This is a genomic window from Kitasatospora sp. SUK 42 (genome assembly GCF_015776785.2).
Classification (GTDB): Bacteria; Actinomycetota; Actinomycetes; order Streptomycetales; family Streptomycetaceae; genus Kitasatospora.
Genome location: NZ_LFMD02000002.1, coordinates 1,804,196 through 1,849,949, shown reverse-complemented (window position 1 = coordinate 1,849,949; position 45,754 = coordinate 1,804,196). Strand labels below are relative to the sequence as shown.

The window sequence follows — 45,754 nt, the reverse complement described above, 5'->3', positions numbered from 1 at the left end:
GGGGGTGTCCCCCCGCCGTTCGGCGGGGGTGGGAATCGGCTACCCGGTTCACGCAATTCTCAGGAATGGTGGTGAACCATGGAGTTGGCTGCCCATTTATGGGCCCTCCTCCCGGCTGGGCGGTAGGTCCGGCCGGGTGGTCGGTCAGTCCGTCGGGCCCGTGCGGGCGCCCGGCGCCGGGCCGTGTGCGGATGCGCCCCACCATCTGATCGTTTGGAATTGAGTTGTGTCGTCCACTGTGAAGTCGGAGCCGTCCGCCACGTCCCACGGGCCCCGGCCCGTCACCATGCTCGACCGCTGGCGGCCGAGGGCCGCCACGGCGTCCGTCTGGTACCTGAGGCTGCTCGCGCTGCTGAACGTGGCGACGGTGCTCCTGGTGCCCTTCCGCGACCAGGTCAGCGAGCACAACGAGGGTGAGTACTTCACCCCGTACCTGATGACCTCCGGTCTGGCGGCCGCGGTGCTCTCGATCTTCCTCGCCGTCGCGATGCGGCGGCGCAAGCGGGCCGCGTGGATCTTCAACGCGGCGCTCAGCAGCGTGTTCGCCCTGCTCTACCTGGCGGCCATGGTGCTGCCCGGCGAGCGGTTCAACAAGCATCCGCTCAACTACGTCTCGACGATCCTGACCTGCCTGTTCGTGCTGGCGCTGCTGATCGGGCGCAAGGAGTTCATCTCCAAGGGCGACCGCTCCAACCCGAAGACCGCGGCCGCCACCTTCGTTGGCGGGCTGGTGTTCGGCGGTGCCGTCGGCGCGCTGCTGGTCTGGCCGACCAACGAGCTGGCCGGCGCCGACTGGTGGGACCTCTTCCGCTACTCGGTCGGCCGGATGATCACCATCACCCCGTCCGAGCACCTGCGTTCGGTGATCGCCGCCCCGACCTGGGTGAACGCGGCGATCAACGCGATGGGCGCGGTGCTGTTCCTGCTGGTGCTGTACGTGGCCTTCCGCAGCCCGCGCGGCAAGGAGCTGCTGAACCCGCAGGACGAGGCGAAGCTGCGCGAGCTGCTGGCCAGGCAGGGCGAGCGGGACTCGCTGGGCTACTTCGCGCTGCGCCGGGACAAGGCGGTGATCTTCTCCCCCAGCGGCAAGGCGGCGGTGACCTACCGGGTGATCGGCGGGGTGTCGCTCGCCTCGGGCGACCCGATCGGCGACCCGGAGGCCTGGCCGGGCGCGATCGACGCCTGGCTGGCCGAGGCCCGCGAGCACGCCTGGGCGCCGGCCGTGATGGGCGCCTCCGAGGAGGCCGGGGTGATCTACGCCCGGCACGGGCTGGACGCGCTGGAGCTGGGCGACGAGGCGATCGTCGAGCTGGACGAGTTCTCGCTGGACGGCCGGGCGATGCGGGTGGTCCGGCAGGCGTACAACCGGGTCAAGCGGGCCGGGTACACGGTGCGGATCCGCCGCCACGAGGACATCTCCGAGGCGGAGATGGCGCAGCTGGTGGCCAAGGCCGACGAGTGGCGCGACGGGGCGACCGAGCGCGGCTTCTCGATGGCGCTGGGCCGGCTCGGCGACCCGGCCGACGGCCGCTGCGTGATGCTGGAGTGCCACGACGGGGACGGCGAGCTCAAGGCGCTGCTGAGCTTCGTCCCGTGGGGCCCGGACGGGCTCTCGCTGGACCTGATGCGCCGGGCCCGGGACACCGAGAACGGCCTGATGGAGTTCATGGTGATCGAGCTGCTGCAGCGCGCCGACGAGGTGGGGCTGAAGCGGGTCTCGCTGAACTTCGCGATGTTCCGCTCGGTATTCGAGCGCGGTTCGAGGCTCGGCGCCGGCCCGGTGCTGCGGCTGTGGCGTTCCATCCTCGGATTCTTCTCGCGCTGGTGGCAGATCGAATCGCTGTACCGGGCGAACGCCAAGTACCGGCCGATCTGGGAACCGCGCTACCTGCTGTTCGAGAAGAGCAGTGAGATTCCGCGCATCGGCATCGCGAGCGCACGCGCCGAGGGGTTCATCGTCGCGCCGAGTCTGCCCGCCCTGTTCCGTCGCCGGCACGCCGGGGCCACCGTGGTGGCGCCCCGCGTTCCGGTGGCGGCACGGGACGGGAAGGGGTAGCCCTCCGTCGGGGGGCGGAGGGGGGCCCTCGGTCTTAAGGGGGTCCGGTGGGGGGCGTGCCCTCCCTCCTGAGGATGACCCGTATCCCCATCCGTGCCGATGTGGATTTGTTAACAGGCTTCTAATGTTGGGGTAGCTGAGAAGTTCGGGATTCGGGAGAAACGCTTGTGAATCACAGGACCCACGCGGGGGGCGTGCGAAAGGGGCCGCTGGCGGTAGCCAGAACGGCCGCTGTCGCCGAGTGGGGGACGTTGTACCTGACGGTCCGGAACGCGGTGGCCCGGAAGAAGTTCGCCGCTGTTCCGCTGGCCACGCTGGCGACGTTTCTGATCCTGCTGTTCAGTGTCGTCCAGCACCTGCCGGGGGGCGAGCGCTTCGTCAACCACATCGGTGTGGTGCGGGCCTCGCTGCCGCTGGACGTCTCGCTGCTGCGGACGCCGCTGTCGTTGTACGTGCCGGCCCTGGACCTGCCGGTGTGGGGGGCACTGGCCCAGGTGTTCGTGGTCTTCGCGATCGCCGAGATCGTGCTCGGCCGGAGGATGACCCTGGTGGTCGCCTACGCCTGCACCCTGGCGGGCACGCTGTTCGCCCGGGTCGGGGTGGCGGTCGGGCCGGGCCACCTGTTCGGCTTCCCGAAGTGGGTCGCCTACGTGCGGGACACCGGGCCTTCGGCCGCGGTGGTGGCGCTGGCGATCTGCATCGCGTTCCGCACCCGGGCCTGGTTCACCGCCGGCCTGGTGGTGGTGCTGATGGTCGGCGAGGCCGTCGTGCTGCCGAACCTGGCCGGCCTGGAGCACGTCGTCGCGGTGATCACCGCGCTGCTGATCGCCGTCTCGGTCGAGGTCTTCGGGGACTTCTGGCCGCGGGTGCTGGCCGGGGTCGGCGCCGCCACCTCGGTGGCCGCGGCCGCCTCCCGGGAGGTCGCGGTGGAGGCCCGGCGGCGCAGCGCGGCGGGGGCCCTCATCCCCTGAGCGACGCTCCACCCGGTGTGGGGGCCGCGTACCCGGTCGTGCCGGGACGCGGCCCTCACGCGTGCGGGAGGGGGAGCTCGAACCAGACGACCTTGCCCACCGCCTTGCGGGCGGTGCCCCAGCGCTCGGCGAGCTTGGTGACCAGGGTGAGGCCGCGGCCGGTCTCGCCGAGCTGCTCGGCCGGCTCCAGCGAGGGCAGGTTGTGGTTGTCGTCGCTGACCTCGACCAGCAGCTTGTCCACCCGGATCAGCTGGAGCTGGACCGTGTCCCGGGCGACCCGCACGGCGTTCGTGACCAGCTCGCTGACCAGCAGCTCGGTGGTGTCGCTGAGCGCCTCCAGGTGCCAGGCGGCCAGCTGCTCGCGGACCAGCGAGCGGGCCCGGCCGACCTCCCGGTGGTCCACCGTGAGGTCCCAGGTGGCCACCTTGGACGGGGCGACCCCGTCGAAGCGGGCCACCAGCAGGGCGACGTCGTCCTTGCGGTCGTCCGTGTGCAGCCGCCGCAGCACCTCGTCGCAGGCCTGCTCGGGGCTCTGCTGCGGGTCGATCAGGTTGCCGCACAGCGCCGCCAGGCCTGCTCCTATGTCCCCGCCCCGGACCTCGACCAGGCCGTCGGTGCACAGCACCAGCATCGAGCCGTCCGAGACGTCGATGGTCTTGGCGACGAACGGCACCCCGCCCACGCCGATCGGTGCGCCGGCCGGGATCTCCAGCAGCTCGCCGGTGCCGTCCGGGTGCACCAGGACGGGCGGGACGTGGCCGGCGCTGGCCAGCTCACAGGTCCGGTTGATCGGGTCGTAGACCGCGTAGAGGCAGGTCGCCAGGTGGTCGTCGCCGAGCTTCTGGGCCAGGTTGTCCAGGTGGCGCAGCAACTGGCCGGGCGGCAGGTCCAGCGCGGCGAGGGTCTGCATCGCGGTGCGGAAGCGGCCCATCGCGGCCGCCGAGTGCAGGCCGTGGCCCATCACGTCGCCGACCACCAGGGCGACCCGGCTGCCGGGCAGCTGGATCGCGTCGAACCAGTCGCCGCCGACCTGGGCCTTCGGGTCGCCGGGCAGGTAGCGGTGGGCGATCTGCACGCCGGGGATCTGCGGCGGGCGGGTCGGGATCATCGAGCGCTGCAGGGTGGTGGCGACCCGGGCCTCGGCGCGGTGCAGCCGGGCGTTGTCCAGCGACAGCGCGGCCCGTACCGCCAGCTCCTTCAGGGTGGCGGCGTCGCTCTCGTCGAAGGGGGCGCGGTCGGGCAGCCGGAGCAGCTTGAGGATGCCGAGCACGGTGCCCCGGGCGGACAGCGGCACCACCAGCATCGACCGGCCGGAGACCACGGGGGCCAGCCGGGCGCCGCCGAGCGCGATCGCGTAGTCGACCGCGACGTCCGGGCTGACCACCGGGACCAGCACCGGCTGGTTCAGTTGCAGGGCCATCCCGGGCGGGGTCCGGCGGGGCATGCTGACCAGGGAGCCCTCGGAGAGCACGTGGTCCCAGGCGCCGACGGCCTCGTTGTAGACCAGGGCGACCCGGCGCAGCATGGTGTCGTCGTCCGGGCGGGCGGCCGGCAGTTCGGAGTCCGAGATCAGGCCGTCCACGAGGTCCACACAGGCGAAGTCGGCGACCCGGGGGACCAGCACCTGGCACAGCTCGCGGGCGGTGAAGCCGAGGTCCAGGGTGGTGCCGACCTTGCCGCCGACCTCGTTCAGCAGGGCCAGCTGCTCGCCGGCCTGGCCGTTGGTGAGGAACGGGCCCAGCCGTCCGCTCGGTGGGCCGGCGGCGCCCGCGGGAGCGGGCACGGGGACGGGCACGACGGCGGGGGCGTGCTCGGCCCGGCGCGGCGGGAGGCCGTGGGCGGACGGCTCGGCGGCCTGCGGCCCGACGGCGGTCTGCGGCTCGATGGCGGTCTGCGGCTCGATGGCGGCTCCTCCTCCGGAGCGTGGCGGTACCTCCCGGCCGTTGGCCGGGGGAGGGACGGCCGGCGGGCCCGCCGCCGTGCCGACGGCGGCGGTGGGCTGGACGACCTCGCGCTGGGTGGGCAGCGGACCGGACGGGCCGGGCGGACGGCGGCCGGGTGCGGACTGCTCGGGTTGCGGCGGCGGGCCGACCCGGGCGGCGCGCTGCTGGGGCGTCGGGTAGCGGCGGCCGAGCCCGGCGGCCGCGTTCCAGCCGCAGCGCGGGCAGCCCGGCCCGGGTCAGCGCCGCCAGCAGCGGCGCCCGGTGGGCGGCGGGCAGCAGCCGGGCCAGCGGTTCGGGCGGCTCGCCGTCGGCCGGGGTGAGGGCCGCGGTCAGCGCGTGGAAGCCGCCCCGGGCGGCCGGGGCGGCGGCGAACGGCAGCAGGCGCTCGCCGAGCGCGAGCCGGGGCCCGGCGGTGCGCAGCGGGCGGGCGTCGGCGGCCAGGGCGAGCAGTCCGCCGGGCGGGCCGGGCAGCGGGTAGGCCCACCAGAGCACGTCGCGCTGGTGTTCCTCGCGGTCGGTGACGGTCAGCCGGCCGGCCCAGGGGCGGCCCTCGGCGGTCAGCTCGGCCAGGGTGTCGAGGGCGTCGCAGGGGCGGCGCACCGCGCAGCCGCCCTGCATCCGCTGCTCCACGGCGGGCAGCAGGCCCGAGGCGGAGCGGTCGAGGGCGGTCTCGGCGCGGTGCCCGAAGAGTTCCTCGGCGGCCCGGCTCCACTGGGCGATGCGTCCGGCCCGGTCGACCAGGACGAGGGCGAGCCGTACCAGGGCGGCGACCCCGGTCCGGTGGTCGCCCGGTGCGGCCCCGGCGTCGGCCGGACGCGGTGTGGAGTTGGACTCGGCCACCATGGATTCGGTCTGCTCCCGCCTGGCCGCCACGCCTGGAGGCGGCCGTTTCTCCGGAGGAAGGCACGCTGTGCGGATACCAGCGAATCACGGACCGGGCCGGACTCGACACCGAAACGGGGAGATTCCTCAGGATCGGTTGCGTGTCACGTGCCGCGCGCCGGTTCACACCCCCGCTTCACCCGGACGGGGCTTACGCCGACGAGGGTAGGGTGGCAGGCCGGGCCGCCCGTGCGGCGGCACCGCAGGACGCAGCCGGCCGGACCAGACAGAGGCGAGAAGTGAGCGCACAGAGCCCCGTCCGCTGGACGGACCCGGAGCAGCAGGCGCTGGAGGAGCGGGTCGCCGCGGCCGAACTCGCCTGGCTCAGCATGGACGTGGACGTGCAGACGCTGCGGGTCGAGATCGACAACTTCGCCCTGATCCACCATCAGCTGCTCGGCCCGCTGTACGCCCGGCTGGACGAACTGGAGGCGCTGGTCGCCGAGGCGGTCGCGGCCCGCACCGGCCGGCCGGAGGACCTGCGACGGGCCGCCGAGGCCCGGCAGCAGGTCGAGGAACTGCCGGACCTGGACGCGCTGTTCGACTCCGTGCAGGAGAAGTCCCGGGAGCGGTCGGGGGAGGGGGCCGGGCCGGAGCCGTCCGAGACGGCTCCCCCGCCGCCCGCCGCGCCGGCCCGGGTGCGGCCCGGCAGGGAGGCGCAGCGGCTCTACCGCGAGCTGGTCCGCCGCGCCCATCCGGACCTGACCACCGACCCGGCCGAGCAGCGGCGCCGGGCGGACTTCCTGGTGCGGGTCAACGAGGCCTACGCGTACGGCGACGCCGCCGCGCTGGAGGGCCTGACCGCCGAGTGGTCCACCGCGCCGGAGGCCGCGCCGGCGCTCGACTCCCCCGACCGGCCGGGCTGGCTGCGCCGCAGGCTGGACTGGCTGACCGCCAAGATCGCCGAGACCGCCGCCGAGCAGGTCCGGCTGGAGCAGACCCCGATGGGCCAGCTGCTCGCCCTCGCCCCGCAGGACCCGGACCGGCTGCTGGAGCAGCTCGCCGAGGAACTGCTCGCCAAGGCCGCCGCTCAGCAGGCCGAACTGGAACGACTGCTCGGCGCCCCCGCGCACCCGCCGGTGGGCGAGAATGACCAGGACCCGACCTCCTCCCGGCCTTCGGCCGGGCGGTACCCCCCTCAGGAGAGCCACACGATGTTCCCGCAGATCCCCACCACCGACGCCGCCTCCGTGCCGGCCGACGCCGCTCTGCTGGACGTGCGCGAGCAGGACGAGTGGGACGCCGGCCACGTGGAGGGCGCGCTGCACATCCCGATCGGCGAGGTGATCGCCCGGATCGGCGAGCTGCCCGACGAGAAGCTGTACGTGCTCTGCCGGGTCGGCGGCCGCTCCGCGCAGGTCGTCCAGTACCTGGTGCAGCAGGGCCGGGACGCGGTGAACGTGGACGGCGGGATGTACGCCTGGGAGGGCGCGGGCCGTCCGATGGTCAGCGGCGGCGGGCAGGCTCCCTTCGTCCTGTAGTCACACCGGCCTGTAGTCACACCGGCGGCCCCGGTGGCGTACGGCAGGATGGGCGCGCGACGCGCCGGTAGCGGGCCGGTGGCGCGCCGACCGGCGGGGGAGGCCATGACGGAGACCACGGACCGGCCGGCCCTCGGACGGGCCTGGTCGCGGCCGGCGCAACTCGTCCTCGGCCTCGCCGCGGCGGTGCTGCTGAGCGGTACCGGCCTGTTCCTCGCCGCGGTGTTCCTGCACGTCGCGCCCGCCAACTCGCTGTCCCGGAAGTACCGGGACGAGGTCGACGGCGTGGTGTACCCGGAGTTCGAGCAGAACTGGAAGCTGTTCGCCCCCAACCCGTTGCAGCAGAACATCGGTGTGGACGCCCGGGTGCGCACCGCCGCGGACGGCTCCGACGCCCGCACCCGCGACTGGATCGGGCTGACCGCGCAGGACCTCGCCGCCGTTCGGGGCAACCCGGCGCCCAGCCACGCCGACCAGAACCTGCTGCGCCGGGCCTGGGACTTCTACGACGGCTCGCACGACCCGCAGGACGAGAAGCCGGTCGGCCCGCGCGGCAGGCTCGCCGAGCAGTACCTCAAGCGGATCGCGCTGCAGCGGATCGGACGGGCGGTGGACGGCGAGCGCGTCGTGGAGATCGAGTTCCGGGTGACCTCGACCACCGTCCCGCCGCCGGCCTGGAGCGGCGAGGCGGCGCCGCCCGCGCCCAAGGTGCGGGAGCTGCCGTGGTGGCCGGTCGAGGACGAGGACTACCGGGGGCTCGGGTGAACGAGGCGTCGGTGCGGGAGCCGGGCCTGACGCCCGGTATCCCGCACCAGGGCGGGCCGCCGCCCGCCTCCGTGGCGGCCCCGGGCGGGCCGGGGCCGGCGCTCGGCCGGGCCCTGGCGGCGTTCACCGGGCGGGCGCTCGGGCGGCACCAGGCCGCGGTGGTGCGGATCGGCTTCGGGCTGGTCTGGCTCACCTACCTGCTGCGCGAGTGGCCGCACCGGCGGGTGCTGTACGGCGACCGCTCGCCCTGGTCGATGGAGCTCGCCCAGCGGCTGCTGGCCGACAACGGGGCGTTCACCGTGCTGCCCTGGTTCGGCGGCCGGCTCTGGTTCGAGCTGGTCTACCACCTGGCGGTGCTGGCCGCGCTGGCGGTGCTGCTGGGCTGGCGGACCAGGGCGAGCACGGTGCTGTTCCTGGTCACCGTGCTGTCGTTGCAGAACCGCAGTGTCCTGCTCGGCGACGGCGGGGACAACGTCGTCCACCTGATGGCGGTCTACCTGGTCTTCACCCGCTGCGCCGAGGTGTGGTCGCTGGACGCTCGAAGGGTGCGGCCGGGGTGGGGCGGGGTGGTGCTCTGGGCGCTGCTCGGCGCGGCGCTGGCGGCCGGTCAGTTCGGCGGCTTCTCCGGCGACAGCCTGACCTGGACGGGCCCGACCTTCCCGTACCTCGGCTGGTCGCCGCTGTTCTGGGGGCTCTGGGCGGTGGCCGGGCTCTGGTGGCTGCTCGGCCGGCTGCGGCCGCTGGGCGAGCCGCGGGCGGTGCTCGACGCGCTGGCGAACATGGTGCACAACTGCGCGATGCTGGTGATCGCCGCCGAGGTGGTGCTGATCTACGCCACGGCCGGCTGGTACAAGGTGCAGGGTTCGCGCTGGCAGGACGGCACCGCGCTGTACTACCCGCTGCACCTGGACTACTTCGCCCCCTGGCCGGGGCTGTCCGCGCTGCTCGGCTCGGCGCTGCTGCCGGTGTTCCTGATCTCGTACGGCACGGTGATCCTCCAGGTCGCCTTCCCGTTCACGCTGTTCAACCGGCGCGTCAAGAACGTGCTGCTGGCGGTGATGATGGCCGAGCACCTGGGGATCGCGGTGGTGCTCGGGTTGCCGGTGTTCTCGCTCGCGATGATCGCGGCGGACGCGGTGTTCCTGCCGACCGGGGTGCTGCTCGGGGCGGCGGCGTGGCTGCGCCGGATCCGGCGCGGGGCAGGCCGATCCGAGTCGTAGGGCGTGTCCTGCGGATCTCCGCCGTGTCCGCGACGTCAGGGCACGCCCTAGGATGTCGCTATGTCCTGGTTCGACGCCCTTCGCGACACCGCGCGGACCGGACTCACCCTGGACCGGGCGCTCACCGATCCCAAGCGGGCTGTGCGCGGGGCGGTCGCGGTGGCGCTGGTGCTCTTCCCCACGCTCGCGCTCGGCGGGGTCGCGCTGGCGACCTCGGCCGCGATGGGGGCGTTCATCGCCGGTTCGGCCACGTTCCAGCGCAGCTTCCGGCCCCGGGCCAGCCTCGCCGTCGCGGCCGGGGTCGGGCTCGGCATCAGCACCTTCCTCGGCTACCTGGCCGCCGGGGTCACCGGGTTGTTCCCGGTGCTGCTCGCGGTGTGGGCCTTCGGTGCCGGGCTCGCGTGGGCGATCGGGCCGACCGCCGGGGTGGTCGCGGCCAACACCGTCTCGGTGATGCTGATCGTCGTGCAGCTCCCGGTCAGTACGACCGCCGCGCTCGGGCACGGGCTGGTCGCCGCGCTCGGCGGAGTCGTCCAGGCCGTCGTCATCACCGTGTGGCCGATCGGGAGTTGGAGCGCCCAGCGGGACGCCCTCGCCGACACCTATGCCGAACTCGCCGACTACGCACGGAGGTTGAGGCAGGATCCGATCGCGCACGTGGATCCGGCGCCGTTCATGACCGCCCGTTACGCCTCCGCCGTGACGCCCTGGCAGGACCGCCACCGGCCGCCCGAACTGCGTGGCCTGCGCGGCATCGCCGAGCGCATCCGGCCCACCCTCGCCGCGCTCGCCGACCCCAAGGTGGGCGCCCCCGAGGAGGGGCCGGAGCGCGACCGGGCCCGCGAGGTGCTGGCGGCCTCCGCCGAGGTCATGGACGCCCTCGCCCGGGCGATCCGCACCGGCGATCCGGTACGGCTCCCCCGCTCGGCGCCCTCGCTCACCCTGGTGCCGCCGGACGACGGCCCGCGCTTGCAGGGGGCGGCCCGGCGTTCCTCCCGGCGGCTGACCGGGCTGCTGCGGAAGGCCTCGGACACCCTGGAGCGGAACGACGCGGACACCATCACCACGCCCGTGGTCGGGGCCGGCGGGGCGCTGCACAAGCCGTCGATCTCCCGGATAATGCCGGTCGCGCTGCGGGCCGTACGGCGCCAGGTGCAGCCGCATTCGGCGATCTTCCAGCACGCCGTCCGGCTCTCCGGGGTGGTCACCGTCTCCTACCTGGTGGCCCGGCTGGCCGGGTTCCAGCACGGCTACTGGGCGCCGATGACCGCCGCGATGGTGATGCGGCCGGACTTCGCCCAGACCTACAGCCGGGGTGTCGCCAGGCTGGCCGGGACGGTCGTCGGGGTCGCCGCCTCGACGCTGGTGGTGCAGCTCCTCCACCCCGGGCAGTGGGTGCTGGCCGCGCTCGCGGTGGTGTGCATCGGCGGGTCGTACCTCGCCTTCCGTACGGGGTACGCGCTGACCACGGTCGGGATCTCGACGTACGTGGTGTTCCTGCTCGGGCTTCAGGAGGGGAACCCCCTGGTGACGGCCGTCGAGCGGGTGGGGCTCACGCTGCTCGGCGGTTCGATCGCGCTCGTGACGTACGCGCTGTTCCCCACCTGGCAGACCGCCCGGCTCGGCGAGCGGCTCGCCGAGTGGCTGGCGGCGGCCGGGCGGTACGCGGCGGCGGTGATCGCCTGTTACGAGCGGCCGGCGGCGTCGCGGGGGCGGGTGGTGCGCAGCGCGCTGCTGGACTCGCGGGAGGCGCGGTCCGAGCTCATCCAGGCGATGCAGCGGGCCGACGCCGAGCCGGGACGGCACGAGTCCGGGCTGACCGGGGTGAGCCGGCGCCAGATCGACCGGGCCCGGGCGGCGGTCGGGCACCTGGGGCGGGCGGCGGTGCTGCTGGAGGCGCACCTGCCGGGGGAGGACGCCGAGCCGGTGCCGGGCGCGGCGGAGTACGCGGAGGAGCTGCAACTGACCACGGCGCTCGCGGCGGCGGCGCTGCTGACCGGGCGTCCGGTGGAGTTCGGGGCGGTGCGGGAGGCGCAGGCCCGGCTGGAGGAGGGCCTGGCGCAGGCGCCGGCCGGGGTGCAGCGGGACGTGCTGCGGGCGGGGACGCGGCTGGTGGGGCAGGCGCTGAAGGACCTGGAGCGGGCGCTGCGCGGCAGCGCGAAGGGGGACGTGCCGTAGGCCCCCGCGCCCCCGACCGGGTGTCGGGGGCGCGGGGATGTTTCACGTGGAACATGCCCCCGAGGGGTCAGGCGGCGGCGTGGGCCGCTTCGAGCCAGTTGGTGAACTCGCAGGCGAAGTGCCACTGGTGGCCGGTGGGGAGGAGGTCGGGGGCGGCCTCGGGGAACTGGACGGTGAGGCGGATCCGCAGGCCGTCCGGGGTGTCGGCGAACTCGTGCATCACCCGCAGCACCTCGGTGCCGTCGGCCAGGGTGCCGGTGCCGCCGATGCGGACGGGGAAGGCCTCGTGGCCGGGTCCGGCGATGGGGACGTCGTCGTGGAAGCGGAGGAGGAAGCGGGCCGGGCCGGTGCCGATGGTCTCGATGATCTCGACCCGCTCGCCGGCGGAGTCGGCCAGGTAGTGCTCGGGGTTGGCGGCGAGCAGGGCGGTGCGGTCGCCGGCCCGCAGGCGGCCCTGCCACCAGGCGAGGAAGCCGTCGGCGTCGATGCCGGTGGCGGTGAGTTCGGTGACGGCGGTGCGCCAGCGGCCCCCGGAGGCGCGGGCCCAGCCGGCCAGGTCGGCGTCGGAGGCGGTGGTGTCGGGGGTGAGCAGCTCGCGCATCCGGTCGTCGCCGAGGCGCTGCTTCAGCAGCCGCAGGGCGGCGCGGGCGCGGTCGAGTTCCCAGGCGAGGACGGCTTCGCGCGGCCGGGGGGTGCCGTCGAGCTCGGTGCGGACGGTGAGCGGGGTGCTGGTCGTCATGGCGTCGCTCCTCGAAGAGGACGAATAGGCGGAGAGATTTTCTCCGCTTCGTTGGCGACGCTAGCATAGGTGGAGAGAAGTTCTCCGGATAGGGGTCATGACATGAGGGCCGACGCGGCACGCAGCCGGCGCAGGATCCTGGACGCCGCCTGCGAGGTGTTCCTGGAACGGGGGCCGGACGCCCCGCTGGACGCGGTGGTCCGGCGGGCGGGCGTCGGCCCCGCCACCCTCTACCGGCGCTTCCCCGACCGGGAGGCGCTGGTGCGCGCACTGGTCACCGACCTGCTGGCCCGGCTCACCGAGGCCGCCGAGGAGGCGCGGCGGGCCGAGGACGACCCGTACCTGGCACTGCGCCGCTTCGTGCACGCGGCCGCCGACCTGCGGATGGGCGCGGCGATCGTGGTGCTGCTGGAACACCTGGTGGTGGACGGGGAACTGGCGGCCGTCCGCCGGGGCACGGTCACCGCGGTCGAGGGCCTGCTGCACGCCGCCCGGGACGCCGGACGGCTGCGGGCCGACGTCGGGATGGGCGACCTGGTGCTGCTCTGCGTCCGGCTCTCCCGCCCGCTGCCGGGCGCGCTGGCCGCGCTGGACGCGGACGGCTCGCTGGTCCACCGGCACCTGGACCTCGCACTGGCCGGGCTGGCCGCGGCGCCCGGCGACCAGGAGGGCGCGCCGCGCCGGGCGCTCGGCTTCGACGAGGTGATCGCCGCCGCCGGCCGCCCCGGCGAGCCCGGCCCGACCGGGGTGGCAGAGTGAACCGCATGGACGACGAGGCGGTACGGGCGTGGCGGGCGGCGGAGCGGGAGCCGGAGGCGGTGCTGCTGGACGGGTTCCACGCGCTGAAGCACGCGCTGCGCTTCGGCGGTGACGTCCGCCGGGTGCTGACCGCCGACCGGGCCGCGCTGCTGGCGCTGGCCGGCGAACTGGCACCGGACGTCGCCCCCGCGCTGGACGCGCTCGCGGTGGAGCTGCCGGAGGACCGGCTGCGGACGCTGGCACCCCGGCTGCACCCGACCGGGGTGATCGCGCTGGCGCTGCGCCCCTCGGCGCGGGCCAACCGGGAGGCGCTGGCGCACCGTCCGCGCCGGGCGCCGGTCGTGGTGCTGGAGAACCCGCGCAACCTGGGCAACGTCGGGGCGGTGATCCGGCTGGCGGCCGGATTCGGCGCCGCCGGGGTGGTGACCACCGGCGACCTGGACCCGTGGCACCCGACCGTGCTGCGCGGCAGCGCGGGCCTGCACTTCGCCACCGCCGTCGAGCGGCTGGCGCTGCCCGAACTGCCCGCCGGGCCGCTGTACGTGCTGGACCCGGAGGGCGCGGACATCCGGGACCTGCCGTTCCCGGACGACGCGCTGCTCGCCTTCGGCACCGAGCGGCACGGCGTCTCGGCGGAGCTCAAGGCCCGCGCCGACCACCTGGTCGCGGTGCCGATGCAGCCGGGGGTGTCCAGCTTCAACCTGGCGACCAGCGTCGCGATGGGCCTGTTCCACTGGATGTCCGGCAAGCGCTGAGGCGCGGCGCCCGACCGCGGGCGCCGCGCCTCAGAGGGGACGTCAGGGGACGTCCCGCCCCGGAGGGGACGTCAGGAGACGTCAGGAGAAGAGGCGGCGCCAGGTGTCCTGGCCCGGGTAGCCGTCGGCCTCGCTGCCGCGCCAGCCCTGCGCCTGCTGGAACGCCTGGACGGCCCGTCGGTCGGCCTCGCCCCACTGCGGGCCGGGGCCGACGCTGTAGTAGCCGCCGTAGCCCTTGCGGACCAGCTGCTCGCCGAGCTGCCGGACGTAGTCGTTGTTCTGGCCCGGGGCGAAGTACTGCGCGCCGGGGAAGGCCGTGGTGCCGGTGGGCGGCGGGGGCGGCAGTGGGGTGCCTCCGCCGTCGATGTTGCGGCCCTTGCCGTTGACGAGGTAGTCCCAGGTGGCCTTGCCGGGGATGCCGTCGGCTTCGCTGCCGGTCCAGCCCTGTGCCTGCTGGAAGGCCTGGGTGGCCTTGCGGTCGGCCTCGCCCCAACGCGGGCCGGGGCCCTCGGAGTAGAAGCGGGACCCGCCGCGCTGGGCGAGCATCTGGCCGAGCTTGGTCACGTACGCGTTGTTGGCGCCGGGCCCGAACTTGTCGGCACCCGGGAAGGCGTTGGTGTCGGTGGGCGGCGGGGGCGGGAGCGGGGTGCCTCCGCCGTCGATGTTGCGGCCCTTGCCGTTGACGAGGTAGTCCCAGGTGGCCTTGCCGGGGATGCCGTCGGCTTCGCTGCCGGTCCAGCCCTGTGCCTGCTGGAAGGCCTGGGTGGCCTTGCGGTCGGCCTCGCCCCAACGCGGGCCGGGGCCCTCGGAGTAGAAGCGGGACCCGCCGCGCTGGGCGAGCATCTGGCCGAGCTTGGTCACGTACGCGTTGTTGGCGCCGGGCCCGAACTGGTCCGCACCCGGGAAGGCGTTCGAGGTGGTGCCGCTGCCGTTGCCGCCGTTGCCGCCGCTGGACAGACCGGTGTAGCGGTAGGGCACGTAGGAGCCGGAGTTGTTCCAGTAGGCGTACGGGGTGGAGCGCTTGATGGTGTTCGGGGAGGTCTGCTCGTAGGAGATGTACCGGGTCTGCGAGGAGTCGGCCCAGCCGCCGAAGATCGTCACGTGCGAACCGGCCTGCGGGTTGGCCGCGTTGTTGTAGATGAGCACGTCGCCGGGCTGGAGGTCGCTCTTGCCGATCCGCTCGGCGAAGTTCGGCAGGGTCCAGGTGGTCTGGCTGCTGCCGAGGCCCCAGGCCATCGAGACGAAGCCGGAGCAGTCCTGGCGGTAGCCGTCCGACCAGTAGCGGCTCATGCTGTACGGCACGCCCTGGTCGACCCAGCTCTGCGCGCGCTGGATGATGTCGGCGCGGGTGACGGGCGCCGCGGTGGCGCGCGGGGCGGCGAAGGTGCGGGCGCCGGGTGCCTGGCCGTACAGGCCGCTGACCTCGCCCTGCGGGGTCTGCGGGGTCTTGGCCGTGCTGCTGCCACCGCCCGGAGTGGGACTGGGGGCGGGGGCTGCGGTGGCGGAGCCGGCGGCGGCCGTCCCGCCGCCGATCGCGGTGCCCACGGCGGCCATCAGCACGGCCGCCCGGCGGCGCATGCTGCGAGCCGCGGGGTGACCGCCCTCGTGCACCGGCGCGGCGTTCCTCCGGGCACGGCGGCGCGCACTGCAGCCCCCACATATGCAGTCCTCCTCCGGTTCGACTTCGTCGAAGGCCATGAGTGGGGACAGGGGTTCGGTAAGGGTCATGCTCCGCCTCTTTCCTGCGGTCTTTCCTGGTCAGCGCCTGACGACGAGACAGGAATGGCCTTCCCGGCCCTGATCCGCGTGTTATCGGGACCAAAGTCCCAAAGTGGGGCGGAAGTGTCATGGTGGATTAGGCCGAACGGGTGAGGACCGTTCCGTTTCCGGGCGTGGCGGTGGCCCGGTGGAACCAATGGGGCCGGTACGGACCATGAGTCCGGATCAGCGCGGGTCGGCGGGCGAGTACTCGGGATCCGTCCAGGTCAAGGGGGTGGCATCGACCAGCTCCAGAACGCCGGTGACGGTGAGTTCGACCATCCGCTCGGCGCCGGGGGCGGACTGCCGGGCCTCCTCGGACCAGTCGGTGCGGGCCTCGCCGGTGACCAGCAGCGCCCCGCCGGTCTCCCAGTCGGGCAGCAGCAGGCCGGCCCGGGGATCCAACTCCAGGTTTCCCAGCGTCATGAACATGCTGTTGCCGGGGTATTCGGGCCAGCGCAGCCGGTCCGGTGCCACCGCCTCCAGGAAGCCGGGGAGGCCGCCGCGGTGCGAGGCGTCCACGGTGCCGTCCGGGCCGGTGGTGGCGATGAAGAAGGTGTCCGCGGTGGCCGCGAACAGCCGCTGCCCGGTCGACAGCGCCGGGCCCGCGGCGACCGTGCGGGGCGGGCCGGCGTCCGGGCGGTCCAGCGGGGTGCGGCGCTGGATGTACTTCGGGCAGTTGGCGACCACCTCCTGGGCGTGGATCCGCAGTCCGCCCCTGCCGTCCGGGGCCGAGTGGCCGTTGAGCCGCATCCGGCGGCGGCCGGCCGGGTCCAGGGCGATGGTGCCGACCCGGGCCGGGCGGGCCAGCGCCCCGGCCAGCGGGTCGGCCCCGGCCGGGCGGGCGGCGACCGCCAGGGTGCGCTCGTCGGGGGCCTGGAGGAAGCCCGCCGGGCCGGACAGCTGGGTGGCCCAGACCTGGCCGTCCTGGTCGGCGGCGCCGACCACCAGCATCCGGCGCTCGGTCAGGAAGCGGGCGGCGACGGCCGGAACGGTGCTGCGGATCGACCGGCCGGCGTGGTCGGCCCGTTCGGTGCGGCCGGCCCGGGCCTGGGCGGCCCGCTCGCCGGGGTGGTAGGGCGTGCCGACGGCGGTCATGGTGTCCTCCCTCCGGCCCGTCTAGAAGAAGCCGCAGGTCGGGGCGGTGGCGTCGGGCGCGACGGCCTCCGTCCCGTCCACCCCGGTGCGGGTGTGGATCTCCAGGCGGATGCCGTCCGGGTCGGTGAAGAAGATGCCGCCGGAGGCGGAGCCCTCGCTGTGCGGGACGACGCCGTCGTGGGCGAACCCGGTGCCCAGTTCGCGCAGCAGGCGTTCGGCGGCGCGGACCTCGTCGAGGCTCTCCACCTCGAAGGAGAGGTGGTGCAGGCCGGGGGCCGCGGTGGGGAAGGCGCCGGTGCTCTGCTGCCAGAGCGTCACCACCAGGCGGCCGTCGCGGCCGAGCAGGGCGTAGCGGCGCTCGGCGTCGGTGCCCTCCTGGGCGACTTCGAGGCCGAGCACGGCGCGGTAGAAGTCGATCGAGCGGGCCAGGTCGGTGACGTTCAGGCCCACGTGGCCGGTCTGCAGGGTGCGGAGCAGGGTGCCGCTGGACATGCCTGGTCACTCCCGGGGCTGGGGCGTCCGGCCAGGCTCCTGCCTAACCGGTACTCGTGAGGTTATGGGTTAGGTGATGGAGCGTCAACCGTTTCCCGAAGGTGAAGTGGTCGGTTGATCCGGAGGGGGGAACGCAGGAGCCCCGCCGGACCTGACGGTCCGACGGGGCTCCCGGGGCGGCAGGGGTCAGGCCCACTCCCAGCGGATGCCGATGTGGCCCGGCTGTTGGTCCGGGGCCAGGACGTGGGCGCTCGCGGAGGCGCCGATCCACAGCTGTTCGCGCCGGTGGTCGACGTCGGCGCCCGGCTCGCGGTCGTAGCGCTCGCAGTGCACCGGGACGGCCGCCGGGTCGAAGTGCACCTGGAGGACGTACTCGCGCACGGGCGTGGCGAAGCGGCGGCTGTACTCCAGGGTCGGGCCGCCCGGCGGGATCTCCACCTCGTACTCGAAGACCGTGCTGTCGCCGAGCCCGAGCGGGCGGTCCAGCATCAGCTCGGCGACGGTCAGCCCGGCCTCCGGACGGCGGCGGACCCGGCCGAGCCGGCCGTGCCGCACCGAGGTGACCTCCGGGCAGCCGGTGGCCTCCTCGTCGGCCTTGTGCACGACCAGGCAGCGGCCGACGCCGCCGACCGTGGCGCGCACCACCTGGCGCATCCGCAGCAGGTTGGCGCGCCGCTCGGCGTCCACGTAGTACGAGTCGTGGATGCTGAGCCGCTCCAGCTCGCCGGCCGGCGGGGCGTCCAGCTCGGCGAAGATGGCGGCGATCTCCTGCTCGCCCGGCCAGACGTCCTCCAGCCCGAGGTGGCTGGTGTTCGCGGCGGCGGCCCAGCGGCCGCGCGGGCGCGGCGGGCCGAGCAGCGAGGAGAGCGAGCTGTGCGGCAGGCCGAGCAGCTCTTCGAGCAGGTGGACGGCGCGCAGCGAGCTGGCCCGTTCGGGCTGGCTGCGGCCGCGGCGCCAGTAGCTCAGCGTCGTGACGCTGACCCTGACGCCCCGTCCGGCGAGCGCCGCGCGGATCCGGTCCAGGCTGAGGCCGCTGGACTCGATGGCCAGGTGGAGGGCGTCCGCGAAGCCGCCGGCCGGGGCCGGGCGTCCGGCGGACGGTACGGGGGCCGGGGCGGCCGGCGCGGGGACGGTCGGGCCGGGGCGCTCCGTACCCGATCCGACGAGACGGAGCCGTGCGGCGTCCTGAGGCTGCTGTGCGGCCATGCGGTGACCCTCCCCACCAGGTGAGTTCGGCGGGACCGGTTCGGCGCCGGGGCGCGCCGCCAGCGGCTTCACCGAGCTTTGGGGAACCCTATGCACGGTCGAGAGGCTACGTCATCAGTCGTGCGTATGACAGTGGTCACGACGGGTGAACCGGATGGTTATCGATCTTGAAACAGTCCGGAAACACGGGGGTCCGCCGGTGGCCGGCCCCGGAAAGCGGACACCGCCGGGGCGGGCCGTGTCGGCGCCGCCCCGGCGGGGGCCTGGAGGGTGTTGCCGGTTCCTACCGGCCGGTGATCACTGGACGTTCAGCGCGACGTCGTCGATCACGAAGCTGGTCTGGTTGGAGCCGTCCTCGGTGCCGGTGAACTTGAGGGTCACGGTCTGGCCGGCGAAGGAGGTCAGGTCGACGGTCTGCTGGACGTAGCCGGCGGCCGCGTTCACGTTGGACCAGGTCTTCAGCGTGGTGCTGTTGGCCTGGAGGGTCAGCTTGTCGTACGCGGTGGTGCCGGTCTCCGCGGTGTCGATGTGCAGCCAGAAGGTCAGCTTGGCGGAGGTGCAGCCGGTCGGGACCGAGACGGTCTGCGACAGGGTGTCGGTGTGGGTGGTGCCGTAGCCGTCCAGCCAGGCCTTCCAGCTGCCCGAGTGGGCCGGCTCGGAGGCGCTGTTGTCGATGACGCCGGAGGAGGTCGTCCACGGGGCGGCGGTGCCGGTCTCGAAGCCGCCGTTGCCGATCAGCTGGGCGGGGGTGCAGCCGCCGGTGGGCGGCGGGGTGGTGCTGCCGCCGCCGAGCAGGGCGGTGGTCAGCTGGTCGGCGGCCGGGGAGCCCCAGCCGGTGACCTGGTCGTAGCCGGTGCCGGCGGAGTAGTCCTGGTTGGCGCCGGTGGTCACGTCGTGGAAGGCGCTGCCGTAGCTGCTGCTGTTCGCGACCGAGTACAGTCGCGGGCTCGCCTCGCCGAGGACCGGCTGCCCGGCGGCCTTGGCCTTCTGGTTGAACTGGGCGGCGTAGCCGGACCACAGCGGCGCGGCCGCGCTGGTGCCGCCGTAGACCTGCCAGGCGCCGGCCGTGTAGATCGCGAAGCCGCTCGCCGGGTCGGCGTTGGAGGAGACGTCCGGGACGGTGCGCATGGTGCCGTTGACGCCGGTGCCGGTCTGCCAGGCCGGCTTGCTGAACACGGTGGAGACGCCGCCGCCGGCGGTGCTCCAGGCGCTCTCCGAGGAGTAGCCGTTGCCGCTGGTGACCTTGAGGTTGGTGCCGCCGACCCCGGTCTGGTGCGGGCTGGACGCCGGGAAGTCGACGGCCTTGACGGTCGAGCCGCTGGTGGAGCGGGTGCAGTCGCGCGAGCCGTCGTCGCCGGAGGCGGAGAAGATCGAGATGCCCTGGGCGGCGGCCTGCTTGAAGGCGTTGTCGACGGCCGTCATCGAGGCGGCGGTGGTGTCCGGCTCGCAGGAGCCCCAGGAGATCGAGATGACCGAGGCCCGGTTGTCGGCCACGATCTTGTTGGCCATGTCGATCTCGCCCTGGTCGCTGTTGGGCGCCTCGTAGACCAGCTGGGTCGCCTTGGGGGCGGCGCCGCGGACGATCTCGCTGTCCAGCTCGACCTCGCCCTGGCCCTGGCCGGGGGCGGAGTCGTAGGAGGCGCCGTCCACCGAGACGGTGGTGACGGCCGGGCCGCTCAGGCCGTACTGGGAGTCGTAGGTGGTCAGGTTCGAGGACTGGTAGCCGTCGAACTCCCAGAGGGCGACGGTGCTGCCCGTGCCGTCGGCGCCGGTCTTGTTCAGGTTGTAGGCGCCGTCGTACTGGGCCGGGCCGAAGCCGCTCGGCGTGGCGGTGGCGGCGTTCGGGGTGACCGAGTTCGGCTTGGCCAGGCGGTTCTTGCGCACCGCGTGGTTGTCCAGGCCGCTCACGCCCTGGACCACGGCGGCCAGGTCGGAGGGGATCGAGGCGGCGTCGTCGTTGGCGAAGAAGGCGCGCTGGAGCTGCGGGTCCAGGTAGGAGCTCTCGTGGGTGCCGAAGGCCTGCGAGATCTGCGCGGTGGTGCCGCGGGCGTTGACCACCTGGCGGTTGGCGCTCACGTCGGTGACGGTGAGGCCCTGCTGGGCCAGGTACGTCCTGACCTGGTCCACGGACTGCTGGCTCGGGCCGAACTGGGCGGTGAACTGCTCCGGCGTCAGGTACTTGCCGAACTCGGGCGAGCCGGGGGTGGTGACGGCGGTGAGGAAGCGGTCCAGGGCGTCGGGGTTGCGCAGCTTCAGGTTGACGGACACCGAGATCTGCTGCTCGGCCGGGACGTCACCCTTCTTCTCCGAGTGGGCCACCGCGGGGTTCACGGTGTTCGGCAGGGCGACGCGCGGGGTGGCGTGCGGGGTGGGAGCGGCCTGCGCGGTGGAGACGCCGAGCGAGACGGCGGTCAGCGGCAGGACGGCTATCGCCGCGGCGAGAGCGAGGGAGCGGGGGCGCAACGTGTCCTCCTCTGGCCGGCTGTGGGGGCCGGCAGGGGCCAGGCGTTCCGGGGTAGAACGCTGGCTAGAACATGACAGAACAGCTGCGCGAGGTGGCTCATGGCCAGGCAATTCGTTGCTAAAAAACAGTCAACTGTGGAGGTGTCGGAAATCGGTGGATCCATACAGTGAATGGCCGTGAATCCGGAACCGGTCCATGCCAATTCCGGTGCGGGGCCCGGACGTAGAATCGGAGGGAGCCGAGGGAGAACGATGACTGACGTGATGGCGGACCCGAGGGACCCGCGGCCGCTGATCGGCGAGCCGCTGGCGCTGGACCTGCTCAACACCCGCTGGGCCGGAACCCCCGTCAACGATCTGCTCACCGGCGTCGAGGGGTACGGGATCTGGCTCTCCTCCGCCGGGCTGGGCGGGCGCTGCGCGGCCGACGAGGAGGGCCTGGCGGCGATCCGGCAGGCCCGCGAGGCGATCGTCCTGGCGGCTCAGGACGCCCGCGAGCAGGGCGAGTTGAGCATGTCAACCCGCTCCGCGCTGGACGCGGTGCTGGCGCACGGACGGATCCGGCGGAGCGCCGGTCCGGGCGGCGCCGAGGACCGGACCGAGGTCGACGGGCCGCAGTGGCTGGCGCCCTGGCTGGCGGTGGACGACTTCCTCACGCTGCTCGGCCAGGGGGCGCACCGGGTGAAGCAGTGCGCGCACGAGGCCTGCATCCTGCACTTCTTCGACGCCTCGCAGAACGGGCGCCGGCGGTGGTGCCGGATGGCGGTGTGCGGGAATCGCGCGAAGGCCGCCCGGCACTACGTGAAGGCGCGGGGTTAACGGACGACGGTCACCGCCCGGCGGTCCGGCGGCGGCCCGGCGGGTGCGCGGCGGCCCTCGCGCACGCACCCGCCGGACGGTCCGTCAGGCCGCGCCCAGCCAGTCGGTGAGGGCGGCGGTCAACTCGCGCTGGCCCGGGTCGACGGCGCCCCAGGCGACGTAGCCGTCCGGGCGGATCAGCAGCACGGTGTCGGCGAGCTTGCCGTGCGGGTCGGCGGGGGCGGCGGAGACCATGCGGTCCGCCCAGGGTTCGGCGGCGGCCAGTTCGTCATTGCTGACCAGCACGAACTTCCCGGCGCGCAGCGCCTCGTAGAGCCGCTCGGGGCCGGCCGGCTCGCCCTCGGCGGGCTTGCTCAGGGCGGTCAGCCGCAGGTCCGGGACGCGCTTGCCGACCTGCGGGTGGGCGTCCCTGGGGGCGGGGTAGGAGATGTCGATGCCGGAGACCAGCCGGGCGCCGCGCTCGGTGAGCAGGTCGAGGTGGCTGCCGAGCGCGGTGAGCGCCCCGCGCAGGGCGCGGGTGGGGGCGGACTCGGCGAGCGCGAGCCGGATCAGCGCGCCGGAGGTGCGCAGCACCATCCGGCCGACCGGGTGCCGCTCGCTCTGGTAGGTGTCGAGCAGCGCGTCGGTGGCCCGGCCCTGGAGGGCGGCGGCGAGCTTCCAGGACAGGTTGGCGGCGTCCTGGAGGCCGGTGTTCATGCCCTGGCCGCCGGCCGGGGAGTGGCAGTGGGCGGCGTCGCCGGCCAGGAAGACCCGGCCGGAGCGGTAGTTGGGGGCCTGGCGCTCGTCACTGTGGAAGGTGGAGCTCCAGCGGACGTCGTGCAGGCCGTAGTCCTCGCCGGAGGTGGCCCGGACGACGGCGGTGAGCTCCTCGGGCGTGGGGGTGGTGCCGTCCGAGCGCTGGGCGTGGCGGTCCCAGGCGATGATCCGGTACCAGCCGTCGCCGAAGGGGACGATGAAGGAGAAGCCGGCCTCGTTGGCGCCGACGGTGATCGCCTGGGCGGGTTCGCGCTCCAGCCGGACGTCGGCCAGGGAGACGGAGTCCACCACGGACTCGCCGGGGAAGGGGATGCCGAGCAGCTCGCGGACGGCGGAGTGGACGCCGTCGGTGCCGACCGCGTAGCGGGCGCGGTGGCTCCGCCCGTCCTTCGTCTCCAGGGTCACGCCCTCGGCGTCCTGGTGCAGCCCGGTGACCTCGGCGCCGCGCTCGATCACGGCGCCGGCCCGCTCGGCGCGCTCCTGGAGCAGCCGTTCGACGTTGTACTGCGGGGTGATCAGGACGAACGGGAAGCGGGTCGGCAGCGACTGGAGGTCGATGGTGAAGCGGTCGAACATCTTCAGCGCGCCGAGCGGGCGGCCGGTGGCGATCAGCTCCTCGGCCAGGCCCCGGGCGTCCAGCAGCTCCAGGCTGCGGGCGTGCACGGCGAAGGCCCGGGTGAGGTTGGACTCGGCCGCCCGCTTCTCCAGGAGGGTGACGCCGACTCCGGCGGCGGCGAGGTCGCCGGCCAGCAGCAGTCCGGTCGGTCCGGCGCCGACGATCAGGACGTCGGTTTCGGTCGTCGGCTTCACAGCCATGTCTCAGCTCCCGTTGTTCGGAGGGCGGTTGGACGCCGTTCACGGCGTTCTCCCAGCCTCCATCATCGCGGGCGCGGTGAGAGGCGTGAACCGCCGGGCCCCCGGTGGCGGATGGCCACCGGGGGTCGGCGGTTCACTCGTGGGTCAGGCGTGGCGGCGGACCTCCACCGTGCGGAACCGGTTGGCGACGAACGCGCCGTCGCAGTAGGCCGAGTTGGCGGCCGGGTTGGCGCCGGTGCCGTGCAGGTCGGAGAAGGCGGCGGTCTGGTTGGGGTAGACGCCGCCGGTGAGGTTGAGCGAGAGCGAGACGCCGGCGTCCAGCGCGGCCTCGACCAGCAGGGCCTCCACCTCGGGCGAGGTGGTGTAGCCGGTGGCCGTCATGGCGCCCTGTTCCCGGACCGTGGTGCGCAACAACTCGACGGCGGCGGGGGTGGATTCGACGGCGACGGCGAAGGAGACCGGGCCGAAGCACTCGGTGCGGAAGACCGAGCGGTCGTCCGGCTTGTCGGCGTTGAGCTTGACCAGCGCGGGGGTGCGGACGGTCGCGCCGGGGAAGTCGGGCGAGGTCACCGCGCGCGGGGCGAGGGCGAGTTCGCCGTACTCTCCGCCGGCCGCGGCGGCCGAGCGCTGCAGCACGCCCGGGTTGACCACGGCGCCGAGGATGGCGGCGGCGCGGGCGTCGTCGGAGAGCAGGCCCTCGATGGCGGCGGCGAGGTCGCCGACGACCTGGTCGAAGGACTTGTCGCCCTGGTCGGTGGCGATGCCGCCGCGCGGGATCAGCAGGTTCTGCGGGGTGGTGCACATCTGGCCGCTGTAGAGCGAGAGCGCGAAGGCCAGGTTGCCCAGCATGCCCTTGTAGTCGTCGGTGGAGTCGATCACCACCGCGTTGACGCCGGCCTTCTCGGTGTAGACCTGCGCCTGCCGGGCGTGCTCCTCCAGCCAGTCGCCGAAGGCGGTGGAGCCGGTGTAGTCGATCAGCTTGACCTCGGGCCGGACGGCGAGGGCCTGGGCGACGGTGCCGCCCTCGTGCTCGGCGGCCAGGCAGACCAGGTTGGGGTCGAAGCCGGCCTCGGAGAGCACCTCGCGGGCGGTCCGCACGGTCAGCGCGAGCGGCAGGACGGCCCGGGGGTGCGGCTTGACCAGCACCGGGTTGCCGGTGGCCAGCGAGGCGAACAGGCCCGGGTAGCCGTTCCAGGTGGGGAAGGTGTTGCAGCCGATCAGCAGCGCGAGGCCGCGCGGGACGACGGTGAACTCCTTGGTCATCACCAGCGGCTCGCGCTTGCCCTGGGGCTTGGTCCAGTCGGCGCGCCGCGGCAGCCGGGTCTGCTCGGCGTAGGCGTAGGCGACGGCCTCCAGGCCGCGGTCCTGGGCGTGCGGGCCGCCGGCCTGGAAGGCCATCCCGTAGGCCTGGCCGGTGGTGTGCATGACGGCCTGGGCGAACGCGTGGGAGCGGGCGTTGATCCGGTGCAGGATCTCCAGGCAGACGGCGGCGCGCTCCAGCGGGCCGGCGGCGGCCCAGCCGGGCTGGGCGGCGCGCAGCGCGGAGATCAGCGACTCCGGATCGGCGTGCGGGTAGGTGATGCCCAGCTCGACGCCGTACGGGGAGGCCTCGCCGCCGACCTGGTCGCCGTCGGTGGGGTGCCCGTCGAGGACGAAGGGCTTGCCGAGCAGGGCGTCGAAGGCGGCCTTGCCGTCCGCCGGGCCGCTCTCGCCGTACGCCTTCGGGAACTCGGGGTACGGGGACCAGTAGTCGCGCTTGGCGGCGGCGGCGAGCGCGGCGTCCAGGGTGGCCTGGTGGCGCTCGACCAGCTCGCTGACGAGGGGGTGGGTGACCGCTGCGGACATCTGTGCGCTCCTCAGAGGGGAGGACGGGACAAGCCCAGAGTAACCGAACGATCGGTCGGCTCACGAGGGTTCGGCGGACGGATCGAGACGGATCGAGACGGAGCGCGGCGGATCGCGACAAAAGAGTGGGGGCGCGTCCGCACGGGACACGCCCCCTGGGGGTCGGACGGCAACGGTCTACGGCACGCCGAGCTCGAAGAGCACGTACCCGGCGTACCAGCCCGAGGCCACCGCGCCGCTGCCCAGCACGGCGGCCAGCACCGGCCAGCTGAGCTTGCGCATCCCCACCGCGAGCGCGATGAACAGCGGGAACGCCGGCAGCAGGTAGCGCGAGACGTTGCCGAAGATGCCCAGGCTCCCGAGCACCGAGACGATCGTCGCCAGCGTGTAGGCGGTCAGCACCAGCGGCGGGCGCAGCCGCACGAGCAGCACGATCAGCACCGGCAGGCTGAGCACGATCAGGGTGGCCAGCAGGTCCGGCACCGGGAAGGCGAAGGGGTAGTCGTTGCGGCCCAGCAGCACCCCGCGGATCGCGTGCCAGGTGCCCTGGCCCCCGTCGAAGTAGTGCAGCCAGGCGTCGTGCTGCAGCCGGAAGTAGCCGCCCCACTCGCCCGTGCGCCAGCCCACCCAGGCCACGTAGCCGAGCAGGCCGACCGGGGCCAGCACCATCGCGACCAGCGGGCGCAGGACGCCGCTCTCCCGTCGGTACAGCTCGACGATCGCGGCCAGGCCGACCGCGCCGATCAGCGCCGCCGAGGTCGGCCGGTTGAGCCCGGCGACCAGGGTGATCACCCCGGCCGCGATCCACTGTTTGGTCATCACGCAGTAGCAGGCCCAGGCGGCCAGCGCGACGAAGGTGGAGTCCGAGTAGACCGCCCACTCGGCGCCCGAGCCCGGGGCGATCGCCCAGATCCCGGCCGCGATCACGCCCGCCCGGGGGCCGGACAGCTTCTCCACCACGGCGTAGATCCCGGCGGCCGCGAACAGCGAGGCGACCACCGAGACCAGCATCCCGGCGCCGTACAGGCCGAGGCCGGTGACGTCCGAGGTCAGCCGCATCAGGCCCGGGTAGAGCGGGAAGAAGGCGGCCGAGTTCTGCTCGACGTTGAAACCGATCGGCCCGTTCGGGATCTCGACCAGCGCCGGGTGGTAGCCGAACTGCGCGACCTGCTGGTACCACCAGCCGTCCCAGGTGGCCAGCACGTCCCAGGGGTTGGCGCCGCCGCCGAACCGGGCCGGCTTGGTGGCGTAGTCGCCGGCGAAGGAGAGCAGCTTCATGAACACGGTGAAGCCGATCAGCTTCAGCACCGCGTAGCACCACACGGCCGGACCGAAGCGGACCACCAGGGCTCGGCCGCGTTCCTGCCAGGTCTGCGGGACGTCCTCCGGGCCGCCGCTGCGCTGCTCGGGCACGTCGGAGGCGACTGCCGGTATTGCGTTCATCAGCTGTGGACCCCAGCCTGCTGGACGTGGACGATCGTCCGCAGAGTCTAGGGGTTCCGCCCCCTCACTGGCATGGACCAATCGGACCGGAACGGACCGGTCGACCCGATCGCGTACCGCGCACGGAGGCCGGGGATACTCGGAGGATGGCCGATCACACCACGCGCCCCGCCTACACCGTGGAGTCACTGCTCGCGGTGACCGTCGACGTGTTCAACGAGCGCGGTTACGACGGCACCTCGATGGAGGACCTGTCCCGGGCGGCCGGGATCTCCAAGTCCTCCATCTACCACCACGTCCGCGGCAAGGAGGAGCTGCTGCGGCTGGCCGTCGGGCGGGCGCTGGACGGGCTGTTCGCGATCCTGGCCGAGCCGGCCGCGGTCGAGGGCCCGGCGGTGGAGCGGCTGGAGCACGTGGTGCGGCGCACCGCGGAGGTGCTGCTGGCGGAGCTGCCGTACGTGACGCTGCTGCTGCGGGTGCGCGGCAACACGGCCACCGAGCAGTGGGCGCTGGAGCGGCGGCGGGACTTCGACCACCAGGTCGCCGAGCTGCTGCGGGCGGCGGTGGCGGACGGTTCGCTGCGCGCGGACGTGGAGCCGCGGCTGGCCACCCGGCTGCTGTTCGGGATGATCAACTCGATCGTGGAGTGGTACCGGCCGGGCCTCAAGGCGGCCGACGGGGTGGCGGACGCGGTGGTCCACCTGGCCTTCGACGGGCTGCGGGCCCGGTAGGCCTCAGTCCGGGGGCACCTGGTCGGTCTCCTCGAAGACCAGCATGGTCCGGGTGCCCAGCACCTGCGGGATGGACTGGATGCGGTTCAGCACCAGCTCCCGCAGGGCGTGGTTGTCGGCGGTGTGCACCAGCAGCAGCACGTCGAAGTCTCCGCCGACCAGGGCGATGTGGGCGACCCCGGGCAGCTCCAGCAGCTGCTCGCGCACGGTGCGCCAGGAGTTCTGGACGATCTTCAGGGTGATGTAGGCGGACGCGCCCTGCCCGGCCCGTTCGTGGTCGACCCTGGCGGTGAAGCCGCGGATGACGCCGTCCTCGACCATCCTGGAGATCCGGGCGTACGCGTTGGCCCGGGACACGTGCACCCGCTCGGCCACCGAGCGGATGGAGGCGCGACCGTCCTGCTGCAGCAGCCGCAGGATCGACCGGTCGACCCGGTCGAGTCTGGACATCTGTTCAGCCGACATGACCCCCCACCCCCACCGATTGGACGCACTGCCACCAGTCGACCGCCGCTCGGGCCGAATGTCCACCACCTTGTCACGCTTCTGGTCAAGATGAACAGACGACCGAACAATCGGTAGGGAGCCCCCCGCCATCCATGGAGGTGCCCCGAGATGACCGTTCTCGACCACAGACACCACACCGGCCTGCCCGGCTGGCTGCCCGGGGCCACCGCCCCGCGCACCGACCCGGCCCCGCTCCTGCCGGACGTCTCCCCCGTCCGGGTGCTCGGCACCCCCGGGCTGGAGAAGTACGACCCGGCGCTGCTGCGCGAGCTGTACCGCCGCCTGGTCGTCGGCCGGCGGTACAACCAGCAGGCCACCACCCTCACCAAGCAGGGACGCCTCGCCGTCTACCCGGCCTCCACCGGCCAGGAGGCCTGCCAGGTCGCCGCCGCGCTGGTGCTCGGCGAGCGCGACTGGCTCTTCCCCAGCTACCGCGACACCCTCGCCGTGGTCTCCCGGGGCGTCGACCCGCTGGAGGCGCTGACCCTGCTGCGCGGCAACGCCCACACCGGCTACGACCCGCTGGCCAGCCGCACCGCCCCGCTCTGCACCCCGCTCGGCACCCAGGCCCCGCACGCCGTCGGGCTGGCGCACGCCGCCCGGCTGCGCGGCGAGCCGGTGGTCGCGCTGGCCATGCTCGGCGACGGCGGCACCAGCGAGGGCGACTTCCACGAGGCGCTGAACTTCGCCGCCGTGCTCAGGGCGCCGGTGGTCTTCCTGGTGCAGAACAACGGCTACGCGATCTCCGTCCCGCTCAGCGCACAGTCCGCCGCGCCCAGCCTGGCGCACAAGGCCGTCGGCTACGGCATGCCGGGCCGGCTGGTGGACGGCAACGACGCGCCCGCCCTGCACGGCGTGCTCACCGAGGCGGTCGAGCGGGCCCGCGGTGGCGACGGCCCGACCCTGGTCGAGGCGCTGACCTACCGCATCGACGCCCACACCAACGCCGACGACGCCACCCGCTACCGCACCGAACCCGAGGTGGCGGCCTGGCGGGAGCACGACCCGATCCTGCTGATGGAGCGTTCGCTGCGCGAACTCGACGTGCTGGACGACCGGTTGGTGCAGGAGGCGGCGGACGAGGCGGAGGCGCTGGCGGCCCGGATGCGGGCCGAGTTCCATGCCGACCCGGAGCTCGACCCGATGGCGCTGTTCGCCCACGTCTACGCCGAGCCGACCCCGCAACTGCGGGAGCAGGCCGCCCAGTTGTCCGCCGAGCTGGCCGCAGAGGCCGAGGTGCAGCACTGATGTCCACAGCTACTCCCGTGCGCACGAGCTCGATGGCGCAGGCGCTCAACTCGGCGCTGCGGGACGCCCTGCGCGAGGATCCGACGGTGCACGTGCTCGGCGAGGACGTCGGCGCGCTCGGCGGCGTCTTCCGGATCACCGACGGCCTGACGGCCGAGTTCGGCCCGGACCGCTGCCTGGACACCCCGCTCGCCGAGGCCGGCATCCTCGGCACCGCGATCGGCATGGCGATGTACGGGCTGCGCCCGGTGGTCGAGATGCAGTTCGACGCCTTCGCCTACCCGGCGCTGGAGCAGCTGTTCTCGCACGTCGCCAAGATGCGCAACCGCACGGCCGGCCGGCTCCCGCTGCCGATCACCGTCCGCATCCCGTACGGCGGCGGCATCGGCGGCGTCGAGCACCACAGCGACGCCTCCGAGGCGTACTACGCCAGTACGCCCGGTCTGCACGTGGTCACCCCCGGCACGGTGGCCGACGCCTACGGGCTGCTGCGCGCCTCGATCGCCTCCGACGACCCGGTGGTCTTCCTGGAGCCCAAGCGGCTCTACTGGGGCAAGGCCGAGTTCGATCCGGCGGCGCCGGTCGAGCCGATCGGCCGGGCGGTGCTGCGGCGCACCGGCACCTCCGCGGTGCTGATCACCTACGGCCCCTCGCTGCCGGTCTGCCTGGAGGCGGCCGAGGCGGCGAAGGCCGAGGGCTGGGACCTCGCGGTGCTGGACCTGCGCACCCTGGTGCCCTTCGACGACGAGACGGTCTGCCGGGTGGTGCGCTCGCTCGGCCGGGCCGTGGTGGTGCACGAGGCGAGCGGCTTCGGCGGCACCGGCGCGGAGATCGCCGCGCGAGTCACCGAGCGCTGCTTCCACCACCTGGCCGCGCCCGTGCTGCGGGTCACCGGCTTCGACATCCCGTACCCGCCGCCGATGCTGGAGCACCACCACCTGCCCGGGGTGGACCGGATCCTGGACGCGGTCGCCCGGCTCCAGTGGGAGGACCGAGGATGATGCCCGTCGTGCGGGAGTTCCGGCTGCCCGACCTCGGTGAGGGGCTCACCGGGGCGGAGGTGGTGCGCTGGATGGTCGAGGTCGGCGAGGTGGTCGCGGTCGACCAGCCGGTGGTGGAGGTGGAGACCGCCAAGGCCGTGGTGGAGGTGCCCTGCCCGTACGGCGGGGTGGTCACCGCGCGGTACGGCGAGGTGGGCGAGGAGATCGCCGTGGGCGCGCCGCTGGTGACGGTCGCGGTGGCGTCCGCGTCGGCCGCCGTACTGCCGGAGGCCGCCGCACTGCCTGAGGTCTCCGCCGCGCCGGTGGCCGAGCGGGCCGCCGAGGTCGAGCGGCCGCTGGTCGGGTACGGGGTCGCCGAGCCGGGGCGGGGCGGGCGACGGCGCCGGGTCGGCGCGACGGCTCCGGTCGCGGTGGCCCCGGTGACTCCGGTGGCTCCGGTGGCCCCGGCGGCTCCCGTCGTGGTGCCGGTGATCTCGCCGCTGGTGCGGCGGCTGGCCCGGGAGCAGGGGGTCGACCTGGCCGCGCTCACCGGGAGCGGGCCGGACGGGCTGATCCTGCGGGCGGACGTCGAACGGGCCGTCGCGGCCAGGGTGGCGGTACCGGCGGCGGTACCGGTGGCGCCCGCCGTGGTGGAGGGCGTCGTCCCGCTGCGCGGGCTGCGCAAGGCGGTGGCCGAGAAGCTCAGCCGCAGCCACCGGGAGATCCCCGCGGCGACCTGCTGGGTGGACGCGGACGCCACCGAACTGATGGCGCTGCGACGACAGTTGAACGAAACCCCGGGCCCGAAGGTGAGCGTTCTGGCGCTGCTGGCGCGGATCTGCACGGTCGCGTTGGCGCGCTTCCCCGAGCTCAACTCCAGTGTGACCGAGGACGGTTCGGGCATCATCCGGCACTCGGCGGTGCACCTGGGCTTCGCCGCGCAGGGCGAGCGCGGCCTGGTCGTCCCGGTGGTGCGGGACGCGCACTCCCGCACCACCGAGCAACTCGGCGAGGAGCTGGGGCGGTTGACCGAGGCGGCGCGCGGCGGCTCGATCTCCCCGGCCGAACTGACCGGTGGCACCTTCACGTTGAACAACTACGGGGTGTTCGGCGTGGACGGCTCCACCCCGATCCTCAACCACCCGGAGGCGGCGATGCTCGGGGTCGGCCGGATCGTGGCCAAACCCTGGGTGTACCAGGGTGAGTTGGCGGTGCGCGAGGTGACGCAGCTGTCGTTCACCTTCGACCACCGGGTGTGCGACGGCGGGACGGCGGGCGGGTTCCTCCGCTTCGTCGCGGACTGCGTCGAGCATCCGGGGGTGCTGCTGCGGCAGTTGTGAGCGCATGCGGCGGTCGCCCTGGGTGTGCTGCTCGGCACACAGGGCGGCCGCCGCGCGTGCGAGAGTAGCGCGTTCCGGGGCCGGGCGTCAGGGCTTCGCGCGATTCCTCGGAGGAGCGGTTCGGGCGTGCCACGCTGCCTAGGCGCCAGCAGAGACGAGCCAGGTGGCGCCGGCCGGTCGGAGGCGAAACGATTCTCTTGGGTACTCGAAACATAGCGGTGAAGTCCCGTGGACCACTGCTGATCCGCACCGGGCGCGGCTCGGCGGGGGCCGCCTCCGTCCCGGGCCTGCGGGAGCCGGCGGCGGAGCTGGAACCGGAGCCGGCGGCGGAGTTGGAGCCGGAGTTGGAGCCGGAGCCGGAGTTGGAGCCCGTTCCGCCGCCGACGGCTGCGCCCGCCGCCATCGAGGCCGGCGGAACCGCCGAACTCCCCCTCACCACAAGGGACGTCGAGCTGATCCGGGCCAGCCTCGCCGTGGTCGAGCCGGTCGCCGACCGGGCCACCGGCCACTTCTACGCACTGCTCTTCCTGCACCACCCCGAGCTGCGCGCGCTGTTCCCGGCTGCCATGGACGTCCAGCGCGACCGCCTGTTCCGCGCCCTGCTGGCCGCCGTCGGCGGCGTCGACGACCCGGCCGCCCTGCGGGCCCGGCTGGGCGCGCTCGGCCGCGGCCACCGCCGCTACGGCGTCCTGACCGGCCACTACGCCCAGGTGGGGGAGTGCCTGGTGCAGGCGCTGGCCCGGTACGCGGGCCACCGCTGGGACGTCGGGACGGAGTTGGCCTGGCGCCGGGCCTACCGGCTGGTCTCCACCCTCATGATCGAGGCCGCCGAGGAGGCCGCCCGCACCTCGCCGCCCTGGTGGCACGGCGAGGTGGTCCGGCACGAGCGCCACACCCCGGACGTCGCGGTGATCACCGTCCGCCCGGACCAGGCGTACCCGTTCCGGGCCGGCCAGTACTGCGCCCTGGAGACACCTTGGTGGCCACGGGTCTGGCGGCACTACTCCTTTGGCTCGGCGCCCCGCCCGGACGGGCTGCTGACCTTCCACGTCAAGGCCGTCCAGGCGGGCTGGGTGAGCAACGCGCTGGTCCACCGGGCCGCCCCCGGGGACGTGCTGCGGCTGGGCCCGGCGGCCGGTGCCATGACCGTCGACCACACCGCCGGGGCCGATCTGCTCTGCCTGGCCGGAGGCACCGGGATCGCCCCGGTCCGCGCCCTGGTCGAGGAGGCGGCCGCGTACGGCGTGCCGGGCCGCCGGGTCGAGGTGTTCTACGGGGCCCGCCGCGCCGCCGGGCTGTACGCGCTGGACGGCCCGGACGGGCTGCGCGAGCTGGTCGGCCGCCACCCCTGGCTCACGGTGCGGCCGGTGCTGTCCGGCACCGGCCCGGCCGGCGGCGCGCTGACCGGCGAACTGCCCGAGGTGGTGGGCCGGTTCGGTCCCTGGGCGGGCCGGGAGGCGGTGCTCAGCGGCCCGCCCGCGATGGTCCGCCGCGGCGTCGGCGTGCTGCTGCGCTCGGGCGTGCCGGCCGAGCGGATCCGGCACGACCTGGTCGGTGAACTGGCGGCGGGCTGAGCGGCCCGGGTCAGCCGAGGTCGGGCGCGAGGAGGGCGCGGATGCCTTCGACGTTGGACGCCAGGTACGCCCGCAGCCGGGGCGGGACGATGTTCACCGAGGTCACGCCCTCGCGGGTGAACGGCAGCCGGACCACCTCGTACTCGCCGTTCGGGTCCGACACCTCGGGCCCGTGCCGCCGGCTGAGGTCCATCGAGGCCAGTCGGCAGACGAAGAAGTGCTGCACCTTGACCCCGTGCGGGTGGAGCAGCGTGCCGTCGTCGTGGTGGGTGTGGCTGATGGTGTCGACGAAGGCGGGCACCACGTCCACGATCTTTCCGCCGAGTTCCTCGTCCACCTCGCGGTGCAGCGCCTCGACCACCGTGCGGTCGCCGCGCTCGACCCCGCCGCCGGGGGTGATCCAGTACGGGTGCGGCGCTCCGGGCCGGACCCGCCGGATCAGCACGATCGAGGCCGGGCCGTACGGGTCGTTCGGGTCCAGTTCCAGCAGGATCGCCCGGGCGGTGCGCTTCACGATCGGGCGCGGTGGCGGGGTTCGGTTGTCGGGGCCCATGGCGACCTCCGGGGCTGGAGCGTTGTGCGGGAGTCTCCCGCGCCGGGCGCGGCTCGAAACGCCGACCCGGTCGGGTGCATCCGTTCGGGGTCCCGCTGTGCTCCAATACTCAACCATCGGGCAAATCGGAGCCTCCCCTCCGCTTGTCCGCTCTGGGCATGGACCGGACGACGGCCGGTGCGAGGGACTCGGGCTTGGGGGCTGGGTGCGCCATGGATCAGACAGCGGAACCATCCGAGAACGCGGCGGCGCCGAGGACCACGACGGTGCCGAGGACGACGACGGCGTCGAGGAGCGCCGCGGCCCGGGCCAGGGCGTCCCGGGGGCCGACCCTGATCGGATCCGTCCAGCGGGCCCTGCGGCTGCTGGAGGCCGTCGGCGGCTTCCGCCAGGGCGCGACCGCCAAGCAGCTGGCCCGCGAGGCCGGACTGCCGCTCGGCACCGCCTACCACCTGCTGCGCACCCTCACCTACGAGGGCTACCTCCGGCGGGCCGACGGCCGGTTCTTCTACGGGGAGTCGGCGGTCGGGTTCGGCCGGGCGGACGACGGGGCCGACGGCCGGGGCTCCGGCTGGCAGGGCCTGCGGGAGCGGATGCAGTGTTTACGGGACGAACTCGGTGCCGCCGTCTACTTCGCGCGCTACCGGGACGGCGAGGTCCAGCTGGTGGACGTCGCCGAGGACCCGTCCCGTCCCGCCGTCGAGCCCTGGGCGGACTTCCGGGCCACCGCCCACGCCCACGCGATCGGCCAGTGCCTGCTCGGTCAGCTGCCGGAGGAGGACCGTCGTGACCACCTGGCCCGGCACCCCCCGGTCGGGCTCACCCCCTCGACCCTCACCGAGGAGGCCGTCGTGCTGCGGCGGCTCGCCTCGCTGCGGCCCACCATGCCGGTGCTGGAGCGTCAGGAGTACGTGCTCGGCACGGTCTGCGCGGCCGTCCCCATCACCATCGGTCCGCTGGTGGCCACCATGGCCCTCTCGCTCCCCGTCGCCGAGGCCGACCGGCTGCCCGCCGTGGCCCGTCAACTTCGCTACAGCGTGGGGGCGATGGGCCCGTCGTTCGTATTCTGAGGTTTTTCGTTCAGGTTCTGAAGTATCTCGATCAATCTAGGACATCCCTTGTGCCACTTGGGTTCTTCCTCGTTCACCATTTGAAAAAGCACACCTTGTCCACTACATCCCCAAACGTGGACGATGAGGATCGAACGTGGATTGCTTGCATAAAACCGTCGAAAACATGTCCGGCCGCCGACGGGACCCTCAGCACACCGTTGGCCGGGCAGAAGAGAGGTACTGGCGCCATGCAGCACAGCACAGTCCAGGGGCACCTGGTGATGAACCTCGTGGTCTCGCCCGAGCTGTCCTTCAGCATCGTGGTGGACCTGGCGTACGAGCCGGGTGACCCGTACGCGGTCCGGTTCACCTTCCACCTGCCCGGTGACGCCCCGGTCACCTGGGTCTTCGCGCGTGAACTGCTGCTCGACGGTCTGAGCGGGCCGGCCGGCGAGGGCGACGTGCACATCCACCCGGTCGGCGGGGAGCTCTCCGAGGTCTGCATCAACCTGCACTCCCCCAACGGCGACGCGCTGCTGCGCTCCCCGGCGACGCCGCTGATCGCCTTCCTGGCCCGCACCGACCGGCTGGTGCCGATGGGTCAGGAGCTCACCGGCCGGCAACTCGACGACCAACTCGCTGACATCCTCAGCGAGAACGCGGGGTGAGCGGACCGGAGGCCGCTGCCGCCGGAGGCGGGAAGGACGGAACGACGAAGGGGCCCGTACCCGGTGGAACGACCGGGCGCGGGCCCCTTCCGTGTGTGCGCACGACCGTCGTCAGTCGTCGTCCAGGGCCAGGTGCAGGCCCCAGGAGACCAGGCTGATGATCAGTGAACCGACCAGCGCGGAACCGAAGTTGACCACGTGGAAGTCCAACTGGAGCTTGGTGGACGCCCAGGAGGTCAGCATCAGCATCAGGGCGTTGATCACGAAGGTGATCAGGCCCAGCGTGAGGATGAACAACGGGAGCGAGAACAGCTTCACCACCGGCTTGATCAGCCAGTTGATGAGGCCGAACACCACCGCGACGCCGAGCACCGTCAGCGTCTTGTGCTGCCAGTCGGCCTTGCCCTGGGCGAGTTGGATGCCGCTGATGATCCAGGCGGCGACCCAGATGGCCGCCGCGTTGATCAGTGTCTTGATGACGAAACCCTTCATGCCGACCAAGACTGGCAGGCGCCCGGCTCCGGGGGAAGCTCCCCTTTGCCGAGTTGGTGTTGAATGCGACTGGTCCAGGAGGTGGACGGGACGAGGGAGGACGTCAGAGGTGAAGCTGTTCCGGCTGGACGAACTGGACGCCGAACGGTCGGACAACGACGGCGCGTACCTGCGCTTCCTGCGGGAACCGCGGATGTCCGCCGGGCTGTACGCGCTCTCCCCGGGCGACACCGACCCGCAGACCGCGCACGACCAGGACGAGCTCTACCAGGTGGTCAGCGGCCGCGCCGAGCTGACCGTCGGCGCCGAGACCGCGACCGTCGGGCGCGGCACGGTGGTGTACGTCCCGGCCGGCACCCCGCACCGGTTCCACCACGTCACCGAGGAGCTGCGGGTGCTGGTGGTGTTCTCCCCGCCGGAGGGCTGACCGCTCGGGGCCGACCGTTTAGGGTCGCGTCATGAGCACCAAGACCCTGACCGAGGAGCTCTGGGCGTCGATCGAGCCGATCTACGCCGAGATCCTCGCGCACCCCTTCATCGGCGGCCTCACCGACGGCACCCTGCCGCGCGAGGCCTTCCGCCACTTCGTCGTCCAGGACTCGCACTATCTGCGCGACTACGCCCGCGCGCTCGCCGTCTGCGCCGCCAAGGCACCCGGCGAGGAGGACGTCCGGGCCTTCGCCGACGACGCGGTCGGCGCGCTGGCCGCCGAGCAGGGCATGCACGCCGAGTTCCTGACCGCCTTCGGCGGCAGCGCGGAACAGGCCGCCGCCGAGCCGGTGCTGCCCACCACCCGCGCCTACACCAGCTACCTGCTGGCCACCGTCTACGGCGGCTCCTTCGCCGAGGCGCTCGGCGCCGTGCTGCCCTGCTACTGGATCTACGCCCGGGTCGGCGAGGCGCTGCTCGCCCAGGGCTCCCCGAACCCGCTGTACGCCAAGTGGATCGCCACCTACGGCGACGAGGCGTTCCAGCTGGTGGTGCGCCGGGTGCTGGCGCTCACCGACCGGCTCGGCGAGGAGCTCTCCGCGGCCGAACGCCGCAAGGTGGTGGAGCACTTCACCACCACCTCGCGCTACGAGTGGATGTTCTGGGACGCCGCCTGGCGGGGCGAGACCTGGCCGGTCTGAGCCGCACCCGGGCCGCACCCCCGCCGCTTCTCGGGGGTCGTTCCGGGGGGTCGGGTCGGGGTGATCTCGGGGTTCTCTCCGGGCCGTCGGGCCTCGTTCCGCCGCTTGCGCCCCCGTACGATCGAAACATCGAGAGAAAGCAGCGGGATGCGGCACCGGACGGCAGCCGGCCCCGAGGGGAGAAGAGGAACCGACATGGCTGAGCTCTGGAAGTCACTGCCCTCCTGGGTGCGCAACATTGTCATCCCGGTGCTGGTGCTGATCCTGGCCTGGAACATCATCGCCTTCGTGTTCGGCGTGGTCGGCGCCCTGCTCAGCATCCTGATCAAGCTGCTGGTGGTGGTCGGCATCGCGGCCGCCGTGGTGATCCTCGTGAAGAAGGCCGCCAGGAACTGAGAACCCCCACGGAGCACTCCACGGAGCACTCCGCCGAGGCCCGGCACCCCGTCCGCGGGGGCCGGGCCTCGGCGTTCTCCCCGGCGCCGCCATCTGGACCAGCGGCGATCGGCTCGCTACGGTGTTGGGCGTCATGTGCAGGCAACACCGCCTGCGACGCGGGAGCTCGGAGCACCGGGCTGAGAGGGCGCTGACCGGACCGTCGACGGACGGACCGATGGCTGCGTCGACCGCAGGAACCTGACCGGGTAATGCCGGCGTAGGGAGTTAGAGGTCTGATGACCACGTTCGAAGCACAGCCGCAGTCTGCCCAGAGCGCCCCGAGCAGCACGGGCACCGGCTACCCGACCCCGGCCTGGCGCAAGGCCTACCGCGAGGGGTCCCGTCCCGACCTGCGGGTCCCGTACCGCGAGGTGCGGCTCACCAACGGCCGGTCCGTCCCGCTGTACGACACCTCCGGCCCGTACACCGACGGGGCGTACGAGGCCGACGTGCGGCGCGGCCTGCCCGCCCTGCGCGACGCCTGGATCCGCCAGCGCGGCGACGTCGAGGAGTACGACGGCCGCGAGCCGCGCCCCGAGGACGACGGCATCAAGCACACCTCGCCGCGCGGCGGGAACCTGCGCAACCTGGACGCCGTCTTCCCCGGCCGTCCGCGCCGCCCGCTGCGTGGCCGCGGCGGCGCCGCCGTCACCCAACTCGCCTACGCCAAGCGGGGTGTGGTGACTCCGGAGATGGAGTTCGTGGCCCTGCGCGAGGGCCTGGAGCCGGAGTTCGTGCGCGCCGAGGTGGCCCGCGGCCGGGCCGTGATCCCGGTCAACGTGAACCACCCCGAGGTGGAGCCGGCGATCATCGGCACCAACTTCCTGGTGAAGATCAACGCCAACATCGGCAACTCGGCCGTCACCTCCTCGATCGAGGAGGAGGTGGAGAAGATGACCTGGGCCACCCGCTGGGGCGCCGACACCGTCATGGACCTCTCCACCGGCCGCAACATCCACACCACCCGCGAGTGGATCCTGCGCAACTCCCCCGTGCCGATCGGCACCGTGCCGCTCTACCAGGCCCTGGAGAAGGTGGACGGCAAGGCCGAGGAGCTGAGCTGGGAGGTCTACCGGGACACCGTCATCGAGCAGTGCGAGCAGGGCGTCGACTACATGACCGTCCACGCCGGCGTGCTGCTGCGGTACGTCCCGCTCACCGCGCGCCGCAAGACCGGCATCGTCTCGCGCGGCGGCTCGATCATGGCCGCCTGGTGCCTGGCGCACCACCAGGAGAACTTCCTCTACAGCAACTTCGAGGAGCTCTGCGACATCCTGGCCGCCTACGACGTCACCTTCTCGCTCGGTGACGGCCTGCGGCCGGGCTCGATCGCGGACGCCAACGACGAGGCGCAGTTCGCCGAGTTGCAGACCCTCGGCGAGCTGGGCCGGATCGCCCGCGAGCGGGACGTCCAGGTGATGATCGAGGGCCCGGGCCACGTCCCGATGCACAAGATCAAGGAGAACATGGATCTCCAGAAGGAGATCTGCGACGAGGCGCCCTTCTACACCCTCGGCCCGCTCACCACCGACGTCGCCCCCGGCTACGACCACATCACCTCCGGCATCGGCGCCGCGATGATCGCCTGGTGGGGCACCGCGATGCTCTGCTACGTCACCCCCAAGGAGCACCTGGGCCTGCCCAACCGGGACGACGTCAAGACCGGCGTGATCACCTACAAGATCGCCGCCCACGCCGCCGACCTGGCCAAGGGCCACCCCGGCGCCCAGGCCTGGGACGACGCCCTCTCCGACGCCCGCTTCGAGTTCCGCTGGGAGGACCAGTTCAACCTGGCCCTCGACCCGGAGACCGCCCGCGAGTTCCACGACGAGACCCTCCCCGCCGAGCCCGCCAAGACGGCCCACTTCTGTTCGATGTGCGGCCCGAAGTTCTGCTCGATGAAGATCAGCCAGAAGATCCGCGACGAACACGGCGACGGCTCCACCGCGGTCACCACCGACTTCGACGCCGAGGCCCTGGCCGGCATGGCCGAGAAGTCCGCCGAGTTCGCCGCCCAGGGCAACCGGGTCTACCTCCCCCTCGCCGACTGACGTACCGACGAGCGCTGTCCCGGAGAGGCCTTTCGCCTCACGGGACAGCGCTTCGTCGTCGGGCGTGGCTCCGTTGCGGGGATGTTGTGGGTCAGGCCGTGTTCGCCGCCAGGGCCAGGACGTCCTTGTTCCCCTCACCCCAGTGCGCGGTCATGACGATCTCATCGATCTTCCAGCCGGTGGCCGTCCTGGCCAGCCCGAACCGATACGTGCCGTAGAGGGTCCACTGCGGCGATCCGTAGGGGTTGGCCAGCCGGTGCGAGGACTGGAAGGAGGCGGTGAGCACCCCCCGATCGCGGGACGAGGTGGCCGCAGCCACGGCGGCCCAACTCCGGCTCGTCCGCGCGCGTCACCCGGCGGACGGCGAACTGGCACGGCTGATCGACGACCTGGCCGCTGCCGGCCGGTCCTTCCGGACCCACTGGGCGGCCGGCGATGTGGAACTGCGGGCCGCCGGGGACAAGAACCTCAGACACCCCGATGCCGGCGTGCTGGCGCTGCACTACGAGAACTTCGACCTGCCCGGGGATCCAGGCCAACGCATCGTCGCCCTCAGCCCGGCGCAGGACCCGGCCACCGAGACCGCCCTGCGGCACCTCGCCGCGTCGGCCCGCACCGCTCAACCACCCCAGCCGGCAAGCCGTCGAAGCCAAGACGGCTCCGACGGCCGACAAGGGCCGGAAACCAGGAACCGGTACTGACGCGTCCCCGCCGACTGACCTCGGCAGCGGCTGTGGCTCGGGAGTCCGGACCGACTCCCGGACCACAGCCGTTTTCCGCGCGTGCGGAGGACCAGGCGATGTTCGTAGCACTTCCGGGTGTGCACCGGCCGGGCTAGTATTACGTGGTAGCGGTATTACGTAGTACAGGAGGTGGGAGATGCGGCTCAACAGCAAGGGACAAGTCACCATCCCCGCGGACCTTCGCGAGAAGTGCGGTCTGCGCCCTGGCGATGAGGTGGACGTCATCGAGGAGGGCGGTGTCCTTCGGATAGTGCGCCGGGAGGGGCACGGCACCAGAGGACAGCGGGTGGCCCGCCGGATGAGGGGAAGCGCTGCGGGCGGAATGTCCACCGACGAGATCATGGAGCTACTGCGTGGCGAGTAGCCGGTTGAGGCTGGTCGGCCCGGGCCAGGGCCGACCAGTGACGTTGGTCGACTCATGTGTGCTGCTGGACCTGATGACCGACGACGAGAACTGGGCCGACTGGTCGGAGTCCGCACTGTCCGCGGCCCAGGACGAGGGGGAGGTGGTGATCAACCCGATCGTCTACGCGGAGGTCTCGGTGGCGCACGCCGCGATCGAGGACCTGGACGCGGTCCTGCCCGCCGAGGACTTCGCGCGGGAGCCGCTCCCCTACGAGGCAGGGTTTTTGGCAGGCAAGGCCTTTCTGCTCTACCGCAAGCGGGGCGGGCAGAAGACCGCGCCGCTGCCCGACTTCTACATCGGAGCGCATGCGGCTGTGCGGGGATACCGGCTGCTCACGCGCGACGCCTCGCGCTATCGGACCTACTTTCCGACCATCGAACTGATCTGTCCGTAGCCCTCCCCCTCGTCGTCGAGCGGTGGCGCGGTGCCTGGTTGTGGGTCGGCCCTGGTACCAATGTCGCCGTGAATCAACCGAACGACACCGCACCCGACCTCGCCGAGTGGGTCGACGACGGCCGCGACTTCATCCGCCGCGTACTGGTGGCCCTGGACAAGCCCGCGGACCTCATGCAGACCCATCCGGGCGTGGCGGTCCGGGTCGTCGACGAGGTGCTGGCCGAGCCGGCGGCCGACCCGGCGCCGTCGCCCGAGGACGAGTGGAGCGCCAACTTCAGGCTGATCATGTGGTTCGCGGCCGAGTTCCTGATCACCGTGTACGGAGCCAGGTGGGAGTGGACGGTCGACGCGTCCTCGCCGTTGGGGGGCCGCTGGGTCGTGACGGGACTGCCGCATCCGCTCGGCCAGGAGACGCTTCCCGTCGACGTCCCCTGGCTGGCGAACGCGGCGGCGGTCAGCGGCAACCTCAGCGTTGTGAACGTGATCAACCAAGCGATCCAGCTGTCCATGATGCGGGTCTTCCGGTGATCGAGTGACCTCTCGACGCCGCGACGCCGCCGGGTCAGGCGGTGGCGGCGTCCTCGGGGTACCAGCGGAGTTCGACGGTGTTGCCGTCCGGGTCCCGCACGTAGAGCGAGGTCGCCGTGCCGCGGGCGCCGTAGCGGGGCACGGGCCCCTCCAGCACGGTGAAGGCGCCCGAGTCGACGACCTCCTGCCAGTCGAGGGGTTCCACGGAGAGGCAGAGGTGGTCCATGTTGGACTCCTGCCGCGGCCGCTGGACCAGGTCGATGATCGTCTCGGGTGTGACCCGCACGGAGGGGAACGGCACCCCGCCCGCCCGCCATTCGTCGACCTGGACCGGTTCCAGGCCGAGGAGCCCCGCGTAGAAGTCCAGGGACCGCTCGATGTCGGCGACGTTGAGGACGAGGTGGTCGAGGGCGACGACACGCATGGTGATCGGCTCCGTTTCCGGTGTGCTGCTCGGGACGATCTCCACGATGCTCCGTTCGGCGCCGCGCATCAACGGGGGCGCGCCCCGCCCGGTTCAGGAGATCGCGCGGAGGCGGGCCGGTGCCGGGCGGGTGAGCCGGTCGAGGTGGGCGGCGGTCTCGGGGTCGGCGGGGAGGAGGACGAGGAGCTGCTGGTTGTCGGCGCTGAGGTCGAGGGTCTCGCGCAGCAGCCGGAGTTCGGGGCCGGAGGGGTGCCGCAGGCGCAGGGTGCCGCGCCGGGGGACGAGCTGGTTGCCGAGGCGGCGGGTGAACTCGGGCCCGGCGACGGGGGCGAGTTCGCTGCTGAGCCACTCGGAGTTCTCGGCGGAGGGGCCGATCCAGAGGTCGAAGGCCTGTTCGTCGGCGATGTCGTCCCAGTCGGCGAAGAGGGTGCGGGCGCGGGGGTCGGTGAACACGTACCGGGTGAGGTTCGGCGCGGGGTGGTCGAGGAGCCCGGCCGCGCCGAGGACGGCGGCGTAGCCGTCGGTGTGGGCGAGGACGTCGCCGAGCCGGTTGGTGACGGCGGCGATGCCCGGTTCGAGCAGCCGGAGGGTCTCGCGGACGCTCGGGCGGACCTCGCGGGAGGGCGGGGCAGGGCGGACCAGGCTGGGGCAGGCGCCGCCGGTGATCTTCGCGAGGTAGCGCAGGTGGGTGCGCTCGGCGGGGTCGAGGCTGAGGGCGTCGGCGAGCGCGTTGAGCACGGGGGTGGAGGGGTTGCGGTCGCGGCCCTGTTCCAGCCGGGTGAGGTACTCGACGCTGATGTCCGCGCGGATGGCCAGGTCGGAGCGGCGCAGCCCGGGTGAGCGGCGGCGGCCGTGGTCGGGCAGGCCGAGCGTCTCGGGCTGGATGCTGTCGCGCTTGGCGCGGATGAAGTCCCCCAGTGGTGTGCCCATGTGACGAATGTACGGCTCACGGGCGCGCGGAGGGTGGCCCTGGGAGGGCCAGCCTGGGCACGGTCTGGTTGCCGTGCGGCCGGGGGCCGAGGGTGGTGGCCATGGAGAAGAACACGTACAAGCTGGTCGTCCTCGTCGGTAGTGTCCGGGAGGGCCGTTTCGGCCCGGTGGTGTCCTCGTGGGCGGCCGAACAGGCCGCCGTGCACGGGGGGTTCGAGGTCGAGGTGGTGGACCTGGCCGAGGTGGAGCTGCCGCTGGCCCTTCCGGCCGCCCCGCCGAAGTTCGCGGGCGCCGACTACCCCCGCCCGGCCGGTATGGCGGGGCTGACCGGGGCCCTGGAGGGCGCGGACGCCGTCCTGATCGTCACCCCGGAGTACAACCACAGCTACCCCGCCTCGCTGAAGGCCGCCATCGACTGGCACTTCACCCAGTGGACGGCCAAGCCGGTCGCCTTCGTGAGCTACGGCGGCGCGGCCGGCGGCCGGCACGCGGTGCTGCACCTGGAGAACGTGCTGACCGAGCTGCACGCGGTGACGATCCGGGACGGACTGTCCTTCCCGAACTACTTCACCGCCTGGACGGACGGCCGGCCGGACGACCCGCAGGCGGCCGGCTACGCCAAGACGATGCTGGACCAACTGCACTGGTGGGCGGGCGCGTTGAAGAACGCCCGGGCCGCGGCCCCCTACCCGGCCTGAGACGGAGGACGCGATGGAGTACACGAAGCTGGGCGGCACCGACCTCGAAGTCAGCCGCATCGCGCTCGGCTGCATGGGCTTCGGCGGCAACGGCCGCGGCCACAACCCCTGGGCCCTGGACGAGGAGGCGGCGGCGCCGGTCTTCCGGCGGGCCGTGGAGCTGGGCATCACCTTCTGGGACACCGCCAACGTGTACGGCGGCGGCGCCTCGGAGGAGCTGGTCGGCCGGGCGGTGCGCCGGTTCACCCGGCGTGAGGACGTCGTCCTGGCGACCAAGGCGGGCCTGCCGATGCACGACGGCCCGGGCGGCTCCGGGCTGTCCCGGCGTGCGGTCCTGGAGCAGGTCGACGGTTCGCTCGCCCGCCTCGGCACCGATTACCTCGACCTCTTCCAGCTGCACCGCTTCGACCCGGCGACCCCGGTCGAGGAGACCGTGGCGGCCCTGGCCGAGGTGGTGGCGGCCGGGAAGGTCCGGTACGTCGGCGCCTCCTCGATGTGGGCCTGGCGGTTCGCGAAGCTGCAGCACACCGCGGCCCTGGCGGGCGGCCCGGCCTTCGTGTCGATGCAGCACCAGTACAGCCTGGTGCAGCGGGAGGAGGAGCGGGAGATGTTCCCGCTGCTCGCCGACCAGGGGGTGGGCAGCCTGGTGTGGTGCCCGCTCGCCTCGGGCCGGCTGGCCCGCCCGTACGGGCGGTCGACGGCCCGTTCGGCCGGGGATCCGGTGGCCGGGCGGTTCTTCGGGGACGTGGACCGGCCGATCGTGGACGCCGTGCAGTCCGTCGCCGAGGCCCGCGGTCTGCCGATGGCGCAGGTCTCGCTCGCCTGGGTGCTGGGCAACCCGGTGGTCACCGCCCCGATCGTCGGCGCGACCCGCCCGGGCCACCTGGACGACGCGGCGGCCGCGCTCTCCGTCGACCTGGGTGAGGAGGAGCGCGCGGCCCTGGAGGCGCCGTACACGCCCCGCCTCCCGACCGGCTTCTGAGCGCGGGGCCCGCCCTACGGCGGCAGCAGCCCCCGGGGCACGCCCTACGGCACCAGCAGCCCCCAGGACAGCGCCCAGGGCAGGAACGCCGCCCCGGCCAGCAGCAGCGCGCCCAGCCGGGCCCGGTCGAGGCGCGGCAGGGCGGTGGCTGCGGCGGCCCGGCGCCGCAGCGAGGCGACGGCGGCGACGGCGGTCGACCCGACGGCGACCAGCGCGAGCAGCTGGACGGCCAGCCAGACCACCGGGCGGCCGAACAGCACCGGGCCGGTGACCACCGCGGCGGTGATCCCCAGGAAGAACAGGTAGCCGAGCGCGCCCAGGAGGGCGGCGGTGCCGGTGACGGCCGCCCAGCGGGCGGCGCGGGGCAGCGCGGCGGGGCGCGGACGGCGGCGGATCCGGCGGGCGGCGCCGGTCAGCACGTAGCCCGTGAAGCCGGCCAGGCAGAGCAGGGTGGCGACGGCCTCGGCCCCCGAGGATCCGTACCAGGGCAGCGGGGCGAGCGGTCGGCTGAGGGTGTCCTGGTGCGGGGCCGGGTCGGCGGAGGCGGTGGGGAGGGCGGTGGTGAGCCGGTGGATCCAGGCGGCCTCGGTCTCGGCGTAGTTCGCGGGCAGCAGGTCAAGGTGGTCGTAGCCGTCGTCGCGGGTGAGGTGGAGGTCGTGCCGGACGCCGGGGACCGTCCGCAGCGTGTAGTGGGTGTTGCCGGCCCGGTCGAGGGCCTGGCGGATGATCGCCGCGCTCTCCTCCGGGGCGGCCTCGCGGTCCAGCGCGCCCCACTCGGCCAGCACCGGCTGGTGGACCCGCTCCCACACCGGCACCGGGTCGTAGTGGGCCTCGGGGAAGAGCCCGGCGTCGGCGAGCCGGCGGACCGCGCTGTCCGACAGGGCGTGGCGCAGCGAGCCGGACACCCCGGCGTGGTGCAGGAAGCCGTCGTACGCCCAGGCCTGCTGGCGGGCCGGGGTGAGGCCGACCGCGCCGGCGGTCACCAGGTACGCCACGTCGGAGGAGCGGGTGGCGGCGAGCGAGACCACCCAGGCGCCCTCGGAGAAGCCCCACAGGCCGACGTGGTCGGGTGCGACCTCGGGGCGGGAGCGCAGCAGCCGGACGCCGGCCAGGGCGTCGTCGGCGAGCTGCCCGTAGTCGCGGTGGGTGGTCGAGTAGCCGTCGGTGCGCTTGTCGTAGATCAGCGTGGTGATGCCGCGCCGCGCGTACGCCTCGGCGGCCGACCGCAGGTCGCCCATCGGGCCCGGGCCGCCCCCGGCGACCATGACCAGCCCGGGGCCGGGCCCGGGGCCGGGGCCGTCGGCCGTCGCGGGCGGGGCCAGCACCAGGCCGTGCAGGACGGTGCCGCCGGCGCCGGTGAAGTCGACCGGAGTGGCGACCGGGTCGGTCGAGCCGGTGGCGTGCGCGGGTCCGGCGTCGCCGAGCAGCCCGAGCAGGG

General features: G+C 73.4%; 43 protein-coding genes, 1 pseudogene and 1 riboswitch (1 of these 45 only partly in view). Of the genes and pseudogenes, 26 read left to right on the top strand and 18 right to left on the bottom strand.

All coding sequences use genetic code 11. The features are described from left to right. The first annotated feature begins 286 nt into the window (after positions 1-286). Both RZ50_RS08025 and RZ50_RS08020 read left to right on the top strand, forming a co-directional pair. On the top strand, positions 287-2,056 hold the full coding sequence (locus tag RZ50_RS08025) for a phosphatidylglycerol lysyltransferase domain-containing protein (protein WP_196951184.1): 1,770 nt from the start codon (positions 287-289) through the stop codon (positions 2,054-2,056). Positions 2,057-2,331: 275 nt separating this feature from the next. Next, positions 2,332-3,027: a hypothetical protein gene (locus tag RZ50_RS08020; protein WP_196951163.1), complete on the top strand. Its 696-nt coding sequence runs from the start codon at positions 2,332-2,334 to the stop codon at positions 3,025-3,027. A gap of 55 nt (positions 3,028-3,082) precedes the next feature. On the opposite strand, the gene RZ50_RS08015 is transcribed toward RZ50_RS08020, so the two are convergent. Next, complete coding sequence (locus RZ50_RS08015; RefSeq protein ID WP_308271528.1) at positions 3,083-4,810, bottom strand: SpoIIE family protein phosphatase; 1,728 nt, start codon at positions 4,808-4,810, stop codon at positions 3,083-3,085. A 784-nt stretch (positions 4,811-5,594) separates the two neighbouring features. Continuing rightward, positions 5,595-5,813: pseudogene (locus RZ50_RS08010) on the bottom strand (PAS domain S-box protein); the annotation flags it as partial. Positions 5,814-6,091: 278 nt separating this feature from the next. On the opposite strand from RZ50_RS08010, the gene RZ50_RS30070 reads away from it, so the two are divergent. The 4 genes from RZ50_RS30070 to RZ50_RS07990 all read left to right on the top strand — a co-directional run bounded on the left by RZ50_RS30070 (position 6,092) and on the right by RZ50_RS07990 (position 11,496). Then, positions 6,092-7,333 (top strand): rhodanese-like domain-containing protein, encoded by a 1,242-nt coding sequence (locus tag RZ50_RS30070; protein WP_196950778.1) that lies wholly within the window; start codon positions 6,092-6,094, stop codon positions 7,331-7,333. Positions 7,334-7,438: 105 nt separating this feature from the next. Next, positions 7,439-8,098, top strand: coding sequence for a DUF5819 family protein (locus RZ50_RS08000; protein WP_196950779.1), 660 nt, complete (start codon positions 7,439-7,441; stop codon positions 8,096-8,098). Further along, positions 8,095-9,318, top strand: coding sequence for an HTTM domain-containing protein (locus tag RZ50_RS07995; RefSeq protein ID WP_196950780.1), 1,224 nt, complete (start codon positions 8,095-8,097; stop codon positions 9,316-9,318). The genes RZ50_RS08000 and RZ50_RS07995 overlap by 4 nt, the downstream gene beginning before the upstream one ends. A 60-nt stretch (positions 9,319-9,378) precedes the next feature. After that, on the top strand, positions 9,379-11,496 hold the full coding sequence (locus RZ50_RS07990) for an FUSC family protein (RefSeq protein ID WP_196950781.1): 2,118 nt from the start codon (positions 9,379-9,381) through the stop codon (positions 11,494-11,496). A 67-nt stretch (positions 11,497-11,563) separates the two neighbouring features. Here RZ50_RS07990 and RZ50_RS07985 read toward each other — a convergent pair whose 3' ends face one another. Continuing rightward, positions 11,564-12,235, bottom strand: a complete 672-nt coding sequence (locus RZ50_RS07985; RefSeq protein ID WP_196950782.1) for a hypothetical protein — start codon at positions 12,233-12,235, stop codon at positions 11,564-11,566. A gap of 102 nt (positions 12,236-12,337) precedes the next feature. Here RZ50_RS07985 and RZ50_RS07980 point away from each other — a divergent pair, with 102 nt between their 5' ends. Both RZ50_RS07980 and RZ50_RS07975 read left to right on the top strand, forming a co-directional pair. Further along, on the top strand, positions 12,338-12,994 hold the full coding sequence (locus RZ50_RS07980; protein ID WP_196950783.1) for a TetR/AcrR family transcriptional regulator: 657 nt from the start codon (positions 12,338-12,340) through the stop codon (positions 12,992-12,994). A gap of 5 nt (positions 12,995-12,999) precedes the next feature. Next, the gene (locus tag RZ50_RS07975; protein WP_196950784.1) at positions 13,000-13,749 is read left to right on the top strand and encodes an RNA methyltransferase; all 750 of its coding nucleotides are present in this window, start codon (positions 13,000-13,002) and stop codon (positions 13,747-13,749) included. Positions 13,750-13,830: 81 nt separating this feature from the next. On the opposite strand, the gene RZ50_RS28955 is transcribed toward RZ50_RS07975, so the two are convergent. From RZ50_RS28955 to RZ50_RS07950, 5 genes are all read right to left on the bottom strand, one after another. Beyond that, complete coding sequence (locus RZ50_RS28955; protein ID WP_308271527.1) at positions 13,831-15,360, bottom strand: peptidoglycan-binding protein; 1,530 nt, start codon at positions 15,358-15,360, stop codon at positions 13,831-13,833. 333 nt (positions 15,361-15,693) lie between these two features. Continuing rightward, positions 15,694-16,605, bottom strand: a complete 912-nt coding sequence (locus RZ50_RS07965) for a pyridoxamine 5'-phosphate oxidase family protein (RefSeq protein ID WP_196950786.1) — start codon at positions 16,603-16,605, stop codon at positions 15,694-15,696. Positions 16,606-16,626: 21 nt separating this feature from the next. Then, positions 16,627-17,097, bottom strand: coding sequence for a VOC family protein (locus RZ50_RS07960; protein WP_196950787.1), 471 nt, complete (start codon positions 17,095-17,097; stop codon positions 16,627-16,629). Positions 17,098-17,283: 186 nt separating this feature from the next. Beyond that, entirely contained in the window at positions 17,284-18,303 is a 1,020-nt protein-coding gene (locus RZ50_RS07955; RefSeq protein ID WP_196950788.1) for an XRE family transcriptional regulator, read from the bottom strand. Positions 18,304-18,600: 297 nt separating this feature from the next. Next, positions 18,601-20,766 carry a protease pro-enzyme activation domain-containing protein gene (locus RZ50_RS07950; protein WP_196950789.1) on the bottom strand — a complete coding sequence of 722 codons (2,166 nt, stop codon included), beginning with the start codon at positions 20,764-20,766 and terminating at the stop codon, positions 18,601-18,603. Positions 20,767-21,018: 252 nt separating this feature from the next. Between RZ50_RS07950 and RZ50_RS07945 the strand changes: the two genes are divergently transcribed. Then, a complete protein-coding gene (locus RZ50_RS07945; protein ID WP_254802025.1) occupies positions 21,019-21,585 on the top strand; it encodes a CGNR zinc finger domain-containing protein in 567 nt (188 codons plus the stop codon). An 84-nt stretch (positions 21,586-21,669) separates the two neighbouring features. Here the strand turns inward: RZ50_RS07945 and RZ50_RS07940 are convergent, their stop codons facing one another. From RZ50_RS07940 to RZ50_RS07930, 3 genes are all read right to left on the bottom strand, one after another. Next, on the bottom strand, positions 21,670-23,157 hold the full coding sequence (locus RZ50_RS07940; protein WP_196950790.1) for an FAD-dependent monooxygenase: 1,488 nt from the start codon (positions 23,155-23,157) through the stop codon (positions 21,670-21,672). A gap of 144 nt (positions 23,158-23,301) precedes the next feature. Continuing rightward, positions 23,302-25,002 carry a phenylacetic acid degradation protein PaaN gene (gene paaN / locus RZ50_RS07935; protein ID WP_196950791.1) on the bottom strand — a complete coding sequence of 567 codons (1,701 nt, stop codon included), beginning with the start codon at positions 25,000-25,002 and terminating at the stop codon, positions 23,302-23,304. Between the two features lie 177 nt (positions 25,003-25,179). Next, positions 25,180-26,445 carry a glycosyltransferase family 39 protein gene (locus tag RZ50_RS07930; RefSeq protein WP_196950792.1) on the bottom strand — a complete coding sequence of 422 codons (1,266 nt, stop codon included), beginning with the start codon at positions 26,443-26,445 and terminating at the stop codon, positions 25,180-25,182. A gap of 146 nt (positions 26,446-26,591) precedes the next feature. On the opposite strand from RZ50_RS07930, the gene RZ50_RS07925 reads away from it, so the two are divergent. Beyond that, positions 26,592-27,176 carry a TetR/AcrR family transcriptional regulator gene (locus RZ50_RS07925; RefSeq protein ID WP_196950793.1) on the top strand — a complete coding sequence of 195 codons (585 nt, stop codon included), beginning with the start codon at positions 26,592-26,594 and terminating at the stop codon, positions 27,174-27,176. A gap of 3 nt (positions 27,177-27,179) precedes the next feature. Here the strand turns inward: RZ50_RS07925 and RZ50_RS07920 are convergent, their stop codons facing one another. Beyond that, on the bottom strand, positions 27,180-27,626 hold the full coding sequence (locus RZ50_RS07920; protein ID WP_078859968.1) for an Lrp/AsnC family transcriptional regulator: 447 nt from the start codon (positions 27,624-27,626) through the stop codon (positions 27,180-27,182). A 165-nt stretch (positions 27,627-27,791) separates the two neighbouring features. On the opposite strand from RZ50_RS07920, the gene RZ50_RS07915 reads away from it, so the two are divergent. From RZ50_RS07915 to RZ50_RS07900, 4 genes are all read left to right on the top strand, one after another. After that, complete coding sequence (locus RZ50_RS07915; RefSeq protein ID WP_196950794.1) at positions 27,792-28,931, top strand: thiamine pyrophosphate-dependent dehydrogenase E1 component subunit alpha; 1,140 nt, start codon at positions 27,792-27,794, stop codon at positions 28,929-28,931. Next, a complete protein-coding gene (locus RZ50_RS07910; protein ID WP_196950795.1) occupies positions 28,931-29,932 on the top strand; it encodes an alpha-ketoacid dehydrogenase subunit beta in 1,002 nt (333 codons plus the stop codon). The genes RZ50_RS07915 and RZ50_RS07910 overlap by 1 nt, the downstream gene beginning before the upstream one ends. Further along, a complete protein-coding gene (locus RZ50_RS07905) occupies positions 29,932-31,251 on the top strand; it encodes a dihydrolipoamide acetyltransferase family protein (protein ID WP_196950813.1) in 1,320 nt (439 codons plus the stop codon). The genes RZ50_RS07910 and RZ50_RS07905 overlap by 1 nt, the downstream gene beginning before the upstream one ends. 218 nt (positions 31,252-31,469) lie before the next feature. Then, positions 31,470-32,825, top strand: a complete 1,356-nt coding sequence (locus RZ50_RS07900) for a globin domain-containing protein (RefSeq protein WP_308271526.1) — start codon at positions 31,470-31,472, stop codon at positions 32,823-32,825. 10 nt (positions 32,826-32,835) lie between these two features. Here RZ50_RS07900 and RZ50_RS07895 read toward each other — a convergent pair whose 3' ends face one another. After that, a complete protein-coding gene (locus RZ50_RS07895; protein WP_196950796.1) occupies positions 32,836-33,378 on the bottom strand; it encodes an NUDIX domain-containing protein in 543 nt (180 codons plus the stop codon). Between the two features lie 266 nt (positions 33,379-33,644). Here RZ50_RS07895 and RZ50_RS07890 point away from each other — a divergent pair, with 266 nt between their 5' ends. Together RZ50_RS07890 and RZ50_RS07885 are read left to right on the top strand one after the other, a co-directional pair. Continuing rightward, on the top strand, positions 33,645-34,448 hold the full coding sequence (locus RZ50_RS07890; RefSeq protein WP_308271525.1) for a helix-turn-helix domain-containing protein: 804 nt from the start codon (positions 33,645-33,647) through the stop codon (positions 34,446-34,448). 230 nt (positions 34,449-34,678) lie between these two features. Further along, positions 34,679-35,098: an SsgA family sporulation/cell division regulator gene (locus RZ50_RS07885; protein WP_254802024.1), complete on the top strand. Its 420-nt coding sequence runs from the start codon at positions 34,679-34,681 to the stop codon at positions 35,096-35,098. A 111-nt stretch (positions 35,099-35,209) separates the two neighbouring features. Here the strand turns inward: RZ50_RS07885 and RZ50_RS07880 are convergent, their stop codons facing one another. Then, positions 35,210-35,590 (bottom strand): phage holin family protein, encoded by a 381-nt coding sequence (locus tag RZ50_RS07880; protein WP_196950798.1) that lies wholly within the window; start codon positions 35,588-35,590, stop codon positions 35,210-35,212. A gap of 109 nt (positions 35,591-35,699) precedes the next feature. Between RZ50_RS07880 and RZ50_RS07875 the strand changes: the two genes are divergently transcribed. The 4 genes from RZ50_RS07875 to thiC all read left to right on the top strand — a co-directional run bounded on the left by RZ50_RS07875 (position 35,700) and on the right by thiC (position 39,209). Next, a complete protein-coding gene (locus RZ50_RS07875; RefSeq protein ID WP_196950799.1) occupies positions 35,700-36,017 on the top strand; it encodes a cupin domain-containing protein in 318 nt (105 codons plus the stop codon). Between the two features lie 31 nt (positions 36,018-36,048). Continuing rightward, entirely contained in the window at positions 36,049-36,720 is a 672-nt protein-coding gene (gene tenA, locus RZ50_RS07870; RefSeq protein ID WP_196950800.1) for a thiaminase II, read from the top strand. Between the two features lie 195 nt (positions 36,721-36,915). Beyond that, on the top strand, positions 36,916-37,116 hold the full coding sequence (locus RZ50_RS07865) for a DUF5326 family protein (RefSeq protein WP_196950801.1): 201 nt from the start codon (positions 36,916-36,918) through the stop codon (positions 37,114-37,116). A gap of 148 nt (positions 37,117-37,264) precedes the next feature. Further along, a riboswitch (TPP riboswitch) is annotated at positions 37,265-37,399 on the top strand. Next, a complete protein-coding gene (gene thiC / locus RZ50_RS07860) occupies positions 37,395-39,209 on the top strand; it encodes a phosphomethylpyrimidine synthase ThiC (RefSeq protein WP_196950802.1) in 1,815 nt (604 codons plus the stop codon). Its footprint overlaps the riboswitch before it by 5 nt. Before the next feature lie 91 nt (positions 39,210-39,300). Here the strand turns inward: thiC and RZ50_RS07855 are convergent, their stop codons facing one another. Continuing rightward, positions 39,301-39,495 (bottom strand): hypothetical protein, encoded by a 195-nt coding sequence (locus tag RZ50_RS07855; protein WP_196950803.1) that lies wholly within the window; start codon positions 39,493-39,495, stop codon positions 39,301-39,303. Between RZ50_RS07855 and RZ50_RS07850 the strand changes: the two genes are divergently transcribed. The 4 genes from RZ50_RS07850 to RZ50_RS07835 all read left to right on the top strand — a co-directional run bounded on the left by RZ50_RS07850 (position 39,488) and on the right by RZ50_RS07835 (position 41,282). Further along, positions 39,488-39,910 carry a hypothetical protein gene (locus RZ50_RS07850; RefSeq protein ID WP_196950804.1) on the top strand — a complete coding sequence of 141 codons (423 nt, stop codon included), beginning with the start codon at positions 39,488-39,490 and terminating at the stop codon, positions 39,908-39,910. The genes RZ50_RS07855 and RZ50_RS07850 overlap by 8 nt on opposite strands. Positions 39,911-40,088: 178 nt before the next feature. Then, positions 40,089-40,316 carry an AbrB/MazE/SpoVT family DNA-binding domain-containing protein gene (locus RZ50_RS30315; protein WP_196950805.1) on the top strand — a complete coding sequence of 76 codons (228 nt, stop codon included), beginning with the start codon at positions 40,089-40,091 and terminating at the stop codon, positions 40,314-40,316. Next, positions 40,306-40,752, top strand: a complete 447-nt coding sequence (locus RZ50_RS07840; RefSeq protein ID WP_196950806.1) for a type II toxin-antitoxin system VapC family toxin — start codon at positions 40,306-40,308, stop codon at positions 40,750-40,752. Before RZ50_RS30315 ends, RZ50_RS07840 begins: the two co-directional genes overlap by 11 nt. A 68-nt stretch (positions 40,753-40,820) precedes the next feature. Further along, the gene (locus tag RZ50_RS07835) at positions 40,821-41,282 is read left to right on the top strand and encodes a hypothetical protein (protein ID WP_196950807.1); all 462 of its coding nucleotides are present in this window, start codon (positions 40,821-40,823) and stop codon (positions 41,280-41,282) included. Positions 41,283-41,316: 34 nt separating this feature from the next. Here the strand turns inward: RZ50_RS07835 and RZ50_RS07830 are convergent, their stop codons facing one another. Then, positions 41,317-41,706 (bottom strand): VOC family protein, encoded by a 390-nt coding sequence (locus tag RZ50_RS07830; RefSeq protein WP_196950808.1) that lies wholly within the window; start codon positions 41,704-41,706, stop codon positions 41,317-41,319. Between the two features lie 93 nt (positions 41,707-41,799). Continuing rightward, positions 41,800-42,636 carry a helix-turn-helix domain-containing protein gene (locus RZ50_RS07825; RefSeq protein ID WP_196950809.1) on the bottom strand — a complete coding sequence of 279 codons (837 nt, stop codon included), beginning with the start codon at positions 42,634-42,636 and terminating at the stop codon, positions 41,800-41,802. 101 nt (positions 42,637-42,737) lie between these two features. On the opposite strand from RZ50_RS07825, the gene RZ50_RS07820 reads away from it, so the two are divergent. Together RZ50_RS07820 and RZ50_RS07815 are read left to right on the top strand one after the other, a co-directional pair. Further along, positions 42,738-43,334, top strand: a complete 597-nt coding sequence (locus RZ50_RS07820; RefSeq protein ID WP_196950810.1) for an NADPH-dependent FMN reductase — start codon at positions 42,738-42,740, stop codon at positions 43,332-43,334. Positions 43,335-43,347: 13 nt separating this feature from the next. Beyond that, a complete protein-coding gene (locus tag RZ50_RS07815) occupies positions 43,348-44,316 on the top strand; it encodes an aldo/keto reductase (protein WP_196950811.1) in 969 nt (322 codons plus the stop codon). A 44-nt stretch (positions 44,317-44,360) separates the two neighbouring features. On the opposite strand, the gene RZ50_RS07810 is transcribed toward RZ50_RS07815, so the two are convergent. Next, a protein-coding gene (locus tag RZ50_RS07810; RefSeq protein WP_217680302.1) for a S9 family peptidase crosses the window boundary here: on the bottom strand, positions 44,361-45,754 show its 3' portion. 82 nt of this gene lie beyond the right edge of the window; 1,394 of the gene's 1,476 nt are visible here — the last part of the coding sequence; its start codon lies off the right edge, out of view; its stop codon occupies positions 44,361-44,363.

Coding starts and splice junctions, on each gene's coding strand:
- RZ50_RS07820 (WP_196950810.1), top strand. CDS start 42,738: ATGGAGAAGAACACGTACAAGCTGGTCGTCCTCGTCGGTAGTGTCCGG.
- RZ50_RS07815 (WP_196950811.1), top strand. CDS start 43,348: ATGGAGTACACGAAGCTGGGCGGCACCGACCTCGAAGTCAGCCGCATC.
- thiC (WP_196950802.1), top strand. CDS start 37,395: ATGACCACGTTCGAAGCACAGCCGCAGTCTGCCCAGAGCGCCCCGAGC.
- RZ50_RS07925 (WP_196950793.1), top strand. CDS start 26,592: ATGGCCGATCACACCACGCGCCCCGCCTACACCGTGGAGTCACTGCTC.
- RZ50_RS07930 (WP_196950792.1), bottom strand. CDS start 26,445: ATGAACGCAATACCGGCAGTCGCCTCCGACGTGCCCGAGCAGCGCAGC.
- RZ50_RS07915 (WP_196950794.1), top strand. CDS start 27,792: ATGACCGTTCTCGACCACAGACACCACACCGGCCTGCCCGGCTGGCTG.
- RZ50_RS07975 (WP_196950784.1), top strand. CDS start 13,000: ATGGACGACGAGGCGGTACGGGCGTGGCGGGCGGCGGAGCGGGAGCCG.
- RZ50_RS07825 (WP_196950809.1), bottom strand. CDS start 42,636: ATGGGCACACCACTGGGGGACTTCATCCGCGCCAAGCGCGACAGCATC.
- RZ50_RS07980 (WP_196950783.1), top strand. CDS start 12,338: ATGAGGGCCGACGCGGCACGCAGCCGGCGCAGGATCCTGGACGCCGCC.
- RZ50_RS08025 (WP_196951184.1), top strand. CDS start 287: ATGCTCGACCGCTGGCGGCCGAGGGCCGCCACGGCGTCCGTCTGGTAC.
- RZ50_RS07955 (WP_196950788.1), bottom strand. CDS start 18,303: ATGGCCGCACAGCAGCCTCAGGACGCCGCACGGCTCCGTCTCGTCGGA.
- RZ50_RS07985 (WP_196950782.1), bottom strand. CDS start 12,235: ATGACGACCAGCACCCCGCTCACCGTCCGCACCGAGCTCGACGGCACC.
- RZ50_RS08000 (WP_196950779.1), top strand. CDS start 7,439: ATGACGGAGACCACGGACCGGCCGGCCCTCGGACGGGCCTGGTCGCGG.
- RZ50_RS07895 (WP_196950796.1), bottom strand. CDS start 33,378: ATGGGCCCCGACAACCGAACCCCGCCACCGCGCCCGATCGTGAAGCGC.
- RZ50_RS07945 (WP_254802025.1), top strand. CDS start 21,019: ATGACTGACGTGATGGCGGACCCGAGGGACCCGCGGCCGCTGATCGGC.
- RZ50_RS07965 (WP_196950786.1), bottom strand. CDS start 16,605: ATGACCGCCGTCGGCACGCCCTACCACCCCGGCGAGCGGGCCGCCCAG.
- RZ50_RS07960 (WP_196950787.1), bottom strand. CDS start 17,097: ATGTCCAGCGGCACCCTGCTCCGCACCCTGCAGACCGGCCACGTGGGC.
- RZ50_RS07885 (WP_254802024.1), top strand. CDS start 34,679: ATGCAGCACAGCACAGTCCAGGGGCACCTGGTGATGAACCTCGTGGTC.
- RZ50_RS07865 (WP_196950801.1), top strand. CDS start 36,916: ATGGCTGAGCTCTGGAAGTCACTGCCCTCCTGGGTGCGCAACATTGTC.
- RZ50_RS07990 (WP_196950781.1), top strand. CDS start 9,379: ATGTCCTGGTTCGACGCCCTTCGCGACACCGCGCGGACCGGACTCACC.
- RZ50_RS07910 (WP_196950795.1), top strand. CDS start 28,931: ATGTCCACAGCTACTCCCGTGCGCACGAGCTCGATGGCGCAGGCGCTC.
- tenA (WP_196950800.1), top strand. CDS start 36,049: ATGAGCACCAAGACCCTGACCGAGGAGCTCTGGGCGTCGATCGAGCCG.
- RZ50_RS07940 (WP_196950790.1), bottom strand. CDS start 23,157: ATGGCTGTGAAGCCGACGACCGAAACCGACGTCCTGATCGTCGGCGCC.
- RZ50_RS07905 (WP_196950813.1), top strand. CDS start 29,932: ATGCCCGTCGTGCGGGAGTTCCGGCTGCCCGACCTCGGTGAGGGGCTC.
- RZ50_RS07830 (WP_196950808.1), bottom strand. CDS start 41,706: ATGCGTGTCGTCGCCCTCGACCACCTCGTCCTCAACGTCGCCGACATC.
- RZ50_RS07920 (WP_078859968.1), bottom strand. CDS start 27,626: ATGTCCAGACTCGACCGGGTCGACCGGTCGATCCTGCGGCTGCTGCAG.
- RZ50_RS07880 (WP_196950798.1), bottom strand. CDS start 35,590: ATGAAGGGTTTCGTCATCAAGACACTGATCAACGCGGCGGCCATCTGG.
- RZ50_RS30315 (WP_196950805.1), top strand. CDS start 40,089: ATGCGGCTCAACAGCAAGGGACAAGTCACCATCCCCGCGGACCTTCGC.
- paaN (WP_196950791.1), bottom strand. CDS start 25,002: ATGTCCGCAGCGGTCACCCACCCCCTCGTCAGCGAGCTGGTCGAGCGC.